This window comes from Microcoleus sp. S13_C5 (assembly GCF_036700845.1).
Classification (GTDB): domain Bacteria; phylum Cyanobacteriota; class Cyanobacteriia; order Cyanobacteriales; family Microcoleaceae; genus Microcoleus.
Genome location: NZ_JAUBPR010000055.1, coordinates 1 through 40,529 on the forward strand (window position 1 = coordinate 1; position 40,529 = coordinate 40,529).

The 40,529-nt window shown below is 45.3% G+C and carries 34 protein-coding genes, 1 tRNA gene and 1 pseudogene; 17 read left to right on the forward strand and 19 right to left on the reverse strand.

The window, feature by feature from the left end; genetic code table 11:
• Positions 1-192: 192 nt before the first annotated feature.
• Positions 193-675 (reverse strand): annotated as a pseudogene (locus QUA04_RS15950) (transposase); the annotation flags it as partial.
• A 637-nt stretch (positions 676-1,312) separates the two neighbouring features.
• Between QUA04_RS15950 and QUA04_RS15955 the strand changes: the two are divergent.
• The 4 genes from QUA04_RS15955 to QUA04_RS15970 all read left to right on the forward strand — a co-directional run bounded on the left by QUA04_RS15955 (position 1,313) and on the right by QUA04_RS15970 (position 6,280).
• Entirely contained in the window at positions 1,313-1,480 is a 168-nt protein-coding gene (locus tag QUA04_RS15955; protein WP_333258296.1) for a hypothetical protein, read from the forward strand.
• 29 nt (positions 1,481-1,509) lie between these two features.
• A tRNA-Leu gene (locus tag QUA04_RS15960) sits at positions 1,510-1,591 on the forward strand.
• 205 nt (positions 1,592-1,796) lie between these two features.
• Positions 1,797-5,132, forward strand: a complete 3,336-nt coding sequence (locus tag QUA04_RS15965) for a hypothetical protein (protein WP_333258297.1) — start codon at positions 1,797-1,799, stop codon at positions 5,130-5,132.
• A 272-nt stretch (positions 5,133-5,404) separates the two neighbouring features.
• Positions 5,405-6,280, forward strand: a complete 876-nt coding sequence (locus QUA04_RS15970) for a DMT family transporter (RefSeq protein WP_333258324.1) — start codon at positions 5,405-5,407, stop codon at positions 6,278-6,280.
• Positions 6,281-6,738: 458 nt separating this feature from the next.
• Here the strand turns inward: QUA04_RS15970 and QUA04_RS15975 are convergent, their stop codons facing one another.
• From QUA04_RS15975 to cysC, 5 genes are all read right to left on the reverse strand, one after another.
• Positions 6,739-8,376, reverse strand: a complete 1,638-nt coding sequence (locus QUA04_RS15975; RefSeq protein ID WP_333258298.1) for an acetolactate synthase large subunit — start codon at positions 8,374-8,376, stop codon at positions 6,739-6,741.
• Positions 8,377-8,520: 144 nt separating this feature from the next.
• Positions 8,521-9,888 (reverse strand): NAD-dependent succinate-semialdehyde dehydrogenase, encoded by a 1,368-nt coding sequence (locus QUA04_RS15980; protein WP_333258299.1) that lies wholly within the window; start codon positions 9,886-9,888, stop codon positions 8,521-8,523.
• Between the two features lie 422 nt (positions 9,889-10,310).
• Positions 10,311-12,635 (reverse strand): polysaccharide biosynthesis tyrosine autokinase, encoded by a 2,325-nt coding sequence (locus QUA04_RS15985; protein WP_333258300.1) that lies wholly within the window; start codon positions 12,633-12,635, stop codon positions 10,311-10,313.
• Positions 12,636-12,778: 143 nt separating this feature from the next.
• On the reverse strand, positions 12,779-14,500 hold the full coding sequence (locus QUA04_RS15990; protein ID WP_333258301.1) for an SLBB domain-containing protein: 1,722 nt from the start codon (positions 14,498-14,500) through the stop codon (positions 12,779-12,781).
• A gap of 37 nt (positions 14,501-14,537) precedes the next feature.
• Positions 14,538-15,062, reverse strand: a complete 525-nt coding sequence (gene cysC, locus QUA04_RS15995) for an adenylyl-sulfate kinase (protein WP_333258302.1) — start codon at positions 15,060-15,062, stop codon at positions 14,538-14,540.
• Between the two features lie 322 nt (positions 15,063-15,384).
• Here cysC and QUA04_RS16000 point away from each other — a divergent pair, with 322 nt between their 5' ends.
• From QUA04_RS16000 to hetR, 4 genes are all read left to right on the forward strand, one after another.
• Positions 15,385-17,199: an FAD-dependent oxidoreductase gene (locus QUA04_RS16000; protein ID WP_333258303.1), complete on the forward strand. Its 1,815-nt coding sequence runs from the start codon at positions 15,385-15,387 to the stop codon at positions 17,197-17,199.
• A 96-nt stretch (positions 17,200-17,295) separates the two neighbouring features.
• On the forward strand, positions 17,296-17,523 hold the full coding sequence (patX, locus tag QUA04_RS16005; protein WP_333258304.1) for a heterocyst-inhibiting protein PatX: 228 nt from the start codon (positions 17,296-17,298) through the stop codon (positions 17,521-17,523).
• 330 nt (positions 17,524-17,853) lie between these two features.
• Positions 17,854-17,985, forward strand: a complete 132-nt coding sequence (locus QUA04_RS16010) for a hypothetical protein (RefSeq protein ID WP_333258305.1) — start codon at positions 17,854-17,856, stop codon at positions 17,983-17,985.
• A 257-nt stretch (positions 17,986-18,242) separates the two neighbouring features.
• Entirely contained in the window at positions 18,243-19,148 is a 906-nt protein-coding gene (hetR, locus tag QUA04_RS16015; RefSeq protein ID WP_333070270.1) for a heterocyst differentiation master regulator HetR, read from the forward strand.
• A 278-nt stretch (positions 19,149-19,426) separates the two neighbouring features.
• Here the strand turns inward: hetR and QUA04_RS16020 are convergent, their stop codons facing one another.
• Positions 19,427-20,239 carry a TIGR00297 family protein gene (locus QUA04_RS16020; protein ID WP_333258306.1) on the reverse strand — a complete coding sequence of 271 codons (813 nt, stop codon included), beginning with the start codon at positions 20,237-20,239 and terminating at the stop codon, positions 19,427-19,429.
• 11 nt (positions 20,240-20,250) lie between these two features.
• Here QUA04_RS16020 and QUA04_RS16025 point away from each other — a divergent pair, with 11 nt between their 5' ends.
• The gene (locus QUA04_RS16025) at positions 20,251-20,682 is read left to right on the forward strand and encodes a VOC family protein (protein WP_333258307.1); all 432 of its coding nucleotides are present in this window, start codon (positions 20,251-20,253) and stop codon (positions 20,680-20,682) included.
• Positions 20,683-20,808: 126 nt separating this feature from the next.
• Here QUA04_RS16025 and QUA04_RS16030 read toward each other — a convergent pair whose 3' ends face one another.
• The gene (locus tag QUA04_RS16030) at positions 20,809-21,420 is read right to left on the reverse strand and encodes an alpha/beta fold hydrolase (protein ID WP_333258308.1); all 612 of its coding nucleotides are present in this window, start codon (positions 21,418-21,420) and stop codon (positions 20,809-20,811) included.
• A 2-nt stretch (positions 21,421-21,422) separates the two neighbouring features.
• Positions 21,423-22,040 (reverse strand): triacylglycerol lipase, encoded by a 618-nt coding sequence (locus tag QUA04_RS16035; protein WP_333258309.1) that lies wholly within the window; start codon positions 22,038-22,040, stop codon positions 21,423-21,425.
• Positions 22,041-22,358: 318 nt separating this feature from the next.
• On the opposite strand from QUA04_RS16035, the gene QUA04_RS16040 reads away from it, so the two are divergent.
• Positions 22,359-22,820, forward strand: a complete 462-nt coding sequence (locus QUA04_RS16040; RefSeq protein WP_333258310.1) for a hypothetical protein — start codon at positions 22,359-22,361, stop codon at positions 22,818-22,820.
• A gap of 105 nt (positions 22,821-22,925) precedes the next feature.
• Here QUA04_RS16040 and QUA04_RS16045 read toward each other — a convergent pair whose 3' ends face one another.
• The 7 genes from QUA04_RS16045 to sir all read right to left on the reverse strand — a co-directional run bounded on the left by QUA04_RS16045 (position 22,926) and on the right by sir (position 29,412).
• Positions 22,926-24,083, reverse strand: coding sequence for a tetratricopeptide repeat protein (locus QUA04_RS16045; RefSeq protein ID WP_333258311.1), 1,158 nt, complete (start codon positions 24,081-24,083; stop codon positions 22,926-22,928).
• Between the two features lie 192 nt (positions 24,084-24,275).
• A complete protein-coding gene (locus tag QUA04_RS16050) occupies positions 24,276-25,028 on the reverse strand; it encodes a PPC domain-containing protein (protein ID WP_333258312.1) in 753 nt (250 codons plus the stop codon).
• 53 nt (positions 25,029-25,081) lie between these two features.
• Entirely contained in the window at positions 25,082-25,522 is a 441-nt protein-coding gene (locus QUA04_RS16055) for a lysozyme inhibitor LprI family protein (protein WP_333258313.1), read from the reverse strand.
• Positions 25,523-25,734: 212 nt separating this feature from the next.
• On the reverse strand, positions 25,735-26,085 hold the full coding sequence (locus QUA04_RS16060) for a type II toxin-antitoxin system PemK/MazF family toxin (protein WP_333258314.1): 351 nt from the start codon (positions 26,083-26,085) through the stop codon (positions 25,735-25,737).
• On the reverse strand, positions 26,075-26,305 hold the full coding sequence (locus tag QUA04_RS16065; RefSeq protein ID WP_333147873.1) for a hypothetical protein: 231 nt from the start codon (positions 26,303-26,305) through the stop codon (positions 26,075-26,077). Before QUA04_RS16065 ends, QUA04_RS16060 begins: the two co-directional genes overlap by 11 nt.
• Positions 26,306-26,385: 80 nt before the next feature.
• Positions 26,386-27,162 (reverse strand): 16S rRNA (uracil(1498)-N(3))-methyltransferase, encoded by a 777-nt coding sequence (locus QUA04_RS16070; RefSeq protein WP_333258315.1) that lies wholly within the window; start codon positions 27,160-27,162, stop codon positions 26,386-26,388.
• 261 nt (positions 27,163-27,423) lie between these two features.
• On the reverse strand, positions 27,424-29,412 hold the full coding sequence (sir, locus tag QUA04_RS16075; protein WP_333258316.1) for a sulfite reductase, ferredoxin dependent: 1,989 nt from the start codon (positions 29,410-29,412) through the stop codon (positions 27,424-27,426).
• 286 nt (positions 29,413-29,698) lie between these two features.
• Between sir and QUA04_RS16080 the strand changes: the two genes are divergently transcribed.
• Positions 29,699-29,947 carry a chlororespiratory reduction protein 7 gene (locus tag QUA04_RS16080; protein ID WP_333034902.1) on the forward strand — a complete coding sequence of 83 codons (249 nt, stop codon included), beginning with the start codon at positions 29,699-29,701 and terminating at the stop codon, positions 29,945-29,947.
• 160 nt (positions 29,948-30,107) lie between these two features.
• On the opposite strand, the gene QUA04_RS16085 is transcribed toward QUA04_RS16080, so the two are convergent.
• Both QUA04_RS16085 and QUA04_RS16090 read right to left on the reverse strand, forming a co-directional pair.
• Positions 30,108-30,488: a hypothetical protein gene (locus QUA04_RS16085; protein WP_333258317.1), complete on the reverse strand. Its 381-nt coding sequence runs from the start codon at positions 30,486-30,488 to the stop codon at positions 30,108-30,110.
• Between the two features lie 106 nt (positions 30,489-30,594).
• A complete protein-coding gene (locus QUA04_RS16090) occupies positions 30,595-31,746 on the reverse strand; it encodes a glycosyltransferase family 4 protein (protein ID WP_333258318.1) in 1,152 nt (383 codons plus the stop codon).
• A gap of 846 nt (positions 31,747-32,592) precedes the next feature.
• Between QUA04_RS16090 and QUA04_RS16095 the strand changes: the two genes are divergently transcribed.
• The 5 genes from QUA04_RS16095 (at position 32,593) to serS (ending at position 38,829) form a co-directional block, all read left to right on the forward strand.
• Positions 32,593-33,573, forward strand: a complete 981-nt coding sequence (locus tag QUA04_RS16095; RefSeq protein WP_333258319.1) for an ABC transporter substrate-binding protein — start codon at positions 32,593-32,595, stop codon at positions 33,571-33,573.
• A gap of 175 nt (positions 33,574-33,748) precedes the next feature.
• The gene (locus QUA04_RS16100) at positions 33,749-35,293 is read left to right on the forward strand and encodes a sugar ABC transporter ATP-binding protein (RefSeq protein ID WP_333258320.1); all 1,545 of its coding nucleotides are present in this window, start codon (positions 33,749-33,751) and stop codon (positions 35,291-35,293) included.
• Entirely contained in the window at positions 35,290-36,294 is a 1,005-nt protein-coding gene (locus QUA04_RS16105) for an ABC transporter permease subunit (RefSeq protein WP_333050280.1), read from the forward strand. Before QUA04_RS16100 ends, QUA04_RS16105 begins: the two co-directional genes overlap by 4 nt.
• A 112-nt stretch (positions 36,295-36,406) precedes the next feature.
• Positions 36,407-37,180, forward strand: a complete 774-nt coding sequence (locus QUA04_RS16110) for an iron uptake porin (protein WP_333258325.1) — start codon at positions 36,407-36,409, stop codon at positions 37,178-37,180.
• Positions 37,181-37,548: 368 nt separating this feature from the next.
• Positions 37,549-38,829 (forward strand): serine--tRNA ligase, encoded by a 1,281-nt coding sequence (gene serS, locus QUA04_RS16115; protein WP_333258321.1) that lies wholly within the window; start codon positions 37,549-37,551, stop codon positions 38,827-38,829.
• A 41-nt stretch (positions 38,830-38,870) separates the two neighbouring features.
• On the opposite strand, the gene QUA04_RS16120 is transcribed toward serS, so the two are convergent.
• A complete protein-coding gene (locus QUA04_RS16120; RefSeq protein WP_333258322.1) occupies positions 38,871-39,887 on the reverse strand; it encodes a hypothetical protein in 1,017 nt (338 codons plus the stop codon).
• Between the two features lie 246 nt (positions 39,888-40,133).
• Here QUA04_RS16120 and QUA04_RS16125 point away from each other — a divergent pair, with 246 nt between their 5' ends.
• Positions 40,134-40,463, forward strand: a complete 330-nt coding sequence (locus QUA04_RS16125; protein ID WP_333258323.1) for a hypothetical protein — start codon at positions 40,134-40,136, stop codon at positions 40,461-40,463.
• The last annotated feature ends 66 nt before the right edge of the window (positions 40,464-40,529 follow it).

Genomic DNA, 40,529 nt, shown 5'->3' on the forward strand with positions numbered 1-40,529 from the left:
ATATTTGGTTACAAGCTAAAAACTTTTTAAGAAAGTATTGGTATTTATGTAGATCTTTTAAGATTGTCAAATTTTTGTTTGATTTTTTTACTAACGAACATAAATTTGATTTCCCCAAAATACGTCAATATACTTACACACAGAAAATCATTTAGGATTGCTCTCGATATAGAAAATCATTTAGGATTGCTATAGGATTAATTTTCCTTGATTTTTCGGCTGTTCCCTCTCTGCTTCGGGATTTTTTTTTTCGCCCTCGCCTCGAACTAATTCTCTCAATCTCCTCACCACTTCTCTATTGACTTTGTTCACCAATTCGTCACTGATTCTTTGTCGGAAATGAACGAATAGTGAAGGGTCAAATGGCTCCTCATTGCTATAGGATAAATAACCTATAAAGTATTGCAGGTAAGGATTCTCTCGAATTTGCTCTACGGTTTCTCTATCACTAATTCCTAGTTTTTCCTTAATGATTAACGAGCCTAACGCCAGCCGAAATGATTTAGCGGGAGGTCCCACTTCTGCCACGAAATTTTGGGCGTATTCTGATTCAAATTCCTACCACGGTATTAGTTCGGCTCGCTGCACCCAACGGTTAGTCGCAGCCAACTTTCCTTCAAAGGGCAGCTTAAAGTCTTGGGCTGAGCTTGGGGTGGGTTCGACTTTTCGGTACACGGGAGCCAACGATAATGCACGGGTTTTGAACTATCTTACCCGTTTTTCCTGCACGCTTACCACCCAGCTACTGCTCGCCCCTCCAATCCCCGTCACTTTTCCCCCTTTTTTCAGCAAGCCCTAAGTAAACTGTATACTCTTGATTTAGCCACAGGTAAAGCAACATTCATGGGTGAGATCATTACAGAAGTGTATGATATTGCCTTTGTTGATTCACAACTCTATGGCATGGAGCGAGTACGAGCTCGATAAAATGCTCGTTGCTGCTGACTTCGCACCACTGAAAGATGAGAAAGATGTATCCGCTCAATAATTCGGGGCGGACTACCCACTCAGGAACGATTTTGCGTCATTTGAGGTGCATTGTTGAGCGATTTACCCCGGATTATTGAGCGGATACAGAACGATGTTACGCTTTATTACTAAAAAAAAAATTATCTACCCTTCTAGATAGACTAATAGTCATCCCCGGAGCGGTCAAACTTGCGACCAATTCTAGCAGATGCTGAGTTTATCAGCACTAAGGGAAATACCGTCATCAGCAACCTCGATTATGATTTCTTAACTGTTTGGCAAAACAAGTCTAATAGCAGATTTCACATTAAGTGATTACCAAAAACTGAATGTAGACGAGTTTTTGGCGCAGGCGCGAGCCTACGACGATCTCAGCACCACTCAACTCGGAGATATGCTCAAACAAGCTCAGACGGCTCATTTGTCCCATCCTGTACCAGTATTGCGCGCCAGAGAGATTGATCGCTGGGCAAGTTCAAAAGACTATGAATCTTTGCTTGCAGGAAATTGATCGGGATTTTATTATGGTGAAACCAAAAAGGGCGGGTGGCGAAATTGGTAGACGCATCAGACTCAAAATCTGACACCGAAAGGTATGAGACTTCGATTCTCTCCCCGCCCACTGCGAGGAAAGCTAGGGATGTCTTAATAAAGCGCTCTGTGCTAAATAGCCAAGCAGCTCCAACTGCATCTCTCATCACTTGATCTCGCACTCGCTGGTGGCTGTCGTTGCTAGCCGAGTATTTTCCCAAAATCAGTTGAAATAACTGATGACCAACCGCACTGTTACTTTCATCTGCTTTTTTATTTAATAAAAATAGAAAAAGATGAGTAATCAGGCAAGCAATATATCTTCTTTGGATTTAGCTATGGTTCCAGGGACAGTGTATATCCAAGATTGTGTCTCAAATCAGTTAAGTAAACTGTATACTCTTGATTTAGCCACAGGTAAAGCAACATTCATCGGTGAGCTCATTACAGAAGTGTATGATATTGCCTTTGTTGATTCACAACTCTATGGCATTGAGCAAGAAGGTGGCACAACGCAGCTCGTTAAAATTGACATCAAAACCGGCGATACGGCTGTCATTGGGGATACGGGCTTTGCTACAGCCGGCTTGGCTTATAATGCCCAACGTCAAACCCTTTATGCCACCACAGCTAAACAACTGATTGCCCTGGATCTCAAAACAGGAAAAGGTACACCAGTAGCTACCGTAGCTAATAAAGACTACAACTGTGGCGAAGTTGCCTTTGATAGCAATGGCATAGCATATATCACATTAATTGGTTACGAAAAGAAGAAATTACTTGCTAGATGCAATCTCGATACTAGCAAAGTTAAAACTATTGGTGATACCGGATTTCCTGGTATTGGCAGTATGGAATTTGTTGGCAATGTCCTTTATGGCGTTACCGGCAGATTTTTTAATTTGGGAAAAGACGGCCAATTAATCCGCATTAATACCCAGACAGGTAAAGGCACATTAGTGGCTCAAACCAAGCCTAGCGGTCGTTGGGCAGGAATAGCGGTTTATCAACCAGCAGCAGAAGTGAGCGCAACCATCACTCCAAAAGTTAACACTGAAGCTACACAAGCGGCACAAACAACTACTACAACTAGGGAGGTAACTATGAAACTGTTAACAATTGATGCCAAAGCAAACTGTTACGTTATCAATACCGATCAGATGAATAACTTGCAACAAAATGTTGCTAAGTCTCTGACATTAGACAAAGGAACTTTTGACATCCAAATTAGCAGTGGTAGCTACAGTTATAGTGCCGACAATACCGTTGGTGAGCCTTTTGTTTTTCTCTGGATTTATGGACTTGAGGGCAGTACCTTTATCAACACAAAGACAGGTGTTGAAACAGGTGGAACTTGGGCAACTTTAAACGGCTATAACGACAAATTGCAGTTAGACATCAAAGAAAAAGCTGTAGTCTGTGCTTTATTCTTTGATGTCTATAGTGCTGATAATCAAGGACAAGTAACTGTTTCAATCACTGGCAATCAACAGAATTCCCAAACTTTAACCGTTGATAGCAAGACAAACTGCTATCCGCTTGATGGCAATTATCTCTCAACTCTTAAAAAAGCCAATGCTAATTCTATCGAGTTAGCCGCAGGGAACTATCGCGTCAAGATTCGGGAAAGCAATGCCACTTATGGAGCAGAAGCAAAAAATTTCCAATTAGAACCTTGGGCGTTACTCTTGATTCAAGGGGGAAAATTTATCTCCAAGTTGACAGGAAATGAAGTTAGCGAAAGTTGGTGTTCCTTAAATGGCTTCAAAGATGAAGTTATTTTTGAAGTCACAGAAAAAACAACCATCTCGGGCTTCTTTTTTGATACATACATAGAAGATAACCAAGGGCAAGTTGTTTTAGAAATCAATAACATCACTGATGTAGAAGTAGAGAAAGAAAAGGAAAAACAAAAACCTGGTACGGGCAGCAGCGAAAGCACTGTTAGTGTAGTGGGTGGTGGTCGCACAACTAGATCTAATAGTACAGCAGTTACCACTGGTGGTACAACTAGCTCTAGTAATACAGCAGTTACCACTGGTGGTACAACTAGCTCTAGTAATACAGCAGTTACCACTGGTGGTACAGCTAGCTCTGGTACTGAAAATATCAATATTAGTAGCAGTGGATTTAACTTCACTTTTGACCAAGATCAGATTGAACAAATGTGGCAGCAAATGGCAGCCCAAATCAATACTTCCATCACAGTAACAGGTGACCCGAACGAGAAAAAAGAAGCTTATTGGGACAATTTGGAAAAATGGCTGCTTAAAGGCTATCAAACTCAAGCTAAAGACTTAGCGATGAAGGTAGCACGGCTGGAGTTTATGCTTAAAACTCTTACCCAACAAATGGAAGTTAGTTTTAATCAGAATTTTCACAATTGGTCGGGATACTTCAACAAAAATCTCAACGACTTATTTATTGCCCGAATCCCCCGCATTGTTAGTGAGCAGGTGAATGTAAGAATCTCTGAACAAACCCAAGAGATTAAAAGCTTAGTGCTGCAACAAATGCAAACCGAACTCAATGAGCGTGTTGAGGCCGTCGTTAATCTCAAAGTGGCTAATCAGACTCAAGAAGTTAAGAACCTTGTAGTTCAGCAAATGCAAACTGAACTTGAGCAACGGATTGAGAATGTAGTTAACATCAAAGTTGCCAATCAGTCTACAGAGATTAATACCCAGGTAATTAATCAAATATCGACTGATATTGATGAGCGCATTAGTAACTCCGTTAATGTCCAAATCGCCAATCAATCTCAAGAGATCACTAATCAGGTAATTCAGCAACTCCAACATACTATTGATCAGCGTGTTGAGAATGTGGTGAGCATCAAGATTTCTGATCAAACCCAGAATGTGAAGAATCTGGTGATTCAGCAGATGCAAACTTACATCGATCAACGCATCGATAATGTCGTGAACCTGAAAGTGTCTAATCTATCTCAAGATATTAACACTCAAATTGTTCAGCAAATTCAACACGACATGGATCAGCGGATTAATGCGGTAGTTAATCTCAAAATTGCTGACCAAAGCCAAAACATTAAAAATCTGGTCATTCAGCAGATTGAATCTAACATTGATGCTCGCATCAATACGGTTGTTAATCAATCTAGCACTAGCAACGTGCAGTTAGTGACTAATAATATTGTCAACGATCTTGACAATCGCATTAATGTTAGCTTGGATAACAAGATTCTCAACTTCCGTAATGATGTCTCTACTATCGTCCAAACTGAGCTGAACCAAAACTTCACGCAGAACCTCAAAAATACGATTTTTGCAGAATTGAAACAGCAACAATTCTACCTGGATATGAACTTGATTAAGGCAGAAGTTGAGAACTTCTACTCTAATCTTGCACAGTTTGAGAATCAGTTCTATTTACGCATTGAACAAGGGGACACTCAACTGTATAACTGGACGCTGGAACAACTTATTGCTCTCCAAGGTTGCTTAACAGATCGTCAGGCGTTAGTCGATATGTTTGAATCTTTCGCCACTAAACTCAAAGACGAATTAGATAATGCTGAATGCGTTCGTCCCGATCGTTTTGGTTCTTGGGTAAGAACAGATATGCGGTCACAATTTCAACCTAGCCAATCTCCGCAATTACCACCACGTTAATCAGTAGGTAGACATATCTTGGGTGTCCGAAGAAAGGAACGAAGCCATCCCAAACCGCAAGCGAATTGCTTTATTCCTCTATTCGGACATGATGGTATTGATTTATGTTCACCGCCCACTGCTAAAAAAGCTTAATAAATTTAGGGTTCCAGGTAGGCCACCGGGAACCCTAATTTATATGGCATGGGGAACCGGGCATCGGGAATTGCGAATTGGTAACTAATGACAACAGTCAACAATCAACAGTCAACAGTCAACAGTCAACAGATTTTATGGGTGAAATCGCCGCTTTAGGCGCTGCATTTGTCTGGGCTCTATCTTCCACAATCTGGCAGCGAGTGGGACAGCAAATCCCCGCAGTCGTGCTAAATTTGCTCAAAGGCGCGATCGCCCTTTTCATGCTTCTTGCCACTGTACTAATATTAGGCAAACCCTTACCCGGAATCAACCCTAATATTTTAGTAATGCTCCTCATCAGCGGCGGTCTAGGAATTGGCATCGGAGACACCGCTTTCTTTATCGTATTAAAATATTTAGGCGCGAGGCGAACGCTGCTTTTAGAAACCCTATCTCCCCCTTTAACAGCTTTATTGGGCTTAATATTTTTGCAAGAAAAGTTATCGCCTATTGCTTGTACTGGCATTCTTTTAACTATCTGCGGCGTAGCGTGGGTAATTGCAGAACGAACAGCCGAAACAACCTTACCATCAAAACATCTTTGGCAAGGATTAGGTATTAGTTTATTAGGACAAACATCCCACGCCGCTGGAGCAGTTTTATCCCGCGCCGCCTTCACTCAAATAGATATTGATCCCCTGTGGACAGCAGCCTTGCGTTTAAGCGGTGGCATGGCAGTCATGCTGTGCTTTTTGAACCCAAAAAACCTTGACACTTTCAAACAATTAAAATCCTCAAAAATATTAGGTGCAATAATTATTGCAGCTTTTTTAGGAACCTATCTCGGAATTTTCCTGCAACAGATTTCGCTGAAATATGCACCCGCAGCAATCGCTCAAGCACTCAGTTCTACCAGTCCCCTGTTTATACTGCCTTTAGCGGTGCTGGCGGGCGAAAAAGTGAGCATTCGGGCTGTTTTGGGGGTAGTTGGTGCGATCGGCGGAATCGCTTTATTATTGGGTTTGAAGTGATTAGATTTGATATCAATTCCGGTACCACCGGAATGATTGTTGACTGTTGACTGTTGACTGTTGACTGTTGACGGGCGGGTCGAAAAACTGAATGGTTGAGTGTTAACTGTTGACTCGATTAGGCACGGCGCCCTGTCCTGGCCGTGGGTAATATTAATTCCGATGCTACCGGATTTGATATCACAACTCCGACAAGTGGAAACAAAACTCTACGGAGAGATTGAGAAGCAAATTGCAAACCCTCACCAGAAGGAAGAGGAAGTGATTTATGCTTATCATACTTGGGTAAAATAATTGGCAGAAGTACATTGCCGAATGTCCAGAAGTCCCCACAGTTGACCAAGGCGAAACCATAGAAGAAGCGATCGCCAATCTTAAACAAGCTACAAAACTCTATCTCGAAGAATGTCCATTATAGGAGCCCCGACTTCTTAAAGAAGCCGGGACTCTAGCTACTCTTACAAATTGCAACTCATATCCCCAGATAATTGACTGAAACGGGCATTTTCCCGATAGTCTACCGGACAGTCAATCACGCAAGGAACATCTTGAGCAAGGGCTTCTTTGAGGATGGGAATAAAATCCGTTGCAGCTTCCACTCGATAGCCTTTTAAACCCATACTTTCCGCAAATTTCACAAAATCGGGATTGCCAAATTTGACGAAATCTGAATGACCAAAATAATCTTGCTGCTTCCATTCAATTAACCCGTAACCGCCGTCATTAAATATCAGCGTCACAAAATTAGTACCGACTCGCAAAGCAGTTTCTAACTCTTGGCAATTCATCATAAAACCACCGTCGCCGGTGGCTGCTACTACTTTGCGATCGGGATAAACGAGTTTTGCAGCTACCGCACCCGGAATCGCAATTCCCATCGCCGCAAAGCCGTTGGAAATCAAACAGGTATTCGGGCGATCGCAATGATAGTGCCGCGCGATCCACATTTTGTGAGCTCCCACATCAGATATAAGAATATCTTCCGGGCCCAGGACTTGCCGCAAATCGTAAATGAGTTTTTGTGGCTTGATCGGGAAACCGTCGTCGGCTGCATATTGTTCGTACCCAGCGCGAATATCCGCCCGCAATTGCTTAGCAAAAGGGTCTATTTTCTCCATGCGATCGGCACGCTGCAAAATTTCATTGAGGGAATCAGAAATATCCCCCACAACTTCTATAAGAGGAATATAACTGCTGTCAATTTCTGCTGGCAGAGATCCAATGTGAATAATGGGAATTTTTCCGTCGGGATTCCACTTCTTAGGGGAATATTCAATCAAATCGTAGCCAACAGCAATCACTAAATCCGTTTCTTCAAAAGCACAGCTAATGTAATCCCGTTTTTGTAATCCCGTCGTCCACAGTGCCAAAGGATGAGTGTAAGGAATTACACCTTTGCCCATGAAAGTATTAGCTACAGGAATATTTAATCGAGTAGCAAACTGTGTCAAAGCATCGCTGGCGTTAGCGCGGATTGCGCCGTTTCCTACTAAAAGCAGAGGACTTTTTGCCTTGGAAATTGCCACCGCGGCTTTATTCAAGCTTTGGTAAGCGCCAAAAGTTTTTTCGCGGTTGTCTTTGGTGAGCGGATCTCCTTCAGCAGGCATTGCTGCGATGTTTTCAGGTAAGTCAATGTGAACTGCTCCCGGCTTTTCACTTTGAGCTACTTTAAAGGCTTTGCGGACAATTTCTGCCGTCGTGCTGGGGCGAACAATTTGAGCATTCCACTTAGTAACTGGCGCAAACATGGCGACCAAATCTAAATATTGGTGCGATTCTATGTGCATTCTGTCTGTGCCGACTTGTCCGGTAATTGCTATTAAAGGAGCGCCGTCTAAGTTGGCGTCAGCAACTCCTGTCATTAAGTTAGTTGCGCCTGGCCCCAAGGTGGACAAGCAAACGCCGGCTTTGCCTGTGAGACGACCGTAAACGTCTGCCATGAAAGCGGCGCCTTGTTCGTGGCGAGTAGTAATAAATTTAATTGAAGAGTTTCTCAGGGCTTCTAAAATTTCTAAATTTTCTTCTCCGGGAAGTCCGAAGACGTATTCTACGCCTTCATTTTCTAAACATTTTACCAATAGTTGAGCTGTGTTCATTTCCGTTTTTCTCCTCGGTTAATGGGGGTTGTGGGTCTTTTTCAACCGATCGCAAAAATACTAAATGGTAATTTTTAACCGCAGATAAACGCAGATAAACGCAGGCTTATGTAGATTTGTGCGATCGGTTGATAGAGTGGGAGCTTATTTCACCCACACTGTTTTTATGTTAACAAATTCGTGCATTCCTTGGATGCTCAATTCGCGTCCGTAACCGGAGCGTTTGATGCCGCCGAAGGGCAATCTCGGGTCTGATTTTACTAAACCGTTGATGAATACCGCGCCGGCCTCTAGTTCGGAAATAAAGCGCTCGCTCTCTGAGTTTACTGTAGTCCAAGCTGACGCACCCAAGCCAAAAGATGTGCTATTTGCGAGGGCGATCGCCTCATCGATGTCTGCAACTCGGAATACTAAAGCTACGGGTCCGAAAAATTCTTCTTGACGGGCAGAGGCTTTGGGCGGAATGTCTGCCAGAATAGTTGGCAAGTAGAAATTGCCGGCCTTCTCTGACAATGGGCGGCCACCTGTCAGAAGTTTTGCTCCCGATTGGATGCAAGTTTGCACTTGATTCTCCAAGTCTTTGAGGATTGCGGGAGTAGCTAAAGGGCCGATATCGGTTTCTGGCAACATCGGATCACCTACTTTTAATTGCTCCAATTTTTCGACAAATCTTGTGATGAATTCGTCGGCAATCTCTTCTGCTACAATAAAGCGTTTGGCTGCGATACAAGATTGACCGTTATTGAGCATCCTGGATGTCACAGCAGTTGATAAAGCTGCTGCTAAATCGGCGCTGGACATCACAATAAATGGGTCGCTTCCTCCCAATTCCAGCACTACTTTTTTCAAATTTTTGCCAGCATTTGCTGCCAAACTTTCACCCGCTGGTTCGCTACCGGTGAGAGTTGCTGCTTTTATACGATCGTCCGCAACGATATCGGCTACTTTGTCGGCGCCGACTAACAAAGTTTGAAACACTCCTTCGGGAAAGCCAGCAAGCGTGAAAATTTCTTCGATTTTCAAAGCGCACTGAGGCACGTTGGAAGCGTGTTTTAGCAAGCCGACATTGCCCGCCATCAGTGCTGGCGCCGCAAACCTAAAAACTTGCCAAAATGGGAAATTCCATGGCATGACGGCTAAAATAGCCCCTAGCGGTTGGTAGCGGACAAAGCTGCTGCTAGCGTCAGTGGTTGCCGGTACGTCTGCCATAAATTGAGCAGCATTTTTGGCGTAATATCGACAAACTAAGGCGCATTTTTCCACTTCGCCGATCGCAGATTTGAGCGTTTTACCCATTTCCAGGGTCATCATTTCAGCGTAAATTTCGCGATCGCGCTCCAAGATATCTGCAGCTTTTTGCATCCACAGGGCTCTCTGCTCAAACGGCAGTTGGCGGTATTTCTTAAAAGCCTGCTGTGCTAATTCCAGCTTAGCTTCTATTACCTCATCCGCGATCGGCTCGAAAGTTTTCAGCGTTTCTCCCGTTGCCGGGTTGATAGTAGCAATAGCCATTGTTTCATCTCCTGTGTAAAAAACACAAAACTCCCTGCTAGTTTTCAGTCTAGGCAGGGAGTTGTATCAAGGTATTACAAAATAGGAATTTACCACCCACGTTTTCTTTCAGGTCTTGCCAAGTTGCAAGTGCCGCGATTTGTTTAAATTTCTCTACTTTTAATTATAGTTCAGAGTCTCGATCGCAAATCTTAAGAAAATTTGTCTTTCTGAAATCACGCACAAATCTCAAGAACAGGCTTTCCGGCCTGTTCCATAAAAGTTAAATTTTCTTGTGGGGCGTCCCGGCCGCCCCTGAAAGCTTTATGCACAATTAATGGTGCAAGATCGATGAAATATCGGGTCGGGTGTCCCGCCAGCCTTGCATTCTCAAGAACAGGCTTTCCGGCCTGTTCCACTACACATTTCTCAATTCCTCTCCCTCAAACCGACTTTTCCTGAACGTAATCCTGCACGTAAGACTGATAGTAATACCTGCTGCCTTTATCGTTATTCGCCACCATTCCCAACAGCGGAATGCCGGCCATTTTCAAATCTTCAAAAGCCAACAACAGCGCCTCCCGCTCAGTTTGATGCAGCCCCACTACCAGCATCAATCCGTTAGTGTGAGCCGCCAACAAATTCGCATCCGCCAAACCTAAAAGCGGCGCAGTATCGTAAATAACTAAGTCAAAATGACTTGACAAAGCTGCCATTAAATGCTGCATTTTTCGGGAAGAAAGCACCTTTGTGGGATCGAGAGGAACCGGGCCGGAAGTTAACACAAACAAATTTTCATCGCGGGGCGATCGCACAATCACCTGTTGCACATCCACATCATCAGCAATCACATTGTGCAAGCCTTGCCAATTCGGTAAACCCAGCATTTCGTGTACCTGCGGGCGCCGTAAATCCCCATCCACCAACAGCACTTGCTGCCCCATTGCAGCCGCCGCCCGCGCCAGATTTACTGCTACCGTAGACTTGCCGTCACCTACTTGACAAGAAGTAATTACACAAGAATTGATTGGAGTATCAAGGTTGAGTAAGCGAATATTCGCATTGAGCGATCGAAAAGCTTCTTGAAAAGCATCCGTCGGCATCGGCGAAATTGCCACATCCACCGGGCTTGTGTCAGCAGGAGGAAGTCTCAAAATTTTATCGCTAGCAGGAATTACCCCCAACAAAGGCAGGCGAATCGACTGTTTGACATCCTCTGGAGTTTGGAACACCGTTTTATTGTTAAACCGTTCCGCCAACTGCGCCGCCAGCATACCAAACAGCAAACCAGCCAATCCCCCCAAAGCCAAATTCAAAGGCATAATCGGAGCAACAGCCATCAACTCGCCATTTTTGTAACGCGGAATTTCCGGCTTAGCAATAACTTCCCAAGCCACCTCTTTTTTTCCCACAGCTTCAAGCTGCAAAGCTTGCTGTTTAGCCAGCAAACTATTCAGCGTATTGTTAGTCACATCCAACTCCCGCTGCAAATCGGAATAGCGCCGCAAAATCACCGGGAATTTTTGAGAGTATTCATTCACCTGCTTAGCAGCTTGTTCCAAAACTTGATTCCGCACGCCCAGGACCTGAATTAAATTAGCAGTACCGATAAACTGCTCGATTAACTTAATCCGCACCGGATCTTGAAAAGCCAGCACTTGTGAACTTACCTTAGCCAAATCAGTTCCCAGAACTTGTTGGGCTTCTTTCTTTAATAAAGGAATCAGGTTCTTGCGCTGTTCTCGCAACAATTGCATTTGCGGAGTTTGGTCTGTAAATGTAGCCGAGTTAATCGCAATTTGCCCTTCTAATTGTTGCAATTGAGTCAGCATTCCTTGATAGCGGGGAGCTTGACTCAGAGCCGAGGCCATCAGCGCTTGCTGCTGGTTTAATCCGAGCTGATTTTGCAGATTGGAATAGAGCAATCTCTGCTGATTGAGCTGCGTTTGCGCGTCCAATCTTTGCGCTTGAAGTTGGCTGATTTGCTGCGAAAGCTGTTGCGTTTGAATTTGCGGGTCGATGAAATTGTACTGCTGCCGCAATTTTTGAATTTCTGTTTGCAGAGCTTGTTGGCGCTTTCGCTGGTTGGGAATTTGCGATTTCACAAAGTCCAGAGTCTGACTAATTTGAGTTGTGGTATCTTGCACGCTGTAGTTGCGGTAGCCTAGCGCAACTTTTTCCAAAACGAACTGAATTTTTTTCGGATCATAATCCCGATATCTAACTTCGATAATCTTGGTATTTTTGAAGCGATTAATTGATAGCCTGGTTTGCTGAGAAAACGGCAAATTATCTGCTTTTTGGTTCAAGAGGTAGTTGTAATTTATTTCGGGATACTTAGCCTGCAACTGTTTAATAATCGGCGACATTACTTGCGGGCTTTGCAAAACTTGAATTTGGGATTCGTAGTCAAAACCGCCCTTTTCTTGAGTTGCGGGAGCCGCTGGTTGCAGTTTCAGCTCACCCGAGTATATTTTAGCTAAAGTATTTTCCGTAACTGCGGGTTCTACTAATAATTGAAAGCGGCCTTCGTACTCGCTTTTTTGATTGAGCGTCCAGGCGAAAACTCCGGTAGTCACTGCCGCTGCTACGCCGATGACTAAGATGGAGCGGCTGCGGCAAACTTCCCAAAAACTTAACTCTTCTGCCTCGGTTTTGTTTCTGCCTAAAAATTGATCTTCTTCATAAAGCCCAGAAGACATTTTTTCCAGATTAGCGGCTTTTTTATGATTAAACAGTGCTACTTGAGATTGTTTCCCTGGTTTCATTGGATTTCTACAACTTATTAGTTTAAACGTCTGTATTGGTGGCGGAGTTTCAGGAAACCGGTTGATTCCTAGATATTTCATTACAAAACCGCAATTTTTTCTAGAAAGCGGGTTTCTGAGGTCTTAAGGCCAGTCTATTCCAATCACCGAAAAATATCGAACAACCGAAATATTCCTAACAGCGGACTCAGAGGAGCGAGAGTCCCGCCTACATTATCCGAGAACGTAGCGCGACCCGATCGCCTTACCATAATTACATCATTATTTTTCAGTTTTGGATTAGTTTCTTCATTGGCTGTTGCAGAAAAATTAACCTTAACAGTTAGCTGCGAAACTGTGCCGTTAGGATTGAGGCGAATTAAATCCACCGCATCCATTTGGGCCCGCGCTTTATTAAAACCTCCCGCTGCTACCAGGGCTTGATTTAAAGTAGTGTTTGGCACCACCGCAATCGCTCCCGGTTTCACGACTTCTCCCACAATGTTCACCTTGATAGTATCCGGTGAGAAATTAGAATTAGCAACTTGTTCGTCTTGGGTTGCATCGAGGTTTTCGGCTTTGGGAACGATTACCGTATCTCCCTGTTGCAGCGCTAAATCTTGGGATACATCTCGCCCTTCCAAAAGTTGCCACAAATTCACATTAATAATTTGTTCTGTACCCGCCCGCGTCAGGCGGCGAACTTGTATTTGTCGGATATCAGCTACCGGCGTAATGCCGCCCGCCATTTTAATTGCCCTCGTTACAGTTTGCTGCAAAACATTTTCCCCGCCGTTGGTTTGGTTGGCAGCAAACAAACCAGAATTTTCACCCATTTCATTCTCTTGTACCCTACTTTGAGCCTCTTTTGCCAAAGTATAAGTACCGGGGCGAGTTACTTCGCCCACCACAGCAATATTAATTGGTTGAGTGCTTTGTCCGGTAATGTTAGCTACTGCTAAAGTCGGTGCCTCTTGGCGGTTGAGGCTAGTTACAGTGGGTATAAATATAGTATCGCCGTCGCGCAAAGTCATATCGGCGCGCAAATCGCCGTTTTGCAATAATTCCCACAAATCCACACTAATAATTTGTTCCGGTGCGTTGCGCTGGGGGCGGCGGATTTTGATTTGCCGCACGTCTGCTGACTGGGTAATTCCACCGGCCATTCGCAGAGCCCGCGATATCGTTGGCATTTGAGTTCCCATTTGCTCTGCTGTGCCTCCGGGGCCTGCTGCTGAGGATATTGTATAAGCTCCGGGGCGGTTGATTTCGCCCGCGATCGCAATTTGCAAAGGACGTGGCGCCAGCAGTTTCAGGGTAATCCAAGGACGTTTAAGGTATTTGTTGTATTTGTCTTTAACAGCATTAGAAGCTTGTTCTAGGGTCATGCCGTACACCGAAACGCTGCCAATTAACGGCAAACTTAGGGAACCGTCTGCCTGTACTTGGTGTTGACCGTTGGGGCCGCTGTATTCCGGGACGTTGAAGATGTCCATTTGAATACGATCGCCTGCTCCCAAAGTGTAAACTTCCGATCGTACACTTGAAGGTTCACTTGCCGGAAATCCCGGCGCTGCGGGTACTTGTACAGGAACAGGAGAACCCGCATCAGCAGGAGGAGGAGGAGGAGGAGGCATAAACTGGGCCACCGCAGGATATGAACCCACCGCCGCTAGCACTGACACTGTTAAACTTTGGGCAATTAAACTTTTGACAGCATTGCTTGCCCAATAACTTAGCTTGCAGCTTTTGCTGGAAACGTCTCCCTGATCCCCTCTCCTTGCAGCAAAGGGGAGAAATTCTTCCCTTTCCCTCTCCGCGAAGGGGACACAAGGGTGATATTTTTTCTCAAGTTGAACCTTGCGCGAATAACTTTTCACCACCATCGCTTTTTGCCCCTATCCTCATCCAACCCCGCCAACATCAAATGTAACCCAACTCTTCTAACTTGGTCAGAACTTTTTTAACACTCTCTTCCACACTTTCTCGCTCTGTGTAACAAATAATTTCAGGATTGAGCGGTTCTTCATAAGGATCGTCAATTCCCGTAAAACCCTTAATTTCTCCTGCTCTGGCCTTAGCGTACAGCCCCTTGACATCGCGACCTTCGCACACTTCTAACGGCGCTGTGATATATACTTCTACAAAATTGGCTTCCATTGCTCTAATTTCGTCGCGAATTGCTCTGTAGGGGCTAATAGCTGCGGTCATTACGGCTACTCCATTGCGGCTCAGCAGGTGAGCTACAAATCCAATCCGCCGAATATTAGTATCTCGGTCTTCTTGGCTAAATCCCAAACCTTTTGACAAGTTGGTGCGAACGACATCTCCATCCAATATTTCAACTTTGCAACCTCTTGCCTTCAATTCGGGTTCGAGAGCTTTGGTGATAGTTGTCTTGCCGGAACCGCTCAGCCCGGTGAACCACAAAATAAAACCTTTTTCCATTTTCAGCCGTTAATTAGTAACTGGGAAATTATTAAGACGTAAAACTTTATAGATGCAGTTCCCTTTTTTCTATTATCGTTATTCGCGGTGTCATATTGCCAATATTGGCGCACCAAAAATGAGAAATCAAAATTTGCGATCGCTCCTGTGGTCATTTAGTAACAAAATTGTGTGAGCGCTGCATAATTCCCGATTTATTATTTGTCAAGTCTTTACGCAGTAAAATTCAATTCGCGATCGCCAACGCCGAACATCTATCCGTAGCGCACTCATCACCTTACTGAGCCTTTCGCAATCTCAAATCTAAAATCTAAAATCTCAAATGGTATTGCCCATATCTTCGGTCTTAAAAGCAGATGTTTTGGTAGTCGGTGGTGGCACCGGCGGCACCGCAGCAGCCGTGCAAGCAGCCCGCCGAGGTGCCAAAACTATTTTAGTAAGCGAATTCCCCTGGCTGGGAGGAATGCTGACTTCCGCTGGCGTTTCGGCCCCTGATGGCAATGAATTAGCAGCTTTTCAAACTGGTTTGTGGGGCGCGTTTTTGCGGGAACTCCAGCAGCGACAGCCGGGAGGTTTGGATTGGGGCTGGGTAAGTTTTTTTACTTACGATCCCCGTACCGGTGCTGAAATTTTCGCTGATTGGGTTAAATGTTTGCCGAACTTGCACTGGATTTCTGGACAAAAAGCTCACGATGTGCTGTATGAAGGAGATCGCATTTCTGGCGTTCGGTTTGCAGATTTTACGGTTTCGGCCAAAATCACTTTGGATGCAACGGAATTGGGAGATGTGCTGGCTTTAGCGGAGGTGGGGCACCGCTGGGGTTGGGAATTCCAAGCCGAGTGGGGAGAACCCAGCGCGCCGACTGCATCTAATATTCTCACAGAGAGCTATTCGGTGCAAGCTCCAACTTGGGTGGCAATCATGCAGGATTTTGGTAAAGGTGCTGCCGGGCCAGAAATTCCCGCGCCGCCTGTTGACAATCCCGATCGATTTATCGGTGCTTGGGACGGTTACACTTCCGAACAATTTCTCAATTACGGCAGGCTTCCGGGCGGATTGTTGATGATTAATTGGCCGATTCGAGGTAATGATTATGGTGAAGGGGTCGATCGACTCATTAAAGCTGAAGCATCTCGACAAGAATTCCTGCAAGAAAGTCTCTGGCATACTCAAAGCTTCGCCCGCTTCATTCAAACGCAACTCGGCCCCCGCTACGGCCTTGCACAGAACATTTTCCCGATTTCAACGATCGAAAATCAACAAAATTCTTCCCTTCTTTCTTCCTTTGCCTTACATCCTTACTACCGAGAAAGTCGGCGCTTGCGAGGGATAAGTACAGTCAGAGAACAAGATATTTTGCCTGTTGTCGGTGGAAGAGTCGCGAAGTTGCCAATCAATGCCGAGGGAATTTGCGAAGCGGTGGCTATCGGCAACTATGCCAATGACCACCACTACACCAGTGGCGACATTCCCTTGCAGCCAAAATCGATCCGCTGGGGTGGCCGCTGGACGGGAACTCCTTTTACCCTTCCTTACAGCGCCCTCATTCCTGCGAGTACAGAGGGTTTGCTAGTCTGCGAAAAAAATATTTCCGTCTCTCACATCGCCAACGGTGCAACTCGCTTGCAACCGACGGTAATGAATATTGGACAGGCTGCGGGGATGGCGGCGGCTTTGTGCGCGGAATCTGGATGTCAGCCGAGGGAGTTGCCGGTGAGAGTTTTGCAAGAAGCTTTGCTGCAAGATTCCGAGGCGAGTGCGGCGGTTATTCCTTTATTTAATTTGACACGGGGGCGATCGGACTGGCTGGATTGGCAACGCTATTATCTCGATCGACCTGAAGCATATCCCGCCAGCGGCGAATGTCAGGAGTCAGTAGAGAAACAAAGCAGTCAAACAGCAAATACCCACAGCCAATTTTCGGGCATTTTCCGTCGCCTCGGCGAACAAGACTGGACACTAACGCTGACAAGCCCCGCATCCTTAGCCGGTCAAACTTGGCAACTCGTGACTTTGGACTCGGAAACCGACAGATTTTTACACAATTGCGAAACCGAAAAGCCTCTGACAGTATGGGGCAGGCTGAATTCGGCAGGTGCTTGGCTGCTGGCGGGCTCAGTAGAATTGAAGAGGTAGGGTTTTTTGTAGAGATCCGAAAATTGCACAGATATCTATCCTGATAAATCAGGGCAAGTCCGTATCAGGTAATAGACACTGACACGGATACTACCCATGCAAACCTACACTGCAATTGCTTTACTGAGCCTGTTGGGCATTACCTTGAGTGCCAGCGCCGCTCAAGCTTTTGAATCTCCACTCCCCATGGTCGAAACTGCCACCGCCCAATATATGTTATCAGCCCAAACTGAACACAAGCCCGATCGCGGTCCTGAGAGGGGCAGCGGACGCAGAAATTTTACCGAACCTAATGTTTACACTCATCCCCTACAAGATTTTTAATGGCACTGGGCGCAAGCGATTACCACAACTGACTTGGTTCGGGCAGTTCCTTCGATCGGATTTTCTGGGATTCTAGTTTTTCAGGTTAAGCGACAAGTGCACTTTTTGTTGACAGTTCTTAGGAGATTCTTTTGTGTGTAAGAAATGGTAGCATATAAACCTTGAACCGCCATCTACCTAGATATATATTCTAGTATGTGGCGGTTTTGTCTTGAAAACTCTTCAATTAAACAGGAATTACCCACTGACCTGGGATCATCCGGGTTTTTCAACCGATATCCGTTGCCCTCCCCCCCTTATTGTAGTTGATCGAATCGGGTTTCGGCATCCATGACTATTCAAAAATTATCAGCTCGGATCGGACTCGCCTCAAATTCCTCCGATCGCAATAGTTATTTACGTTCTCCCCGCCTCTGGCGGGGTTTAATTTTCAACGGCTGCACTATAATTAACGTGCGATAACTAACTTATATTAGGTAAATTGTCAGCGCAGAGGGTGCAGCAATCTACTTAAATTCGCCACCAATAAGAACCACTTATGCGGTGTGGATCGCCTTTTAGCCCATGCCCCTGTTACCTCAGGGAAATTAACTAACCTGAATATTAGGGTAGCTGGCAAGCTTTCCGGCGACAGTCGGCTATGCTTGATTCGGCGCTCTCGCAATAATTTAATGGAGGACGACAAGATGCCTCCAAGTTTGGCTATTTCGGGGATAGTGATGAAAAATGACTCTTTAGATCTGGTCAAAAGCCTCAGCCCTAGTGCAATGGATCAGATCATGCTATATCTGGCGTTTAGCGCCATGAGAACAAGTGGGCACAGGCACGGGGCGTTTCTAGACGCTGCCGCAACGGCGGCTAAGTGTGCCATTTATATGACTTATATGGAGCAGGACAACAACCTGCGGATGACAGGGCACTTGCATCACATTGAGCCTAAACGGGTGAAGGTGATTGTTGAGGAAGTCCGGGAAGCTCTGACTCAGGGAAAATTGCTGAAAATGTTGGGTTCCCAAGAACCAAGGTATTTGATTCAGTTTCCTTATGTCTGGCTGGAACAGTATGGTTGGATGCCGGGACGCCCTCGCATTCCGGGAAACAATTTGACTGTAGATGAAAAAAAATATCTCGAAAGCAAGATTCCTCCTAATCCGCCAGACGCTCAACTGATCAATTCTTTTCAGTTTATGGAGTTGATCGAGTTTCTGCACAGGCGATCGCAAGAAGATATGTCTCCAGAAAGGCGAATGCCTTTGAGCGAAGCTCTAGCAGAACACATTAAGCGACGCTTGATCTATTCTGGGACAGTAACTCGCATTGATTCTCCTTGGGGAATGCCGTTTTATGCCCTCACTCGCGCTACTTACTCACCCGCAGAGCAGGAAGAGCGGACATTTACTATGGTTGAGGATACGGCTAGATATTTCCGGCTGATGAAGGATTGGGCGGAAAAACAACCAAATGTGATGCGAATTATGGAGACTTTGGATATTCCGCCGGAACGGCTCGACCAAGCCCTTGAGGAATTAGATGAAATTATTCGCAATTGGGCCGATCGCTATCACAAGCGGGGCGAACCGACGATGATTTTACAAATGGTTTTTGGGCCGCAAGACGACGCTTAGTTTGATTAACTATTAATCATTAGTCATGAGTTGATTGCTTGAGACTAATGACTAATGATTAATAGCTAATAGCTCGCGAGGCAGAAACCGGGTTTCTCTGGAAAAATAAGTAATTGGACAGAATTAATTACACACTGATTTTTTGCTGATTTTTTACTAGACAAGGCTTGTAGCCCAAAGTCTTGTGTAATTAATTGTGTCTTACTACTTACTGCGTTAAGGCCTTGAATGCTCGTAACAAACCCGGTTTCTTAGGTCGTGAATGCGTCCAGGATTAACTAAGCTAAAAAAGCTCTCCAGGTCGCCGCTAAAATAATCGCTGCGATCGCTCCTATGAGTGTATTAAAAAAATTTACCACCTCGTTCGTCAGCCACTCAAACTTAGATTGCACCGTCGCCCCAATCACGCTCTCGATGTTCGTGGCAATAAAAGCTGCAATAACACAAAAAACAATTCCTGTCAAGTCTATTAAACCGACGGCCCAACTTAAAAGCGCAATCAAAATTGAGCCGACAATACCCGCGATCGTTCCTTCCAAACTTACGGCCCCTTCGGTACCCCTAGGTACAGGCTGCAAGCTAGTAATCAAAAAAGTCCGCTTCCCGTAAGCTTTGCCGATTTCGCTGGCGCTGGTATCGGAAAGTTTGGTGCAAAAACTCGCTGCGTAACCCAGCAATAACAGGGAAATAGCATCTTGTGGCACAGACATCTTGCCTGTCTCTCCTAAAATAGATAATGCCAAAACTCCCACAGCGCAAAGAGTAGCGGTTAAAGCTGAACCCCAGACATTTTCTGGGCCTCGGGCGCCTGAACGCTTTTCGGCTATGCCTTCTGCTTCTTTTTGGGCTTTGCCGATGCGGGTAACTCCCGATCCGACAAGAAAGTAAAACATCACCACAGCATAGCCTTGCCATCCCAAACAGCCCCAGATGAGGACGCCCAATACCCAGCCGTGAAATTGACCAGCGGGAGTGAGCAATTTTTTTGGGGCAATGGTGGCGATCGCGAGTAAAACTGTATTTAGGGCGATCGCCACCAACCAAGGATTAGACCAAGATAAATAATTAAAGAACAATTCTGCATTCTGCATTTAGTACCTCCATGAGTCAAGTCTTATTTCATCTTGCCTTCCCTGTGACCGATATTGCCCAAACCAAAGCGTTCTACGTAGACGGGCTCGGCTGCGAACTAGGTCGCGAATCGCCTAATTCTGCGATTATGGGTTTGTGTGGCCATCAAATTGTCGCCCACGTCAGCCGCGAACCTTTGACCCCTCAGCGAGGCATCTATCCCCGGCATTTTGGGTTAATTTTTACGAACGAAGCTGACTGGGAAGCGTTGCTAGAAAAAGCCCAGCAAAACAACTTAAATTTCTATCAAGAACCGAGACGGCGATTTGTCGGTTTGCCTACAGAACACCGTACTTTCTTTTTAGAAGACCCTTTCCACAATATACTTGAGTTCAAGTATTACTGCGAAGCTGAAGCAATTTTTGGCCGCAGCGAATACGCTGAAGTTGGCGATGCAGTTTGATATCTAGTCCGGTAGCGATTTGCCTTGTTGCTGGGGGCGGGTTTACAAGATTTGTGGTTTTAGGCAATTATTGTAGGTGAAACCCGCCCTACAAAATTTGACCTTATACAAGAATGAATCAAACGGTTAATCAGGAACTTTCAATGGTTCTGACAGTGCTTCAGCCACAGCTTTTAAACTGCTGGAATGCCTCGCCATCATGGCATGGGCAAATACGGACAATTTTACTTCTTTGGCAGCAGATATTTGGGAACTAGAAGCAGGTACAATGATGAAATCCCAATCTGTCCAAATCGAAGTAAAATTGAGCTTTTCCAACAAGGCAGCATCTCGATTTAAATCTTCCAGAAAAGCACTGCCAGGACGCATTTGAACGCAGCCTTTTCCCCAGAGAGTGTAAGCCATCCAAGTACCGCTGTGAGGAGAAGATATGGCAATAAAGCGCTGCACTCGGTTAATACCACCTAACCTTTGCAGGTAGTAGCGAGTTACTAAACCGCCCATACTCAATCCTACTATATCTAAATGCTGTGCGGGCGCAAAGTTTTTGTCTATATAATCTGCTATTTGTTGGGCTAATTCGTCTATGCTGGCATTGCCCCAATGGGGCGAGAGATTGAGGGTGTAGACTGACCATCCCAGTTGGGTGAGGTAGGCAGACATTTTGTGAAAAATTCCCGATTTTCTGAAGATTCCGTGAATTAGCAAGACTGGGTTGCGGCTGAAATTGCTATTCATTTTTAAGTGGGAATTTTATTTTCTATAGGTGCTTTGAGTTCTTCAACTAATGCGTTAATACTTAGGGGTTCGGTCACCATTTGGCGGTGCAGCAAAACGTTGACTTTAACTTCTTTACCTACTGGCATTTGGGAGCTGTTCGCCGGTACAATCATTATGTCAAATGGCGTCCACATTGATGTAAAGTTTATGCGTTTGAGCATTGTCACATCTTGATTCAAATCGCGCAGCAAGCCACTATCGGGGCGCATATCCAGGTATCCTGGTAGGCGTAGGGAATAAGCGGTGAGGGTGCCGTGGTGGGGGGAAGATAGGGTGATGAAACGCTGTACGCGGTTGATTCCTCCGAGTCGCTGGACGTAGTAGCGACTGACGATGCCGCCCATGCTGTAGCCTACTATGTCTAAAGGCTGTTCTGGATCGAAGGTTTCAGAGATGTAGTCTGCGAGTTGCTTTGCCAGTAAGTCGAGCCCGAGGCTGCCGTCGTTGGGGGTGAGGTTGAGGCTGTGGACTGACCATCCCAGTTGGGTGAGACGGGCGGACATTGTGTTGAAAATAATCTTTGTGTCCCAGATGCCGTGTATGAGGATGACGGGATTGCGATCGAGCGAACTGTTCATTTGAAAAGAAAATTGCTTGGTGATTACAGCATAGATTACTGCCCTAGGGAGTTTTACCCCTACTAGGACAGCTATGGAATCGGATCGAGGTACGATCGGCAATGAGTGCGAATCCCTAACAAATTCTGAGATACTTTGTAAATAAGTGCAAAGCACTGTGAGTATTCATACCTAAAATTTGCTTTGATGAGCGAGCTTAGATATAGCCAAATGTAAATTTTGATGAATAAATGTAGACAAAGGTTGCCATAGCTCGTAATCTAACTTTGTTGACAAGCTTGTACAAATTTCTCTAAAAGAACAAAAGGAGTAAGTCTAATGTTTGGTTTTATCAAAAATTTCTTCGGCGGTATTTTCGGCTTTTTCGGCAGACTGTTGGGCTTGAAAAAGTCTGAATATTTCCTAGATTTGGGCGAATCGGGAGCGAAGGAACCAGCAAAAGTTGCGCCTGCGAAGGCTGAGCCTGTTGCGATCGCACCAGCAAAAGTTGAGCCTGCTAAGTCTGAGAAGTCTGAGAAGTCTGAACCTGCTAAGAAGGCTAAGGTAGAGAAAAAGTTTAAGAAAGACAAGGAACCAGTCGGTAGCGTTCCTACTAATACTCCGGAACCCGTGAAGGTACCTGCAGCGGCAGCAAGTAACGGGAAAGTGCCGAGTCAAGCTGAACCGAATCGGACTTTTGCTCCTAATAATTTAATGCCGACACCAACTGGAAGTCGTCGGAGCCCTGGCCCCAGCATGAACAATTTCCGGGAAATGGCTCGTCAGGTAAAAACGAAGTAGGAATTTGGGAATTGATAATAGGGAATTGGGCATTGGATAACTCCAAATGCTGGCGTTAAAAATTAAAAAAATGGCATTACTCATTTTTAATTTTAACTCTTTATTCTATTCCCTATTTTTTTCATTTCTGAGGAAGGCTAATCCGCTGTATAGCTGAAAAGCTGAGTCCCAAGGAGTTTCTGATTTGCGCTCGACTTCTATATGAGATTCGATCTTGCTCAACATATTAGTGTAATCGAGCACTGTCTCGGCAAAGGGCGTAAATTCTGACCAAAGTGTAACGTCAAGCTGGCGATCGAATATTTCCAGTAAGTTATTCCAGTTAATTCTGGTGGTACTTTGAGGAATTTGTTGAGAGTTTTTGACTCTCGATGTTTTGTTTTTATGGTTCGGTAAAGTGGGAAGTTCGGCTGAAGCTTTGGTGAAGTCAACTCCTTGTTGAAATTCGTAACTTTGGTCGCAAATTCGCAGAATGCAGTTTCTGCTGGGAATGTGCAAGTCACAGAGTTGAGCGTAATCTTGCCTGATTTCTCTGTGGCGAAATTGCTCCTTTCTTCGATTGGGGGAGTAGTCCATGACTTCGATGAACATCGGCAACAAACCTTCTACTCTTTGGGTAACTTCTGACCAGCTAAATTCGATCGCACCGAGTCGATCAAGTTTATCTTTGCAAACAACGGCTGGGGAAGAGAGAGACTGGAAATGTTGCACTCGGAAGATTTGGATTTTTTGAATATCGCTTAGGGTTGCCCAAAATACGGGAATGCCGGCTTTGAGGAGTTCTTGACCGTAAATTCGGAGTTCGGCAATCGGGCCAGTTTTGTAGAGTCTCCAGCCGCGGCTTTGGATTTGCATCCGGGTTGTGTAGGCGTCGATTTTAAAGATTCTGCTGATATTTTGTACGGCTGTGGCTTTGTTTTCGGGACTCACGGGTTCGAGGATGAGGAGTCCGGGTTCGAGGTTGCTGGGGTCGTTTTTGGCGGTTTCTATGGCTTGTTGGCGGAGGTTTTGTTGTGCGGTTTCAATCCGTTGAATAGCTTGGCGGGTCTGGGAGACTATTTTGGCGTTGGTGATGTCGCGGAGTATTTGTTTGTAGGTTGTTTGCGCTTTTTCGAGGTTGTTGGTGAGTTCGTAGTAGCGGGCGATATAGTATTGTACCCACGGATTTTCGGGGGATTCTTTTTGTAGTTGTTTGATGAGTTGGGCAGCTTGTTTGTAGTCTTTACCCTCTAAGGCGGCGGCTATTTGGTTGATGTCTGTCATGGCGATTGCGGGAATGGCGTTGTTTCTATCTTGGCTGATTTTTGGTTGGTTCCGCCAGTAGTTAACAATTTTTGCTGTTGTGTTAGTTTGGGATTTTGGGCTGTTGGGAAAAATTAAGATTTGGATTTTTTAACCGCAGATGAACGCGGATGTGTATAGATGTATGTTGACTGGATGTAAAAAAAATATAAGTTAAAGTTGATTGGAATTAACGCTTAAGGTGTAGGAACCTTTGCTTGTGCGATCGCCTCCTTTAACAACTATTTTATAAGTGCCGTTACTAGGCAATTTTATGGTGAGTTGAGACTCTCGGCGATTCTGGGAGTTGCCAGTTTTTTCGGCAATATTTTTGCCACTGGTGTCGAACAATGTTATGTTGTGGTCGAATGCTCTGCTTTTGAGGTCGATGGTAATAGATTGACCTGCCCGTCCTTGAAATGTGTGTTCGCTGGGGCCGCCGTCTTTGAGGGTTCCCCGCTGCTGTAGGAGGGAAAGGGAGGTGAGTTTTGGGCGATCGAGATTGCTCAATTCTAAGCCGTAATTTGTCACTGGTGCTTCGGGGCCATTTCCTTCTCTGACAGCGATGATAAAGGCTGTTTTGTTGTTGGGGTCTCGGAGTATTTTGTCAATAAATTGGGATTGTATTTGTTTTGCTGTAAGAGGTTTAGGTTGGTTGAAGTTTGGTTTTGAGGTACAGAAAAGCACTGCTCCGTCTAGATAGCGGGCGGCGTAGAACCAATAGTTTTGACCGTTAGTTGTAAATTCGTTTCTGCTAAAGATAGTGAATCTTTCAAGTTGCGGTAGTTGCTGATTGCGCTGGCAATTTTTATCGATGTAGATTTCGTTGGCTGAGGGCTGTCGTTGGGCGAAACCTGCTGGTACAGTGGTGCTTACAATTGCTGAGATGAGGGTGAGGGTGAAGGTGAAGGGCGATCTGCTTTTCATAAATACTTGTTTCTATTTCTTGTTGTCAGGTATTGTACGCTGTACTTCCTATTTTATCTCTGTTTTAAATACTTTTCTAGTTCCGCAGTGCGCTGTTTAGTCATCCGATCCAAACATTCATTGAGGAAACCTCCATAACCCGTACCGCCACGATTTTTATAAACTTCAAATTCACAGGTTTTATCTCTTAACTTAATCCACCCTAATTGTGCTTCGGAAAGTAGCGCCCGCTCTTCGCCACTCAATTGGGAAATCAGTTGTTTGTAAACCTCGTTCAGTCGTTTATCCGAGGCTTCGTAATTCAACCGAATACAAGTTCTGACTTGTGCATCTCCTTGCGGGCGATCGCAATTAATCTGTTGAGCAATGGGAAAGCTCGGAGATTGTGCAGAAACTGATGTTGTACCGAAAATTGCCAAAAGTGCGTGAAGCGAAGCTATCCCGTAGGGAATAGACCAAAAGAGCGATCGACTGTTTCTCAACTCTATTTTCATTGGCTGTCAACCCACCTATCTGATGAATTTTCTTAACACAAGACAAAATTGATCGTGACTTACGGACGCTAACCAAAAAAACTCGGTTTCTCATTGTCGCGATCTAGCTAATATGACCCAATTACGTGAATAAACCTGGTTTTTGCATAAGTCCTGTTGATTTGATTGATTTAAAGATTGTTTTTATATTTCATGAATTCGATTCGCCCTATTTATTCGAGTGCTAAAGTGTGCTTTAGTGCTGCATCTACTGCCACCATATCCGACAAAATACCAATTTTGCGATCGATTTCAACTTCTAGAAGCGTCACAAGATTGTCTGTCATAATTACCGAGTCAGCTAGCAATCCCGTTTGCTGCCCTTCCGGTGTTGCTAGGGAAACAAAAATCCGGCTTGGGTGTCCTGAGCGGGCTAAGTTGCTAGTAATCATTGCCGTAATTGTTTGCCCTAAACCAGTCCCCAGATTATTAGCTTGAACTATCAAAGCTGGACGGCGTTTCGCAGTACGCAAATCCGAGCTTGGGAACAAAACCAAAACCACATCACCGCGACTATAAGGCATCGTAAGCATCCATCTCCGGTAGTTCCCAATCAGGAGCAAATCTACTCAACCGAACCCGTAAATCTGCTGCTTGTTCCTGGTTGATACCGCGAGATTGCAAGTTTACTAACCCTACTTTGGGCATAAAAGTAACAATAACTTGCGCTTCTTCTATGTCAGCGGGCATTTCCAATAACTCAATTTTGCCATTTCGGTATATCCCCTCTACTGACTGTAACATATTATTCCTCTGATAATTATGTATTTACATTTTAGCTGCGATCGCCAAACCCATCAAGTCTCCGATCGGCTTGGTGGAGATTAGCTCTTCTCAAATGCCGCGCCAACTAAAGACAAAGCCACAATCGGTGCTGTCACCGCTCTTAAAATTCTACTCCCCAAAGAAACAGCTTCAAAACCCAATTCGATCGCCCTTTTCACCTCACCCTCAGTCCATCCACCCTCCGGCCCAATAGCTATGACAATCGACAATTCTCCCCCAGCCGGGGGCGGGCACGGGGGCACCGCCCCTACAAAGGGGGGATCGAAAATACCAATCAAACAATCCCACAAATGCCGATTGTCCCCGCGAGCAACACAAATAAATCGATATTTTTGACCGCAATCTTTCACAGCAACATTAAACGAAACAGGCTCTAAAATCGTCGGCACAATTTGACGTTCCGACTGTTCCGCTGCCTCCGCAGCAATTCTTTTCCACCGCTCGACTTTTTGATCACTGGGTTTGAGCAAAGTTCGATCGCTCGTTACCGACACAATACTTGCCACACCCAACTCCGTCGCCTGCCTCACAACCTCGTCAAAGCCGTTTCCTTTGGGCAATGCCGCCATCAAAGTTACTTCCACGGGGAGCTCCCTGTTCACAGCAATCTCCTCTGCTATCGAGGCAAATAACCCGGTTTCCCGTACTTCTAGGACTGCTAACCACCAATGCCCTCGACCGTCCATCGCAATAAATCGATCGCCCCCTTGCAAACGTAGCACTCGATTTAAATAATGCTGCTGTTCCCTAGTTAAGTCGATTTTGCGATCGCAAATTTGAGCGGCAGTAACTGCTAATCTTTGTAATTGAGGCATTGAATTTGGGATTGTTCGTTTTCTATTAGAGATTTTTTTATTTAACCGCAGAGAACGCAGAGAACGCAGAGGAAGAGAGAATGAGAAGAGATAGGCAGGGGGGGTTTCAACAGTTCAAAAAACAATAAAGGCAAAGCATCTACAACCGGAATTATTTTACAAATTCAAGTTTTTTTCTGCAAATGCTCTGCCTTTATATTATTGTTGCCAGAAGTCTATTGAATACAATCGAAAATCACAAAGCGCAAATTGAAAATCGGCTTATGCTTCCTCCTTAATCTTCTTTAAATAAGTGGAAATCGCCTCTGTAGCTAGCTGCGTGATTGGCTTGCCCTGACGGGCTGCTTCTTCCTTGAGCTCGTTGTAGATTTCATCGCGGACGCTAATTCGACGGCGGACTTTGCCACCGCCAGCAGTGGCAGTCTCGTTTTCCTCGCCGTTACTAGACGTAACATCTAATTCATTAATCTCAGTTGTCATCGAGTCAGCAGATTGGTAGTTGGTTACAAATTGACGGATAGATTCTAACCCGACGCGATCGCAAAAATTGCCAAAACTCTCGCTCAGTTGCCGTTTTTGCTTGAAATAAACAAAAATCGGCTCCAGAAAAGCTTCAAAATCCTTGACGTGCAGCTTTTCCTCAATTGGTTTTGCCAGCCGCGTTTGATCTGGAGAACCGCCCAGCCAAATCTGGTAGGATTCCGGGGAACTCCCGACAAACCCCAATTCTGCCATATAAGGGCGGGCGCATCCATTTGGGCAACCAGTCATCCGCACCACCAAATGCTCGTCTGCCAAGCCCACTTTGGTTAAAAGCGCCCGAATCCGCTCTAAAATGCTCGGCATCACGCGCTCAGATTCGGTAATCGCTAACCCGCAAGTCGGCATTGCCGGACACGCCATCCCATAGCGCACTAAGGGGTCGATCGCAGTTTCCCGCTGAATGCCGCATCGATCGAGTATTCCCTGAATTTCTTCTTTAATATCCGGCGAAATATCGTAAATCAGCACGTTTTGGTGTGGCGTCGCCAGGATCGGCAAGTTGTACTTCTGCACAATTTCCCGCAAAGCTGTTTTTAGCTGAAAAGAACCTTCATCCTTAATCCGGCCATTATCCACAGAAATGCCGACAAACAGCTTGCCGTCTCCTTGGTCATTCCAGCCCAAGAAATCAAAATACTTCCACTCAGGTAGCGGTTTAAACGCTTCTAGCGGCTTGCCAAAATATTCGGCTACTTTTTCACGGAACCACTGTACGCCTTTGTCGTTAATCAGGTACTTCAGCCGCGCGTGCCGTCTGTCTGTGCGATCGCCGTAATCTCTTTGGGTTGCTACAATTGCCTTGACCAAATCGTAAACATCATCCTTGGCAACATAGCAAATCTCGTCAGCAACCCGCGCAAAAGTCTCTTCTTTATTGTGAGTACGGCCCAAACCGCCACCAGCAAACACGTCAAAACCTTGCAACTCGCCAGCTTCATTGGTAATTACCACCAAGCTCAAATCCTGAGAGTACAAGTCAATTGAATTGTCTCCCGGCACAGTAACGGAACACTTGAACTTGCGCGGCATATAATGGCTGCCGTAAATCGGTTCTTCTTTGTCGCTAAAGATTGTGCCGTTGCCGTTTTTCTGTCTAGCGGCCTTCACTGCGGGGTCTTCCTCAGCCGACACAGCTTTTTCGCCGTCCAACCAAATTTCGTAATAAGCACCGGTTTGTGGCGTTAGCAAATCGGCGACATTGTTGGCGTATTGCAGCGCATACTTGTATTCTGGGCGATTTTTGTACGGTGCTGGCGGTGCCATGACGTTGCGGTTCAAGTCGCCGCAAGCTCCCAAGGTTGACCCCATATTTTTAATAATTGAGGAAAACACTACTTTAAGATTTTTCTTCAACACGCCGTGCAGTTGGAAACCTTGGCGCGTTGTGACGCGGATCGTGTGGTTGCCGTATTCTTCAGATAGCTTGTCTAAGGCTAAGTATAATTGCGGCGGAGTGAACCCGCCGGGATTGCGGGTGCGGAGCATGAACTGATAGTCTTTTTCTTGTCCTTTAACTCGATTGTCGCGGTTGTCTTGCTGGTACGAGCCGTGAAATTTGAGAATCTGAATCCCGTCTTCAGTGAAATGGGTAGTTTCTTGTAACAGTTCAGTCGCAACGGGTTCTCGTAAATAGTTGCTGCGTTCTTTGAGACCTTCTGATTTAGAGGGCTTGCGCGCAACAGGGGTTGAAGTGGAAGATGTGATCATGGGAATGTATAGTGCCAGTTATAATTAGATACAGCCGATCGAATATTTCTTGACAATTTGACACTTGACAAATTTGCACTTGACAAATCTCCTCAGAAATGCTGTGTCGGATCTGTTGACAACTCGGTTAACAACTAAGTTAATAACGGTAATCCGCTAGGAATTCTGATGGTGCTTAATTGTAACACGATCGAGCCGGGCCTGAAAAATTGTAATTAAGAGTTTATACTTTGGTTCGCTTAAGTGTACGAAACTTTAGAAATAATTAACCTCAACCTTTGAAACTATGTCACTGTATGACGAAGACACCTTTGTGGTCTTAGAAACAAACCAGTCAGAGCAGTTTTTGACGGCGGCGGAACTGTTAGAAAAGCTGAAAGCCGTGTTAACCGAGGAACACGAAGATTTGCCGCAGGACGTGGATAAAATATCTGGGGTGGAAGCTCAAGCCAAGTATTTGATTGATACTTATTGTGAATTAGATGTCGGGGCTGGAAAATTTTTGCAGTGGTATGCAGTGCGTCTAGAAAAGTAATTTTGAGAAGGCGGAACTGGGAATTGGGCACTTATACTGATCGTAGTCGAAGTATCGGGCATCGGAAATTCGGAATTGGTAACAGTTAGCAGTTAACAGTCAACAATTATTCAATCCAAAATCCAAACTCCAAAATCTAAAATCCAAAATCTAAAATCGGTTAATCTTCCAACTGTTGAACCGATGATACTTCTACTGCGGTAACATCGATCGTACCGGGCGGAGTCAAACGGCTAAAATGACCTTCCTCTATTTGCAGAGGTTCGCCGCAGTTGGCACACTGAAACTGAGTTTGATTTAAAGCTGTAAATTCGTATTGACAAACTGGACAATTGTCCTCAATTAAATTGCGTTTCAGCCACCACTGAAGCGCGAAAAATGCGACCACAGGCGTCAGCAACAAAAAAGCTACTACAATCAACACTGATTTAACTATCCAACCCAAACCAATTGACACCAACAAACACGCGATGCCCAGCAGTATCAGCCAATTGCTAATACGGGGTAGCTTGAAAGATATTTTGGGGGTGCCTTGGTTCACGGTGGTCTCCTTGGGTGTCTTTGCAGGTAGGCATAACTCTATCCTACTCAGAAATTCAGGCGGTCGATCGAGTTAATTTTCCCATTGTACACCCAGAAACCGCTCTCTACGGCATAAGTTTATCTGAGTCAGAGGGTTGAAAAATTCCTTGTAAGGATTGACAAAGGGATTCAAAACTAAATTTTGCCAGGGTTTGTTCCCTCAACCAGTGGCGATCGCACCTTTTATCCTCTCTTCGCAGCATTTCTACACAAGCAACCGCTACTGCTGCTGAATCTCGGTGGGGAACTCGCCATCCGAGTTTACCATCTTGCAGCGGATCGGCTGACCCGTCCGCGTCCCCCGCGAGTACGGGTACTCCGCAAGCCAGCGCTTCCAAATAAACTATACCGAACCCTTCCTGGGAGGGCATTACATAAGCGTCGGCTAACTGGTAATGTGCTGGTAAATTTTCTGTCGCTACAAAACCCGCAAATATTACTCTTTCGGTAACTCCCAAATCATCAGCGAGTGTGGCTAATCTCGATCGATCGTCTCCGCGCCCAATAACTAAGTATTTCACATTCGGAAAAGTTTTGGCTATTTGCGGCAAAGCTTGAATGGTGACATCGACACCTTTGTAAATATCGCTCGATCGCAATCTGGCTACAGTCATCAATATTTTAGCACCAACCAAATTGTACTGCTTTAATAAATCCTGTGGCTTCGGCCCAGCCGTAAATATATTTTCATCTACAGTACAAGGCACTATGTGGATTTTTTCGGGATTTAATCGGTTAATTTCGCAAGTGCGATCGCGCGTGTACCTGCTAATAGTCCAAATACTGTCAGCTTTACTCATTGCTGTTCGAGCTTTGGGCGGAAGCGGTTCCCACACTTCCTTGCCGTAAGTTAAAATAGTGTAGGGAATTCCCAGCGGCTGGCATAAAGTTTGAATTAGCGGTGCCAGTTTGATGTGACCGCAAAAAACCCGCGGCGGTCGTTTTTGCAGCAAGCGAGTTAATAATAGTGTAGCAAACTTAAGACGGTCAAACCCGGGATTCTCGGTTTTGAGGTAATAAAATTTCAGATTTTTTGACTCGTAAGGATTGTTGCAGTCTGGGGAATCTCGCAACAGCAAAACTTCAGCTTGCGGCAGCGAGTTTGTCCCTGCGGTTATGGACAGATAAGCTTTGAGAATGTCTTTAACGTAGGATTGAATGCCGCCTTCGCTGGCAAATATTTCTAGGAAGCAGAATAGGTGATTTGTCGATCGCATCTGTGATTTACCCATTGACAGCGCAGACAATTATTGCAGTATTGTGACTTGGCTAAAAAGGGCGATCGTCATGATCCAGAGCTTTTAAACCATGTCACGATCACTGTAATTGCAGGTTTTACAGGCAAATATTTGACTCGCCTACTCTCACCGTTGGTTTTGAGGGACTATCTGCTTTTTAACTAGGGCTTTTTAACTAGCTGCATGGGTGAGCGCGAAGCTTTGCTTTCAGTTTACTATGATCTACCGTTACTGACTGTAAACTTAATGATTTTTTACAATATTGTACCCCAAGCAAAATTTAAGATTTATTGAGTTGGCGTGGCGTGTCCGAGCAGACTGAGGATTACCATATCGGTGCCGATCGAGGATCTCGTATTTTTAGTCTTTGGTAAAAGTATTGTCTATCCAAAGATAGATATAGAGCCAGTTTTTAACTGTTATCATCAGCAAATATAGAGAGTTAAATTCACTATGACTCTGCCAGCTTTTAAAAGCAATTTCTGAAAGATTTTGTCGAAAATATTCTCCTAAAAATTTGTCACGCATTGCAAAAAAATTAATGCTCATAAAGCATACAAAAATTTAACATCGTTGATTCTTTTGGGATCGAGGAGATAGTTTGAATATTCATATCTTTTCGGTTAACAAAAGTAGTCTGGCGAACCGAGTGATAGATTTTTACGGGCATAAAATAAACACGATCTCGTACAATTATGTACAAAGAAAAGCCGCTCACCTAAAACATTAGGTATTCGAGTTTAAACCTAACAAAAGCTAATGTTAGGTTGGCAACGTCATATTTACGAGCGACTCTCTCCAAACTAGCCTTCATTGGAGTTTGAGGTGAAACGAGTAACGATCGCACTCAGTCTTTTTAGTCTCCTCAGCAGCACTCTGGCAAGTTGCACCGCAGCTTCCCAGAACGCTCAAAACAGTATACAACCAAGCAGCTCCGAACTTTCATCAGTTGCTGTAGCAGTCCGCGACCTAGGTAATCCATTCTTCGTACAAGTTGGCAAGGGCGCTGAGGCCGAAGCCAAGAAAATCGGCGGTGCAAACGTGAGGACAACTCTCGTTTCCAGCGGCGACGATTTAAATCAGCAATTTAATCAAATCGAAAATTTTATTGCCTCTAATGTCAGCATGATTGTACTCAATGCTGCTGACACCAAAGGCATTGCACCCGCTGTTGAAAAAGCCAAGCAAGCCGGAATTCCGATAATTGCAGTTGATACCGCCGCCGAGGGAGGCGTGGATGCCACAGTTACTTCAAATAACGTGCAAGCTGGCGAAGTAAGCTGTCAATATATAGCCGATCGCTTGAAAGGAAAAGGTAGCGTTGTGATTATCAACGGGCCTCCCGTCGCTTCAGTGGTCGAGCGAGTTCAGGGGTGCCAGAGTGTCTTCTCCAAATATCCCGATATCAAGGTTCTTTCCAAAGATCAGAACGCAGAAGGCAGCCGCGATGGCGGATTGAGAGTGATGAGTGATGTCCTTACTTCCTTCCCAAAAATTGATGCTGTTTTTGCAATTAATGACCCCTGTGCCATTGGTGCAGAATTAGCAGCCAAACAAGCACAAAGGAGCGAGTTCTTCATTGTGGGAGTCGATGGTGCACCTGAAGCTTTAGATGCGCTCAAGCAGAACAACAGTCTATTTGTGGCTACAGCAGCTCAAGATCCATTTCGCATGGCAGCCAAGGCAGTTGAAGTCGGGAACGACATTCGGAAAGGAAACAAGCCAGCCAATCCAAACATTCTGATTCCAGTCGCGCTGATTACTCGCGAAAACGTCAATCAACATAAAGGCTGGACAAGTGAATAAACCAGGAATTGCTGGAAACCGAGTTGTTTGGGAAATTACTTCTCTTTAGTAGTCATTCTGCTATTGACAGGAGTAAACGGAACCATGCGTACCATACAGCTCTACCTGCCATTAATTCCATAAATTGATGTAGCAAATCTCGACTTGTAATTCGCATAAAATTACGGTATTTGCGATGGTAAATAGCACTCAACATTCAATTAAAACTAAGCCCGTCCTCGAAATGCAAGGTATTAAAAAAACCTTTAACGGTTTTGTAGCCTTGCACGATGTAAATATCACCGTTTACCCGGGCGAAGTCCACGCCCTCATGGGGGAAAACGGTGCGGGCAAAAGTACGCTGATGAAAATTCTGGCGGGAGCCTACATAGCCGATGCAGGCGAAATCAGAATTGACGGCAAAGCCGTTAAGATGACAGATCCCGCTCAAGCCAGAGATTTAGGGATAGCGATTATTTATCAAGAACTCAATCTCGCCCCCAATCTGACAGTTGCTGAAAACATTTTTATGGGCAGCGAGCTGAAGAAAGGAGGTACATTTTTAGACCAAGATGAAATGCGGCGCAAGGCATCTGAGGTCTTGAAAAACCTTGATGCAAATTTTGAGGCTGGAGACCTGGTTTCGACACTTTCAATTGCCGAACAGCAGCAAGTGGAAATAGCTAGGGCGCTCAAACACAACAGCCGAATTTTAGTGATGGACGAGCCGACGGCTGCGCTTTCAGACCGGGAAACAGATAAGCTTTTTGAAGTGGTTCGCCGCTTGCGGAATGAGGGGATTGCTATTATTTATATCAGCCACAGAATGGCAGAAATTTATGCCCTTGCCGATCGCGTCAGCGTCATTCGAGATGGCGGGTATATTGGCTCTCTGGAAAAGCACGAAATTTCGGCCGAACGCCTGGTGGAAATGATGGTGGGTCGTTCTTTACAGGATTTGTACGAAAACAAGCATCAAATAACACCGGGTGCAGTTGTTCTTGAGGTAACAAATTTAAGCGACGGCCACAAAGTAAAGCCTGCCAGTTTTCAACTTTATGCGGGCGAAATTTTGGGTTTAGCGGGTTTAGTTGGCGCTGGCAGAACAGAACTTGCCCGCCTAATTTTTGGTGCAGATCGGAAGGTAAGCGGTGAAATAAAACTGGAAGGTCGTCAACTCAATGTCTCGACACCCAATGAAGCAATGGCAGCCGGAATTGCTTACGTGCCAGAAGATCGCAAGGCTCTCGGACTATTTTTAGAGGCAACTTCGGGTGAGAATATCACCATGAATGTCCTCGATAAAGAAGCAAAAGCTGGCATTATTAACTCAAGCTTTCTGTTGAAAGTTGTCAATGAGGCTATTAATAATTTGCAGATTCGCCTTGCAAGTCCGAGCATCAGGGCAATGGATCTTTCAGGGGGAAATCAGCAGAAGTTGCTGCTAGCGCGTTGGTTGGCTATCAACCCAAAGGTACTTTTACTCGATGAACCGACGCGGGGTGTGGATATTGGCGCCAAAAGCGAAATTTATCGAATTATTAGCGATTTGGCAGCCAAAGGTGTAGCTATTTTGATGATTTCCAGCGAACTGCCGGAAATTGTGGGAATGAGCGATCGCGTCTTAGTAATGCGAGCAGGAAGCCTCGTCGGTGAAGTAGGCGGCTCGACAGGGGAAAAGATTACGCAAGAAAACATTATGGCTTATGCCACTGGTGCAAAAGAGGTAGTAAAATCATGAGTCAAACGCAAACAAAAACCAGCAGAAGTTCAGGGAGCGATCGGCAGAAAACAAGTAAAGCTCAAGCTTGGAAAAATTTCATCCAAGTTGCCGGTATCCTGCCGATTTTGGTGGCCATATGTGTAATTTTTTCCCTGGTAACGCCCAACTTTCTTTCCGTAGGAAATTTTATCAATGTCATTCGGCAAGCATCGATCAATATTGTCCTTGCTACTGGCATGACTTTTGTGATTTTGACTGGCGGAATAGACCTTTCAGTCGGGTCAATTTTGGGCGTGACGGCAGTTGTCGGGGTGCTGGTTTCCTTAGTTCCTGGTCTGGGTTGGTTTGCCGTACCGGCTGCGTTAATAGCCGGAGTCTTTTTGGGATTGCTTAACGGCTCGCTAGTTGCCTATTTAGGTTTGCCTCCGTTCATCGTCACCCTCGGTTCTTACACAGCTTTGCGGGGAGTTGCTTATTTAGTCGCTAACGGCACTACCGTTATCAATAGAAATCTGAATTTTGCTTGGGTAGGTAACAATTATGTCGGCCCAATTCCCTGGTTGGTTATTATCGCCTTCCTCGCAGTTCTAGCGAGTTGGTTTGTCTTGCGGCGGACTGTTCTCGGGAGGCATATTTACGCCGTGGGAGGCAACATTCGGGCAGCACGATTGACAGGTATTAAGGTGAGTCGGGTGCTGTTATTTGTCTATGGCGTGAGTGGGTTGCTTTCTGGTTTAGGTGGAATTATGAGCGCGTCGCGCCTCTACAGTGCGACGGGGATGTTGGGGCAAGGCTACGAATTAGATGCGATCGCTGCTGTAATTTTGGGAGGAACGAGTTTTACAGGTGGAATTGGCACTATTTGGGGTACTTTGTTGGGGGCTTTAATTATTGCCCTGCTCAACAATGGACTAACTCTCATGAATGTGTCTTTCTTCTGGCAGTTAGTTGTCAAAGGTCTGGTGATAATTATCGCAGTGACGATTGACAAAGTTCGCACCGGTTCAAGCGCAGCGTAATATTGCTAATTCGGTCGATCAGTTCCTTATGCGGAGCTTCGTCATATGCACATCCACCATTTTCCTCACCTGATTACTGCTTTTATACTGGGACCACCTGCTGCATTCAACGATCGCCAGCGATAGTGAGGGAATTCCCTCGAAATTCGGACAATACAATCCCCTCTACCGCCGGGGAGGTGGCGGTGCTGCTGTCAACTGGACGATCGTCAAAAACCTCACCCTGACTGTGGGCTATGTAGCCGGAAATCCCAATCTCTCGCAGCAAAGTAACGGTTTATTCAACGGTTCCTACAATGCTCTGGTTCAGCTTGCCTACCGGGGCGATCGCGGAGCCATTGGCGTAGCCTATTCTCGTACCTTTGCACCAAGCGGTAAAGCCGATATCACAGGCGGTACGGGCAGTTTTCTGGCTGCACAACCGTTTGGGAACAATATTGCTACATCCAGCGATTCTGTTGGCGTACAAGGATTCTACCGCCTTGCTCCCCGCTTCCAAGTTCACGGTTGGGTCGTTTATACTCGCGCCAATGCAGAAAATTCCGGTGTTAGCAGCCTTTCTAATGGTAGAGGTGGCTTGGTTGTGCTAAATGTTGACGGCGGCGATCGCGCTGATATTGTGTATGGGGCGATCGGTATAAGTTTCCCAGATGTGGGAGGTGAAGGCAACCTACCCGGGGTTTTGGTGGGTTTACCAGCTCGCGTGACGAGCAGTAATGTGCGCCGCGAGCGAGATACTTCCTATCACATTGAAGCGTTCTATCGCTTTCAGGTCAACGACAACATTTCCATCACCCCTGCTGCTTGGGTCGTTGTTAATCCTGAGAATGACAGCCGCAACGACACTCAATGGGTTTGGTTGCTTCGCACTGGCTTTAACTTTTAACCGGAAAGATATTTTACTAACCTAGTCCAGGACGCAAAAACCCAGTTTCTTGACGTAATTGCCTCATTTGAGACGATAATCGCTAGAAACCGGGTTTTTTAGACTGATAGTGCATCCAGGGCTTCAATTCCATGCCAGACAACAAAAAACCCCTACCATCGCTGGCTGGGGTAGAAAATTATCAGGGTGCATCTACTAATATTTGCAACTATAACATACATTTGTGGGGTGTCACCCTTCAGGGGTGATACCCAACTAAGATTTTCAGTCAGAATAAATTATGATTCAATATGCCAATGATTAACAAAGCTTCTATATCAGCTCGTTTTGTCCCAGCCGATCTAAAATTTAAGATTTAGAATAAATCTGTGCTAGACCTCAAATTAATTCGAGAAAACCCGCAAGCCGTGCAAGAAAGCCTCAACCTGCGCGGAGGTAACTATGAAATCGAGCCGATTTTGCAATTAGACAAACAGCAGCGGGAGTTGGAAAGCAAACGATCGCAACTACAAGCCCGCAGCAACGAAATTGCCAAACTCATCGGTCAAAAAAGAAAATCGGGTTTACCCCTCGAATCTCCCGAAATTCAGGAACTGCAGGCAGAAGGCAACGCAGTCGGCACCGAGTCGAACGAACTGCAAGCACAGGAAAAAGACCTAAAAGCTCAAATAGAAGCTTTATTGCTGCCGCTGCCAAACTTGCCGAGTCCGTCAACGCCGATCGGCAAAAATGAAGAGGAAAACGTCGAAATCCGGCGCTGGGGAGACGAATACATACCCCAAAATCCCGGTATTTTACCGCACTGGGAAATCGGCGAAAAATTAGGAATCATCAACTTTGAACGGGCCGTAAAAATCGCTCAGCCCCGCTTTGTGAGCTTAATGGGAGCCGGGGCAGCCCTGGAAAGAGCGATTATTCAATTCATGCTCGATCGCCACACAAAAGCCGGTTATGTAGAAGTAATTCCCCCATTTTTAGTTAACACTGAATCCCTCACAGCTACGGGTCAATTACCCAAATTTGCTGAGGAAAGTTTCAAGTGCGACCAAGATGATTTGTGGCTAATTCCTACTTCGGAAGTTCCGGTTGTCAATTTGTACAGAGGTGAAATATTAACAGCAGAACAGTTGCCAATTTATCACTGTTCTTATACTCCTTGTTTTCGGCGCGAAGCTGGCAGTTATGGCAAAGATACGAGGGGATTAATTCGACTGCACCAATTTAATAAAGTTGAATTGGTAAAACTCGTGCATCCGAGTACCTCCGAAGCAGAACATGAAAAGCTAGTGCAGGATGCTGAGGGAGTTTTGCAGGCGCTGAAATTGCCTTATCGGGCGATCGCACTATGTACCGGCGACTTAGGTTTCGCGGCCGCCAAAACCTACGATTTAGAGGTGTGGCTGCCATCTGCTGGCAAATACCGCGAGATTTCCAGTTGTTCCAACGTCGCAGATTTTCAGGCGCGGCGGGCAAATATTCGCTTTAAAGAAGCGGGTAAAAAAGGCACTCAATTCGTTCACGCCCTGAACGGTTCCGGTTTAGCTGTGGGCCGGACAATGGCGGCAATTTTGGAGAATTACCAGCAGCCAGACGGAACTGTAAAAGTGCCGGAAGTGCTGCAATCTTATTTGGGTCGCGAGACTTTGTAAGCTGTTTGTCGTCACTCGGCGATTGAAAGCGCCGAGTTATCTTACAGTTTGAGCAACGCTTCCTTGATATCGATCGCCAAAAATCTATCCAATGCTAGATACATCCAATAAACAGATAACTGACTATCGCTGCTAGTCTTCTGAAATCCCAAAGCCAGGGACTGTTTTTCGTACATGGGGTGAATCATCAGCGTGTACAAGTCGCAAAGATTGGGAAAATCTGTTTGCATTTCCCCTAAAACTTTCTGTGTGTCTTCGAGAAAAGCAATGCGGTATTCTGACAAATACTGCGGCTCGATCATCCAACTGCGGACAAATACTGACTGGCAATTTAGATCTCCTGGTAGCGCCATCTTGAAAGGATCGATATCAGAAATAGAACTTAAATGAAGCCCTTTACTAGCAGCATTAAAAAAATTTACTTCTGATTCGCTAGCTGTCGGGTAAAGTAAGTAAAATCCGACAGGATTGAGATTATCTGAGCGACGCAAAACTCGCATTCCCTTTGAGTATTGACTGGCAAAAAGCCGGAGGATTTTAGCAATTTTGTGGGGAACGGCGTTAGTGTTGCGGTTCATCCAGTTGTAATTAGTTGCTAATAAATTGGCAACTGGAATCGCGTCGCACCGAGGGTTGAAATCATCTAATTGGAGTTGTACAGGCTTTTGAGGTTCGGCGGCCTCTAAAATTTCTGAAACTGGTTGAATTTGAATTGTCGTAGCGTTACCATCAAAGTGTTTTTCGATTAATCCGAGTGCTGCTAATTTATCTAACATCATTCCGGCGGCGCGATCGCTCCCGCGATCGGAATCGCAGTAGAATAGTTCTGCGGCTTCCCGGTGAGTGCACTGCACTTCTGTTGCGGGCAATTCCAGTTTCGCCAGCGGCGGTTTGAGGCGGGGCTGATTTTCCTGAAGCTGTTTAACCAATAAATAAATCCACAGCCTGATAAAGCATTCAGCCCTAGTGCGAGTTACGCCGACTCGTTTCATCAACAGCGAGACAGCCGTGCGTCGTTGAGATTGAGCATACCAAACATTTATTTCTTCAAAATCCATTGTAGTTGCCAAGCAGTGAAGGAACTCTACTTACATATTGGCTCAATTACAATAAACTTCACCCCGCTTCAGGTTACTTGTTGCCGCTGTTGCTCAACTTGCCTGATTTCCGGCGAATCTACAAGATAGCTGCTTGCTCCTTGCAAGTTCACTGCTTCACAAAGCACCATCAATTTTAGATATTTTCTGGCTTGATTTAACAAACCAACGAACCCGAGTAAATTAGCAGCTTTAGAGGTTTACGCCATGTACAGTGCTTATATCAATCGGATGGGAAAATTTTTGCCGGGAGAACCGATTAATAATGATGAGATGGAAGAATATCTCGGCAAAATTGCCTCGCGCGCTTCGAGAGCCAGGCAGCGAATTCTCAACAGCAACGGGATTCAACAGCGCTACTACGCGATCGACAAACAGCAGCAAACACTATATTCTAACAGCCAAATGGCAGCGTTTGCCGTCCGTGACGCGATTTCTCAGTCAAATCTCGAACCAGGGGCGATCGACTTACTGGCCTGCGCTACCACTTTACCCGATTTATTAGTACCGGGATTTGCCAGCACAGTAAGTAGTTAAGCAAAATTAATTACATAATTATCTCCAAATTCTTTAAGAATTCTTTCGACAGATGAAACAAGAGAT

Bases quoted from the DNA above. Each gene is read 5' to 3' on its own strand.
- QUA04_RS15965 (WP_333258297.1), top strand. From the start codon at position 1,797: ATGAGTAATCAGGCAAGCAATATATCTTCTTTGGATTTAGCTATGGTT.
- QUA04_RS15975 (WP_333258298.1), bottom strand. From the start codon at position 8,376: ATGAACACAGCTCAACTATTGGTAAAATGTTTAGAAAATGAAGGCGTA.
- QUA04_RS16065 (WP_333147873.1), bottom strand. From the start codon at position 26,305: ATGTTACAGTCAGTAGAGGGGATATACCGAAATGGCAAAATTGAGTTA.
- QUA04_RS15990 (WP_333258301.1), bottom strand. From the start codon at position 14,500: ATGGTGGTGAAAAGTTATTCGCGCAAGGTTCAACTTGAGAAAAAATAT.
- QUA04_RS16010 (WP_333258305.1), top strand. From the start codon at position 17,854: ATGACTATTCAAAAATTATCAGCTCGGATCGGACTCGCCTCAAATTCC.
- QUA04_RS16035 (WP_333258309.1), bottom strand. From the start codon at position 22,040: ATGAACAGTTCGCTCGATCGCAATCCCGTCATCCTCATACACGGCATC.
- QUA04_RS15980 (WP_333258299.1), bottom strand. From the start codon at position 9,888: ATGGCTATTGCTACTATCAACCCGGCAACGGGAGAAACGCTGAAAACT.
- QUA04_RS16000 (WP_333258303.1), top strand. From the start codon at position 15,385: ATGGTATTGCCCATATCTTCGGTCTTAAAAGCAGATGTTTTGGTAGTC.
- QUA04_RS16050 (WP_333258312.1), bottom strand. From the start codon at position 25,028: ATGAAAAGCAGATCGCCCTTCACCTTCACCCTCACCCTCATCTCAGCA.
- QUA04_RS16045 (WP_333258311.1), bottom strand. From the start codon at position 24,083: ATGACAGACATCAACCAAATAGCCGCCGCCTTAGAGGGTAAAGACTAC.
- QUA04_RS16020 (WP_333258306.1), bottom strand. From the start codon at position 20,239: ATGCAGAATGCAGAATTGTTCTTTAATTATTTATCTTGGTCTAATCCT.
- QUA04_RS16090 (WP_333258318.1), bottom strand. From the start codon at position 31,746: ATGCGATCGACAAATCACCTATTCTGCTTCCTAGAAATATTTGCCAGC.
- QUA04_RS16080 (WP_333034902.1), top strand. From the start codon at position 29,699: ATGTCACTGTATGACGAAGACACCTTTGTGGTCTTAGAAACAAACCAG.
- sir (WP_333258316.1), bottom strand. From the start codon at position 29,412: ATGATCACATCTTCCACTTCAACCCCTGTTGCGCGCAAGCCCTCTAAA.
- QUA04_RS15985 (WP_333258300.1), bottom strand. From the start codon at position 12,635: ATGAAACCAGGGAAACAATCTCAAGTAGCACTGTTTAATCATAAAAAA.
- QUA04_RS16105 (WP_333050280.1), top strand. From the start codon at position 35,290: ATGAGTCAAACGCAAACAAAAACCAGCAGAAGTTCAGGGAGCGATCGG.
- hetR (WP_333070270.1), top strand. From the start codon at position 18,243: ATGAAAAATGACTCTTTAGATCTGGTCAAAAGCCTCAGCCCTAGTGCA.
- QUA04_RS16055 (WP_333258313.1), bottom strand. From the start codon at position 25,522: ATGAAAATAGAGTTGAGAAACAGTCGATCGCTCTTTTGGTCTATTCCC.
- QUA04_RS16030 (WP_333258308.1), bottom strand. From the start codon at position 21,420: ATGAATAGCAATTTCAGCCGCAACCCAGTCTTGCTAATTCACGGAATC.
- patX (WP_333258304.1), top strand. From the start codon at position 17,296: ATGCAAACCTACACTGCAATTGCTTTACTGAGCCTGTTGGGCATTACC.
- QUA04_RS16070 (WP_333258315.1), bottom strand. From the start codon at position 27,162: ATGCCTCAATTACAAAGATTAGCAGTTACTGCCGCTCAAATTTGCGAT.
- QUA04_RS16125 (WP_333258323.1), top strand. From the start codon at position 40,134: ATGTACAGTGCTTATATCAATCGGATGGGAAAATTTTTGCCGGGAGAA.
- cysC (WP_333258302.1), bottom strand. From the start codon at position 15,062: ATGGAAAAAGGTTTTATTTTGTGGTTCACCGGGCTGAGCGGTTCCGGC.
- QUA04_RS16120 (WP_333258322.1), bottom strand. From the start codon at position 39,887: ATGGATTTTGAAGAAATAAATGTTTGGTATGCTCAATCTCAACGACGC.
- QUA04_RS16100 (WP_333258320.1), top strand. From the start codon at position 33,749: ATGGTAAATAGCACTCAACATTCAATTAAAACTAAGCCCGTCCTCGAA.
- QUA04_RS16025 (WP_333258307.1), top strand. From the start codon at position 20,251: ATGAGTCAAGTCTTATTTCATCTTGCCTTCCCTGTGACCGATATTGCC.
- QUA04_RS15970 (WP_333258324.1), top strand. From the start codon at position 5,405: ATGGGTGAAATCGCCGCTTTAGGCGCTGCATTTGTCTGGGCTCTATCT.
- QUA04_RS16040 (WP_333258310.1), top strand. From the start codon at position 22,359: ATGTTTGGTTTTATCAAAAATTTCTTCGGCGGTATTTTCGGCTTTTTC.
- QUA04_RS16060 (WP_333258314.1), bottom strand. From the start codon at position 26,085: ATGCCTTATAGTCGCGGTGATGTGGTTTTGGTTTTGTTCCCAAGCTCG.